This is a genomic window from Pontiella desulfatans, assembly GCF_900890425.1.
GTDB classification, from domain to species: domain Bacteria; phylum Verrucomicrobiota; class Kiritimatiellia; order Kiritimatiellales; family Pontiellaceae; genus Pontiella; species Pontiella desulfatans.
The window spans coordinates 1-57,671 of record NZ_CAAHFG010000001.1 but is presented as its reverse complement, the minus strand read 5'-3'; the positions used below and the strand labels follow the sequence as shown (position 1 = coordinate 57,671).

The window sequence follows — 57,671 nt, the reverse complement described above, 5'->3', positions numbered from 1 at the left end:
ACCGGAAAGCACAGCCACATGAACGGCAAGTTCGACAATGTCGACCCATTCAACCACGACCAGCAGCAGTTCCAGAAGATCCTGCAGAAGAACGGATATGCGACCGCAATGATCGGAAAAATCCACCTGCACGGGAACATGCAGGGATTCGACTATTGGGAAGTGCTGCCGGGACAGGGCAGCTACGATGATCCCGTCTTCATTACCGAGAACGGAAAGACGACCTATCCCGGCCGCCACTCGACCGAAGTCATTACGGAGCGCGCGCTCAACTGGCTCGACAACGAGCGCGACGAGGGCAAGCCGTTCATGCTGATGCTCCACTACAAGGCGCCGCACCGCAACTGGATCCCGGCCCCCGAGTACATGAGCAAATACGAGGATGTTGAGATCCCGGAGCCGGACAACCTGTTCGACGACTATGCCACGCGCGGCGCGGCCGCCCATGAACAGGCGATGGAAGTCGACCGCCATCTGATTGTCGGCCACGACCTGAAGGTGAACGACAAGGCATGGTATGGCGACCCGAAAAAATCCAGTTGGTCGAAGCACTTCTTCGAAGATCCGCGCTTTGCGAAGCGTTCCGCCGCATTCAACGCAAACCCGCCCACGGGCAAGGAGCTGGTGAAATGGAAATACCAGGCCTACCTGAAGGACTACATGCGCTGCACCTGGGCCGTCGATGTGAACATCGGCAAAGTGGTCGAGGCGCTCGAAGCGAAGGGACTGACCGGGAACACGATCGTGATGTATTCATCCGATCAGGGCTTCTACATGGGCGAACATGGCTGGTTCGACAAGCGCTTCATGTATGAGGAGTCGTTCCGGACGCCGCTCATCGCCAAGTGGCCGGGCAAGATCAAGCCGGGATCGGTGAACTCCGACCTGGTGCAGAACATCGACTTTGCCGAAACCTTCCTCGACCTAGCGGGCGCACCGATCCCGGACGACATGCAGGGCAAAAGCCTCGTGCCGTTGCTGAAGGGCGAGACGCCGGACGATTGGCGCGATGCGCTCTACTACCACTACTACGAATATCCCGGCCCGCACGCCGTGCGCCGCCACGAAGGGGTGTTCGACGGGCGCTGGAAGCTCATCAAATTCTATGGCAAGGGGGTGCCCAACGGCGAGGAGTGGGAGCTGTACGACCTGCAAAACGATCCGTCCGAGATGAAAAACATATACGGCAACCCGGAGAGTCAGGCGCAGATCAAGGTGATGGAGAAAAAACTCGAACGCCTGAAAAAGCAGTATCAGGTGCCGGAGAATCCCCCGCCCCAAAAATAGGGCGCCGCGCACAGCGAGCGCCCCGCCAAGGAATGGGCATCATTCACGGGCCTCAAAGACCCAGGTGCCGGGATCGACCGAAAATTTGATGTAGTGCTCATCGCTTTCAACAAATCTGAGGCCGGGCGTTGGATAGGTCGGAATGTCTTTGCGCCAGATGGTTGTTCCGTTGGCCGTGATGGTTGAAATGTCCAGGCCACCTTTGGGGATGCCGGCGATGGCAACGGTGTTGGCGGGCGACGTTAGGTTCATCACAAAAGCATCGGGGTCTTTCCGCAGCTCCAGTAGGATGTCGCCCTTCACGGAAGGCACGGTGGTCTTGATTGTTTTCAACGGCCCCATCTGCGGCAGCACGTGGTAGGTTTCGTAACCGGGTGTTGTCGGCGCGACGCCCGCACCATATTGCGAAAGCAGCGTGAGCGCGCCGCCGCACCAGGCATGGTTGATGGTTCCGCCGCTGGCTTTGTCGCCAATAACCCACCCTTCCCACAGCGTGGTGTGCGGGTGGTCGACCATCGGCCTGAAGCGCTTCTTCGTTCGTGCAATCGCATCGTCCGCAAAGCGCATGTGGTAGAGCGCCTCGCCCACATATTTTTCCATGTAGGGGCTGGCATGCATCGAGGTCTTGAATACCTCGCGGATCGCATCGTATTGATCCGGCTGAGCCAGTCCCGACACCACCGCGAGCGCGTGGGCGCGATCGTCGGTCAGTCCCTTATAGTTGGGCGAGCGGTATGCCTCGCCGTTCCAGAAGGTTGGATTGAACTGCTTTTCAACGCCGGCCATCCGGTTTTTGATCTCCGCAACGTCGCCCGTTTTCCCCAGCGCCAACGCCATGTTGAGCTGCCCCTTCAAGGCCAAATAAAACCAGCCGTTGTACAGGATGCCCATATCCTTGTTGCGGCCCCAGTCGCCCCAGGCCCAACCGCCGCGGCGCGGAACAACCAGACCGTCGTCGCCCTGCTTCCAAACCGAAAGGTAGCGCTTCACGGCGGGATAGACCGTGCGGATGGTTTCGAGGTCGCCCGTATAAAGATAATACGTCCAGAAACCGAAATAGCCGACGGAGTTGAGCATTTGCATCGGCAGCTCCTTGTCCCAGTCCCCGGTCGGGATCGGGGCAAAGAGCGTACCGTCGTCCCGCTGCCAGTTCGCGAGTTCAAGGATGCCCTTCTTCGCCAGCAGATTGGCACGCGGATCCAGCGCGTAGAACGCCTCCCCCATTTCGTTGACCATATCTCCCCACCATTGGGCGCGCTCGCGGTCGGGGCAGTCGAAGTAGGTGTCGCGCATGGTGATGTAGAGCGTGCGCAGCGCCTTTTGGCGGTAGCGGTTCAGAAACCCGTCGTCGCATTCGAAGGTTCCCGTGAACTCGGTATCGTATCCGGTTTCGCGATATTTAAGCTCCAGAATCTGGATTCCGGCGGGGATGGTGTAGTGCACGGCGTGCCCGTTCATCCACCCCAAGTTTTCATATTCCTGAACGCCCGCGCGGGTAATGTATTCCGCCCGGACATTCGGCGGGCCTCCGCCCATATAATTGTCCATGCGGATATCGATGGTTTGGCCCGCCGGGGCATCGATCTTGAGGTAGGGCGTGACCTGCGCATTGTACGGCAACCGGGCTTCGATCACCCCGCCATCGGAAACCTGCGGCAGCTCCGCCGCATTTTCATACGCCTTCAAACCAAAATCCTTCCAGAGCGGAACCGGGCGTTTAACGAGCTTGTTCCACGGCGCACAGGGCGGCTTGCCAAACCCGACCGCAGCTTCATAGCCAGGTTGATCCTTCCGGGCATCGAAGCGAATGTTCGATTCCGGCAACCGTCGGTTCGGGTGCGGCTGGGCCGTATCACCAAAGGCGGGATGAACCATCGCCTCCCAGCTGGTGTCGCTCAGCAACCGCACGCCATCCACGTCCGCCTCGAACAGCAACCCCGCCTTGCCGCTGCTGTTGTGGCTGAAGCCATGCTTGCCGAAATACCACAACAGGACGGCAATCGTGTTGTCCCCCTTCCGGAGATGGCTCGCCAGATCAACCTCGTCGTAGTAGGTGTCAACCGGCGTCGGCCCACGCTTGAGCTGGCCTTCGAACACCACCGGCTCGCCATTGATCCACAGCCAATATTTAGAGTCGGCCGCAATCCGCGCCACCGCCCGGCGCGGTGCGTGATCGAGATGAACCGTTTTGCGATACGCAATCCACTGGTTCGTCGCCGAAGCCTCCGCCACACCGATCCACGACGCCTCCCAATCCATCGCGGCTTCGCCGTGGAGTGAACTTCCAAAACATAAAAAACAAACGGTCGAAACCAATATCTGCTTAAACATAACGTTCAGCCTGCGTGCACATAAACTTTGACCGGATCAACGGGCGCTTTCACGGTAAGGTCAAGCCTGGTTCGATCAGTTTTATGCAGTTGCTTTTTGAATGTGTTCCGCAACTAAAACTTTGATCAGTGATTGTCTCGGAACGCCCAAACGCTTTGCTTCTTTATCAAGTGAATGGATCATCCAAACAGGAAAATCAACGTTGACTCTTTTTTGTTCCTGTTCTGGACGTTTTGCATTGGAGAAATCCAGGTATTTGGTGATGTCCTCTCCTGATTCAAATTTACTATCGAAATCATTAGCTTTCATAAAATTCAACCTCCTCCGTACGTGACCCTCGCACAGAAATTATCCTAACTTTTTCACCTCGATAGGTTATGACTCCCGACCAGTGTTTCTGATTAACTTTTCCAATGACTAAAAACCTTGGTTCATCTTCTGTTCGAGCTGGAACCTCCAGTAAATCTGGATCATCCCACAAGGCTTGAGCCTCAGCAAAATTGATACCGTGCTTCTCCTCGTTCTTCTCGCTCTTCTTTGGGTCAAATTCAAATACCATGGTATATTTTCTATACCACACAGGTTTTAGATTGCAACATCGTATTTTTTAGTTCAGGAGGGGCTTCAGAAGGAGCAGCGGCATATCTGCTACGAGGCGGGGCCGACGGGATTCGCGTTGACACGGCGGTTGATCAAGCTCGGCTTCGGCGTTCTGCGCTGGCTCGAGTTCGTGCCGTACCGCCGGGGTCCGGGATAGACGTTTATTTGACGGGATAACCAGAGGTACGGGATCGGCGGGCGGCTCAAACGGAGCGGGGACATTCCTGTCCCCGGCGGGGGCAGGAAAGCCCCCGCTCCCGCACCAACCATTCCCCGCCGGTAGGCCTAGTAGAGCCGCCGCTACGCCGGTGGCCTCCAAAACGAAAAAGCCATCACATAGTGAAGGCTCTACCAACCAACTGCTTCACCTCGATGACGCGGCCACGAACCCCTATGCCCGCATCCCTTCAAAACGACAAAAAAATCGTCGAGGAACCCAACCGATGAACCGAAAACCCGACCGCAAACCCGCTCCCCGCTCCCGCGCACCACCGTGAAAACACGTAGCGCCGCAACTCCGGCCCCAAGTAAAAAAGAGGCCGTTGAACCATTGCCCCCATACGGCCACCGCGAACGATGCTGAAAGCGCAGCGATAAATAATTTTGCAACGCAAAATAGTGGCGGAGCCACGGTTCACGGCCTCAAAAGAGCGCCTTTCATCGTGTCGGTCGAGCATCGGCTTCATGAACCAGGGGATAGCCGCGAGCAGATCGTGATACTCCTACTCGACTATCCCTTTATTGTTCGCATCATTTTTCAGGATCGAGCCGAATAGGTTTATTACCTGTTCTTTTCTCAATGGATGTCATTATCTCATTGTGATTGGTAAATGGTATTTCAATCCTTTCTTCATTAGAAACAGGAAGGTCATCATGATCATTATTTACTTGTGCTGGACTGATGATTATTAAGGTTGATTTATTATTTACTTCATCAATCTCAACAAAATCAACACCACACGTGGGAGGATAAGGCACATATTTCATCATTGCTCCTTTATTTTTTTTGACGATCATATCCAGCTTTTATTCTCAGCTGTCCTGCTGAAGCTCGCTTGAGTAATTCTAGGCTTGCCACTGAGCTACCTTGTAAAGTTTTCGTTTCTCCAAAGTAGATATATTGTTTAGATCTTAGATATGTAGAATCTAACAAAAACCCATCGGAATCATAGAGTTTGTATTCAACTAGCTCGATTGGTAAATCAGGTCGAAACCCTTCAGTCCTTTTATAATCGGGATGATTATTACACTTCAAATCAACTTGAAATGCCCACTCACAGGTTCCTTCTTTTTTATTTACCGCTATAACCTTCCAGCTATGGGAAATGACAACCAGTGATTCTACCGCATTATCGTATGAGCCCTCCATTGACACCGATTTGCTATCGACCTGTTCCTTATGTAAATCAGTAGATATAGGAGAACAGCCCCAAAGCATTGCTGAACCGACAAGAAGGACGAATGTATTAATCTTCATATTTTCTCCTGCGAACGATTAGGATTTTATCCCTCCTGCTTCCCCAAACGTCCTCTCTGCTGAAGCAGGTTAAAAAGCAGGAGAATATGAGGGCACCCAAAATGTGCCATCTTGATATTGGACAGCGCCACCCCGGCACGTCCGGCCTATCTATGGGGATTGTATGGAGCGCGAGCCCCCGTCGCCATGATATTATTCATGTTTCTTTCCAAGGATTGGGGGCCGGTTCCTCCAAATGTGGAGCGGGCTTTCTAGCCTGCTCATCGCCGGGCTGGGCAGGATTTTTGCAAAATGATTCTCGGTGCGGACGGAGAGATTTTACAGGACGATTGATAACAGGACTATTTCCGGTGCGGGCGCAGAGGGAATTCGGGTTCATTCGTATTCATTCGCGGTTAAGCAAATAATCCTGTCATTCCATTATCCTGTCTTGTGAATTTTGCGCCTCTTCGTGGCCATCCCAACGCCTGCGATGCCTTGCTGGAGGGGCGCACGCCGTGCGCCCGGGCGGACAGCGTCCGCCCCTCCACGAGCGGCTCGGATGGAACCTCGCCCTCCAAATGTGGATCGGGCTTTCTTGCCTGCTCATGGCCGGGCTGGGCTGGATTTTGGCAAAATGATTCTCGGTGCGGACGGAGAGATTTTACAGGACGATTTATAACAGGACCATTTTCGGTGCGGACGGAGAGGAAATTCGTGTTCATTCGCGGTTAAGCAAATCGTGCATTTTTTGACAGAATAATTAGGACAAAATAATTCATGGTTACGGCATAAAGGAAATCATTCTGTCCCAATTGTTCTGTCATTTTTTCTGCTGCGAAGCCGCTTTGGTGTGAATCATACCCAATTAAACAGGTTTGTTTTTTTACCACAGAGGTCACCGAGACACAGAGCAATTGAACATTCCCGCTCCTCTGTGCCTTGTGTCCTCTGTGGTGAGACCATTCAAGTTAAGTTCATATAGGGATGAAGAGCCTGGCGGTGGTCTTTGTGCTATGCGCGCAATTGCTTCTCAATTGTGTGGCCAACTAAAACCGCCCGCACCGGTTTATAAAGCGGCGTGGCCTTTCAGTTCCCGCCGCACTCCAAAAAAAAAAATTCGCACCGCCTTCGCGAGCTTTGCGACCTTCTGTTAGAAACCGTCCGCAGTGAACTATTAAAGAGAAGATGCCCTAATCGGCGGGGATGACGGCCTGGGACTCGCGGTCGCTTACGACGAAGTGCCCGAGGGGTTTTCCGTTACGCGCGCTGATCTGCCACACTTCACCGGGCTTGGTGCGTTGCGCATTGGTTTTTCCGGCGGCAATGGTTCCGCGTTCAACGGGCTTGCCTTCGGCGTCCATCCAGAACAGTTCAACCGGGTTTTCGCGGCGGTTGATGAAGTGCACGTTGAACGTGCCGCCGTCCGGCTTCGAGGGCGGGGTGGGTGTGCCGTTTGCAGCGACCCAACGAAGCTTGTTCAGGGAAGTGACCTTGGCTTTTACCAGCGGCGCAAATTCCTTTGGAACACGGGCGCGGAACGTTGCGAGCTTTTCGGCATATTCGGGGAGCGTGGCCAGGTTCTTCCATTCATAGGGATCGGCCTTAATGCTGTAGAGTTCCTCGTCGCCGTTTGCATAGTGGATGTAGCGCCAGTCTTTCCCGCTGACGCCAACGGAGCCGGGCCGGTTGAGATAGGTGATGGCGACATGCTTCCAATCCGCATCGGCATCTTTCAGCAACGGCAGGAGGCTCGGCCCGCTGTTGTCGGCCTTGGCGGGCAGGCCGGCCAGCTCGGTGAGGGTCGGGTATAGGCTGATGAGGCTGACGGGTTGGTCGCAGACGCTGCCGGCCTGTGTGCCGGATGGCAGGCCGGGCGACGCGCCCGCAGGTACGCGGATCATCAATGGAACATGGGTGGTTGCCCGCCAAGCGGTATACTTTTGCCAGTGTTCTTTTTCGCCGAGGTGCCAACCGTGGTCGCTCCACAGCACCACGATGGTGTTGTCCTTGTTGGGGCTGTTTTCAAGTGCATCGAGCACGCGGCCCAGCATGGCATCGGCAAAGTGGATGGAAGCGAGGTAGCCCTGAATGCCCTGCTTCCATTGCCCGTGTTTTTGGATATGGGCGAAATAGCGGTTGGGGCCCATTCGTTGGCCGGAGGGCGGCACGTCGTCGAGGTCGTTTTCGAGATAGCCCGGCGGAAGCTGGATGTCCTCGAGGGGGAAGGGTTCGAAATATTTCGCGGGCACGAACCAGGGTTCGTGCGGACGATAAATTCCGCAGGCGAGGAAGAAGGGTTTGTCGCGCTTTCGGCTCAACTGCTCTCCGATATATTTTGATACCAGCCAGTCGCCGCCATACTCCTCGTCGGTCGCGTCGAGCGGCCCCCAGTCGGTTTCGACATATTGCCATGGGCCGCCTCTCGGCAGGCTGAGCGGACGCGTATCGGGATAGAGGGTGCGCGGAAACGGATTTTCGGATTCCTTGGCCGGGTGGTATTCATCCCACGAATGCGCATCGATGAAGTAGTGCAGGATCTTGCCCGATCCCCCCGCCCAATAGCCATGGTTCCGGAAATACCGGGGAAGCAGGTCGGCGTCGGGCATGACTTCCCGCATCTTCTGAGCGTTTTCATAGAGCCCGGAGCGATGGGGCGACAACCCGGTCATGATGGCGGAGCGCGAGGGATTGCACGCGGGGGCGGGACAATGCGCGTTGGCGAACAGAACGCCGCTTTGGGCCAGACGATCCAGATTGGGCGTGATGGTTTGCGGGTGCCCTCCCATGCACCCGATCCAGTTGTTCAGATCGTCCATGGCAATGAACAATACGTTCGGACGGGCTACGGACGGGCGATCCCGGTTCTCGCTCGAGAGGACGGCAAGTGGAAGCAAACACCCCAAAGAAGCTGCGAGTCGGAGGTGCACGAATGGTTTCTTCATGAGGCTGCCCTTTCTGATTGGTTGCATTCCAACGAGTCCCTGATTCCCACCGTGGCGAGTTCCAGCGGAAAAGCACGCACACCGAAACGCTAGCCTTCGTTTTTCTCGCGGCCCATCCACAAGATGGCGCTCGCGAACCAGACGACGGTTGCGATCGTCATCAGCATTTTGTTCATGGGAAGGTCGATCTTTTGCGCATAGAAGAGCGACGGTGCGAGCACGATCAAAACGAGGGCCAGATAGGAAATAATCTCTAATACCTTTTTCATGCTTCCGCCCCTTTCTGGGTGAGCTTGCTAACAACGATGTAGAGCGCCGAGGCCAGGAACCACCCTGGCAGAGCGACGAAAAAGATCTGGAACTGCGGCTTGCCCGTTTTATTCAGCCCCACGCAGATGGCCAGCGTCGCGACCCACGCGATGGCCGCGGCCCAGTTGAAGGTGAGCTTCCTATGCTCCGCATAGAATTGCTTGAGCCCGAGCTTCGGGAAGATCCAGAAATCGGTGAAGACCACCGCCCCCATCGGCATGAGGATCAAGCCATAGATCGCGACGAATCCGAGCAGACGCATGGCGATGGCCGGGAACATCCCGGCAAGCGTCGCCAACAGTCCGGTGAAGATCGTCACCTTGAACCGCGACACCTTCGGCACGATGGCCTGGAACGCGAGTCCGGCGCGGTAGATGGTTGGGTTGGCGGTTGTCCATCCGGCAACGATCACGCAGATGAGTCCGGCAACGCCGGCCGCACGGTAGGCCAGCGGCCCCGGCAGCACGTCGGTGTTGGATGGATCGAGATGCAGCTGCAAGGCATAGAGGATCGATGCGGCCAGCCACGCCATGAAGTGGCCAACATACATGCCGGATGCGGCGGCAATGCCGTGCCACGACTTTTTGGCGAAGCGGAACACCGAGAGGTCGGACATGCCGACGTGCATCGCCATGTTGCAGAACCAGGCAAAGAAGGTGACGTGCCAGAAGGTAAACTTCACCTGTCCGGGTAGCGGCTCCCCCCCCTTCCAGATGGAGGTCTGGCAAAGCTCCCACAAACTGCCGAGCGAGTTTACTTCGGCGCCGGTCACCTCGATGAACTGCCGCAGGCCAATGATGCCGAAGCCGAGAAAGACCAGCACCATCCACGGCGCGGCAATGTTGGCCACCTTCGAGACCATGTCGTAGCCCCAGGCGGCGACAACGGAAATGACCGCGCCGACGGCCAGCACCGCGAGCACCCAACCGACGCTGTTGGGCATCAGATCGTTGAGCCCCGGCATGGGGAAATGGAACCAGACCCCGAGCGCCGTGGCCGACACCGTGATCATCGATCCCGCAAGGAAACAGAACATGATTCCATTCACGATGTTGTAAATCGTGACGAGACTGCGACCACAGATTTTTTCGAGCTGGTAGTAGAGCGTCAGCCGCGCGCGCACGGCGATCGGCGCGCAGAGGAACATCCAGCTGAGCACCGCCAGCAGGTTGCCGAGGAACAATCCCCCCAGCACGTCAAAGGCGCTCACGCCCGCCGCAACAAACAGCGGGCCAATCATCAATTCGGTTCCGGCGCAGTGTTCCCCGGCATACATGCCCACGAACGCTTTCAAGCCCTTCGTCTTCGAGACGGGAACCGGCTCGCGCTCGAACTCGCCATGTTTTTCCTGTTGCTCTTCAGCCATGCTCTTCTCCTTGTGTTGCGTAATGCGTAATGCGTAATGCGTAATGCGTAATGCGTAATGCGTAATGCGTAATGCGTAATGCGTAATGCGTATAAGTGCAAACCGCTATCGTCAGAAGAGTCAATTACGAATTACGTATTATACCAAATTAAACTGATTTTAATTTTTTACCACAGAGTTCACGGAGACGCAGAGGGTGGCAGATATTTTGGTTGCTCTGTGCCTCCGTGCGCTCTGTGGTGATACTCTTCAAGTTAATTGCCTATTACTCGTTGCCTTTTCTCTCCTTTTGCTTCGCCAACGGATAGGTCTCGAGATAGGTGTCGAGACGCAGGACCATTTGCTTCCGCACGGTGGCATATTCCGGATTGTCGGCCAGGTTGACGAATTCGGCCGGATCCTTTTCCAGATCGTAGAGGCATTCGTAGGGGCCGCCCGGCTCATCGTAGTAGACGGCGTATTTATATTTTTTTCCACGCACGGCATGCCAGTTGTTGTAGCGGTTGAACTTGTGTTCGCAGAAGACGTCGCCGCCCCAATCGGACGCGGGCCGCGCTTCGATCAACCCGGCCAGCGACTCGCCCTGATACACCGCAGGCTTGGGAAGCCCCGCCCATTCGACGAGGGTCGGCGCCACGTCGAGGTGCGTGCAGAGTTCCTTGACCACCCGGCCGCGCTTTTCCTTTGGCAACGAGGGATCGTAGACGATGAACGGCAGGTGCAACGACTGGTCGTAGTGGTTCCATTTGCCCGCCAACCCGCGGTCGGCCATCAAATAGCCGTTGTCGGCGGTGTAGACGATGATGGTGTTTTGATCCAGCCCGGCCGTCTTCAGTTCCGCGAGAATGCGCGCCACGGCGTTGTCGATGCCCGTAAACAACCGGTAGTAGGCGCGCAGGTTGGTCTGGTATTTTTCGGGCGTGTCCCAGCGCCAGTAGTAGCGCAGGCGCGAAAGCTCCTCCTTATCCTTCAAGAACTCCGGCAGCGCGTCGAAATATTTGGGATCGCCCAGCTTGGGCAGCGGCATCTCGATGTCTTCATACAATCCATCGGCGGAAGGCGGCCATTGGAAATGGAATCCCGGCCGATGGTCGGCATCGTCCGCGTGGGTTGCATTGAAACTGACCGACATGCAGAACGGCTGCCCCTTTGGATTGGTCTTGATAAACTCGATCGCGGCATCGGCGCACAGGTCGGTCTCGTGACGCAGCGAACCGTCGGGTTGTTTTTTCAGGAAGGGGTGCAGGCTGTAGGGCTTGAAGAAATCGAACTGCTGCTCCTTATCCTTCGCGGCATAGCGGAATCCAAACTTGCCGGCAAAGCCGGTGCGGTAGCCGTTCGCCTTCAGGTACGCCGGATAACTCGTCGGGATATATTCCGAGGGAACGGGCAGCTCGCCAAAGTTAAACCCGTGCGACCGCTGGGAGAGCCCCGTCATGATCGTGGCGCGGCTCGTGGCGCAGATCGGCGTTTGGCAGAAAAAGTTTTCGAAGCGCACGCCGTTTTCCGCCAGACCGTCGAGGGTCGGCGTTTGGATCAGGTTGTTGCCATAACAGCCCAGCACATCGTGGCGCTGGTCGTCGGCCAGGATAAACAGGATGTTTTTCTTCGGTGCAGCCGCCGCGGCGAGCGCAAGGCACACAAACAAAAGCAGGTTCGTTCTTTTCCAAAATTTCATATTCATCATTTCCTAACTTCAAAAACCGCGGTTCCTTCAAGCTCCACCCGCAACCGGTCGCCGACGCGCCTCGCCCTCTCGGGCTTGCCATTGCGATACACGCGGCCGAAGTCCGGCAGTTCCACCTGCGCCCCCATCCCCTCGGGAAGCGACACCTTGAGCGCAAACCCCTGAGCGGTTTGCTTCCATTCCACTTCAATGCCCCCGAGCGGCGTCGGCACCTTGCCCTTGGCAAAACCGAGCCCTCCGATGCAGGGCCGGATCCGCGCGGTTTTCCAACCGGGTGTCAAAGGCTCGACGCCGAGCACATAGCGCGGCAGCAGGTTGGCGGGGGCCGCGCCCCAGGCGTGGTTCCAATCCTGGTTCGGCTTGTATTTTTGATCCCAGGCTTCCCAAGTGATGGTCGTTCCGCTTTCGACCATATGCCGCCAACTGCGGTCGTGCTTCGCGGTGATGAGTTCGATGGCCTGCCGGTCCGCCCCGTTTTCGAACAGCGCTTCCATCAAATATTGCGCGGCATAGACCGAGCACTTCATCCCGCGCCCGGCGAGCCAGTCGGCCATCGGCTCGCGCACCGGTTCCGGAGCCAGGCCGAACGCCAACGGAAACAGGTTGGCATGCAATGCCATGTGGTCGGTTCCAACACCATCGCGATACAATCCCTTATCGGAATCGAACAGCGTCTTTTGCATCGCGGCAAGCGACGCCTGCGCCAACGCCTTGAACTCCGAGGCTTCCTTTTCCTTACCAATCGCACCGGCCATCTCGGCCATCATCTCAACCGCCCGGATATGGAACGCGTTGACCACGGTGTTGGTGCCGGTGCGGACGTAGCCATCGCGCTCCTTGGCCGGCCAATCAACGATGTCGTTCTTTTTGATGTCCATGGCATCGCTGGCCACCAGTCCATCCGGCCCCCGCCGTTCCATCAGGGTTTTGGTTTTGAGCGCGTCGTAGCGCGGCTTCAGCCAGTCGGCGTCTGCCGTATGCATCCAGTCGGCATAGGCCATGAAAACCATGTGCGGTGCCCACTCGGTCGGCCAGGTGGAATGGGCCATCAGGTGGTCGAAGGTATCGCGCGCCATCTGTTTATCGGAATCCGTATAGTAGTGGCTGAGCTGGTTCAGGTAGGCGTCGGCTTCGTAGGGAATGCGCTCGCGGTCGCCGTCCACATAGAGGCCGGCGAAGGTGGTGGCCTTGATGGAGTAGCGGCAGAGCTCCCAGATGCGGTTGAGCATTTCGTCGGAAGACTCGAAAGAAGCCGCGTCATCGTCCCACGTGGATGCATAGGCGGACTGCCGCACGATATGCTCCGGCTTCAGCTCGCCCTTCCAGCCCTCGATCTCGACCCAGCGGAACGGCATCACCACGCCCCATTCCTCGGGCGTGAGAATGGCGGGCGGATGCATGGGGCTTACCAGCTTGGTGTTGCGCTTATCCGCCGGAGGCGCAACGACAACCGGAGCGGTGCCTTCCAGCGTGACGGTCGTTTTGTTGTACCGGACCGTGCCGGGTGGCTTGCGGTCGATCCGCCCATCGGTGAACGCCTCGCCGAAATGCACCGTGAGTTCCCCGCCGGAGCCCGGCGGCGTCAACCGGAGGTTGCCAAAGGCCACCCGTCCGAAGTCAACCAGGTAAAGCCCGGCCCCGGTCTTGCGGATCTCCACCGCGGGTTCGTCCACCAAATGCGTGGGTGCCCCATGCGCACACGTGCAGGCCATCGCCAGCACGATCCATGCAGCCATTCTTAAATCCATATCGTCTCCCCCAAGGCTACCCTAACAAACGTAATATGATACGCAGGGAGGCGCAACTCAACCTTCACGATCCAGACATATTACAGCACGATCCAGCCAAAAAGATTGCACAACCCCATAGCCCGTTCGGGTCAGTCCGTGGCATCGTCGGCCGCCCACCGCACCCCGGCAACGAGCAATTTCCGGAAACCACGGTTTTCCATGGCAGCTGCGCTGTGTCCGAGCAGCAGGGTAAAACAACGGCCCTCGCCGAATTGGCCGGTCAGGGCGGTCGGCTCCCAGTTGCCGGTATGCTGCGAAAAGGACTCCGCAATGACGGTGGCATCCGGATGAACGAAGGGCTTGAACCAGAGCTCGTCGCTGGTTTCAAAGTTTTCCAATCCAAGGGAAACCGGGTGGCCGGATTCCAAAAACCGAACGTCGAACCCGTGAGGCTTCCGATGCCCCGTACCGCCTTTCCAGGTGGCCAGGCAGATGGCGTGGTAGTCGTCCCAATCGTAGAACGAAGAAGAGCCGGCATGGACGGCCACATGTCCCCCACCCTTGCGCACGAAATCGACATAGGCTTTCTTCAGTTCCCCGGACCAGGGGGCTGGTTGGTTTTTGCCGAAGGCATTCCAGTTGCTGAGCAAAACATCGTAGCCGGCCAGAACCTCCGGGCTCAGCTGTTCCGGATGGGTGACGACATCGACGTTAAAGTTGCCGGACTCTTCCAGAATGGCTTTGAGCGCGGGGGTGGTGGCTTGCCAGTCGTGGTTGTTGGCACCGGTCAGGATGACCACGTTTTTGCGGGTCCATTTTTTCCAAAGCCTGGAAGCGGCCTCCCGGGTTCCGATGCCTGGCAAAACGACGAGCCGGTAGTTCAGCGTCCGTGTTTCCCCGGCCTGGAGTGCCTGCGGCGCATCATGAATGACGGCGGGGCCGAAGAAAGGCATGCCGGGCGCGATGTACCACTTCGAGGGATGGCCGAAGTTGTCGGGATGATCCATGAACAGCAGGCTACCGCCCTCCGGCGCGTTGAAGAGCGTCCAGGCGGCGGCCGCGCGGTGGGCGCTTTCCCGCCCTTCGCTATCGAGGAAGGTGCCGCCCTTCATGGCGGCGTTCATGCGGACCGACCAGCCGGCATAACCGCCCCAGCTTTTCCCGCCCGGCTGGCCCGGGATCGGCGTGCGATCGAGCACCACCGTTTTTTCCAACGCCTGGAAGGTGGAAGACCAGTCGATGGAATAGGTGCCGGTTTCATCGGGCGCAGCAACCACGACCAACCGGTTTTCGCGCATGACCGGCGCTTCGGTTCCGGCCGGCGCGTATTCGATTTCGAGGTTGATCCGCGCGGTCTGGTCCTTGATTGTTCCCGCAACCTTCCGGATACGGGTTTCGCCGGCGGAAGCATGGGTTTCGCGCTCCTCCTCCCAATAGTTCACGCCGTTGATGAACTTCCAGGAAAACCAGACGCCGCGATGCCAGGGATGATCCTCCGGGCGCAGATCCGTGAACACGGTTCCTTCGGTCGAAGCGAGCGGGTGAAACCAGGGCTTCCCGTCCGCCGGGTCGCAGTTATATGTCCACAGCGCCTTGCCGTCGAGCCAGGCGGCGATGGAACCGGCTCCCTGCCGGAGCTCCAGCCCGGCGAAGGCCGGGGCGGAGACCAGCAGGATGAGGAGCATCCGTTTCTTCATCATCAGGCCATCAGTTGATCGAACGGTGCACGCATGGGGCGGTGCATCATCTTCACCGCAGCATCGCTTCCCACAACGGTTTCCTTTTCCGGATCCCATTGGAGCGTTTCGCCGGTGCGGATGCCGATGTCGCCGAGGTGGCAGATGGTGTCGGACAGGATGGCCGATTCGAGCGGGGCAACCGGCTGCTTGCGCGCCAGAACGCTGTTGACGAAGTCGGCCAGATGACCTCCGGAGCTCGGTGCCAAACGGCGCGGCCCCGGATCCTTCGCTTTGCGCCGGAGCTCCTCCGTTGAAGCCATCATGCCCGCGCGGGATACGGCGACCCAGCCCTTGTCCCCCACAAACTGCGTGCAGTTGCCGAACTTTTCGAGCTGCGCAATATCAGGTGCCTGCTGCTTGGTTTTCGCGGTTTGGGCATCCGTGAACCAAAGCCGGGTTCCGTTGGCGTAGGTGGCTTGCATATCCCAATGGGAAACGGTGTTGAAAAGCCCGTCCACCGGGATTTTCCCCGTGGTTTCATACTCCACCGGAATGCCCAAGCCTTCCTCGTCCGCCCACCACTGCAACTGGTCGACCGGATGCGCCCCCCAGCCCGCAATGAAGCCGATCGCGTAATCATAGACAAACCAGGCACCGGTACTCTTCAGGCAACGATCCGTGGAGAACGGCGCCTCGGGTGCAGGCCCGAGCCACAGGTTCATGTCGAAGCCCTCGGGCACGGGTTCGGCGGCGAGGGAACCGCCGCTCCCCCCCTGCGGGGCCCACACAAAGACCTCTTTCACATCTCCAATATGACCGTTCAGCACGAGGTCGATGCCCATGCGCAGATGCTGCTGGGAACGCTGTTGCGTGCCATACTGGAAGACGCGGTTGTATGTGTTGACGATCTGGCGCGAGGCAAGGTTCTGCCCGATGCTCAGACCCAGCGGCTTTTCGCAATAGACATCCTTCCCGGCCTTTGCCGCGGCGATGGAGATCGGCACGTGCCAGTAGTCGCCGGTCACAACGTGCACCGCGTCGATGTCGTCGCGGGCAATCATGTCGCGGAAGTCGTTGTAGTGCTCTTTTGCGCCCCACTCCCGGGCGCGCTTAACGCGGCGCTCGGTGTTGGGGTCGCACGTCGCGATGATCTCCGACTTGTCATAGTTCTTGTATTCCCAGCAGGCGTTCGCCCGCCCACCGCACCCCACGACGCCGATCGCCACACGATTGCTCGGCGAAACGCTGCCGTTCTGCCCCAGTACGGAGGAAGGGATGATGGACGGGAAGCCAACCGCCGCGCCAAGCAGCGCGGAGGTTTTCAGGAAATGTTGACGGGTTGTTTTCATGGTTTGTTCTCCTTATCCCATCCATCCGCGCAGGCGCTCGATGGAGGTCTTCACATTTTCCTCGCCGGCGATCTCCAGCGTGGTGGCGCCATCGAAGCCGACGGATTTCAATTCATCTACAATAGCGGGTATGTCAATCACGCCATCGCCCAACGGAATCGTCGCCATACCGCAGCCGAATTCCTTGCCGCGTTTTTCGATCCACTCTTCGGGCATATCCTTCCAGTGCACATGCTGGATGCGGGAGCCGAAGCGTTGGATGTAGTCGATCGGCTCGGAGCGCCCAACATTGGAATCGGGCGGCTGCACTGGATCATCATCGATGTCGGCGTTCGGCAACCGCATCAGGAGTGGGTCTGGCCCGACTGGCTGGTGATCCTGCCCGAAGACCTTGCGGAACTGACGGCGTGCCTCCGCGAGAACGAACAGCCGGTATGGAATGCCTCCGATGAGATCCAGGACTGCTTCAGGCAGATCGGGAAGACGATCCGGGAACATAAAAGTGCCTCGCGCCTTGCCGTGTATGCCAACGAGCTGCTGCTTCACCTGCTTGACCTTTTCCGGGAGCAAAAGGTTTCGCGCACCAAGTCGCTGACGGATGCGCAACGGAGCGTGAAGCTGTTCCTATCGTCCCTCGAAGCCAGCTATGCCGACGAATGGACTCTCGATTCCATGGCCGAGAGCTGCGGCCTGGGGGTGACCCGTTTTGTGCATTACTGCAAACAGATCACGAACCAGACGCCCCAGCTGTTCCTCAACCAGCTCCGGCTGGAAGCCGCGGCGGAACGGCTGAAGACCGATCAAAGCATAACCGCCATCGCCTTCGACTGCGGCTTTTCCTCCAGCCAATATTTTGCCACCGCCTTTAAAAAGCAGTTCGGTTGCACCCCGCGCCAATTCCGGCAACACCGGGCACAACCCTGAAACGGACTGGATCTCAAGCCATGCGCGGAGATTCCAGAAGGCCGGATGGAATAAGCATGCAGGCCTCGGAAAAATCGGCGCCCTCGGTCAGCCAATGGTCGGGGCCGTTGTGCATGCGCCCCTGAACGCAGTCGTGCAGCGGGCCAAAGGTGTTGCGGCGCGTCAGCACCAGTTCCACGTCGACCGTCCCGCCGCCCCCGGAAACATCGGCCTCGAACGGATCCCAGCCGAGCACCTGTCCATTAACCTTGGCGCACGCCGCCCCGATGGTAGGAAGTTTGAGCCGGGTTGCGTTTCCGGGGACTGGAACATGATAGGTGATGGCACCGGAATAGAACGGGAAGCCCTGCGCGCATAGATCGCCGACCGCCACCGTTTCAACCATTGGAACGATTTTCCGCGCAGCCCCTTCAAACTCCACGCCGAATTCCCCGAGCAGATAGATCGCCTCGATGTTGCTGTTTTCGGTGTAGCGGGTCTTAAGCACGATTTGGTTTTTTCCTGACCTTGGAAGATCGGTCGGAAGACGTACGCGGTGGAACGCCATATCGACCCACCGCCCGGACGCGGAAAGATCCAGCGGCTCTCCGTTGATTTCGACCCGGAAGTTTTCGGGTTCCTCCATCACCAGATCGATCCATTCGGGCATCGTTCCGATCTCGAAAGCAAAGCGCAGTTCGACATCGCACAACGCCTTGACCGGGTGCTGCGCCACAAACCACGGTTGCAGCATTTCGCCGCCGCGGCGCATGATTCCCTGCGCATCGCGAATTTGCTGGTCGATTTTCAGCACTTCCGTTGCAGACTGCCAGTTGCCGCCATCGAATTTGTATTCGGCAAAATCAAGCACGCAAATGTTGGGTTCGGATAAGGTGTAGCCGAACGGCCCATCCAACGCACGGGGGCAGGAATGTCCCCGCTCCTTTTCTATTAACGGAGCGGGGACATTCCTGTCCCCGGCCACCCAAAGCTTCTGCCCGCCCACGGGGAAATCCACCGTAAACGTTTTCCAACCATTGGAACTTTCCGTCTGCACCGGCATCCGCTCGCCGGTTTCGCAGTTCCATTCCTCGATGGCATGTTCCGTTTTAATTTTAACCGTTGCGCCCTCGCGCCGCTCATCGCGATTCACATTCAGCGCGGCAAAGATTAAACCCTCATCCGATTTCCGGAGTTGCCCGAAAATATCGGGAGCATCGACGGTAGCCAGCGGTTGCGGAACAACCTCAAGAATCCTCTCTTTTTCAAAAGGAACAAAAGTTGTGCCTTCTGCAAATTTGATCGCGGAGTCGTCATCAACCGCGTCAACATTTGCCGGCGGCGAACCCGCAAAAACCACTTGCCCCCCCGCCTCAATAAATTTTTCTAACAGTTTCAACGTCGAAGAACGGATCGTGTCCATGCCGGAAACCAGCACGGTTTTATAGCAGGAGCAGCCCAGCCGTAGTAATCCATCATCCACCGATCCCAGCCGTACAAGCATTTCCTCGTCGCCGTAATCAAAATCGACCTGGCTTTCGAGCAGCCAGGTAAAGAGCTGCTGGTAGTTGCGTTCCAAGGTCTGGAGATGTTCATCCTGCAGGCCGAGCCCCCTCGACCAGCCGAGATGCACCTGCGCCCAGAGGCTTTCGACGGGGTTGACCACGAGCACGTCGCAGACCGCCTCGCCCTGCGTCATCATCAGGCCGAAGCGGGCAAAGTAGTCTTCCACGTGTTTGTATTCCCTGTGCCAGGCCGACTGGTGGAGAATGCTGGCGGGATAGTCGCGCTTGGCCTCGCCCTGCATCGTGTACCACGAAAGATGGTGGCAGCGCAGATTAATGCCGAGCAGGGCCTGCCAGTCGCCCACTTCCTTGTGTCCGGAAAACGGCATCTGCCAGCCGGTGCAGCCATAGAGCTCGGAGAGCAGTTGTTTTTTTCCGGTCTGGCGCGCGGCGGATGTCAGCTGCTTTACAATCCAGTAATTACGGTTTCCCTCGCTCAATACATCGACTCCGGGTGCCGTCATATGCTCATAGTAACGCATCACCGAGCCGGACATCGCCGTCTGCGCGGTCAGATTATCTTCGTGCAGAACGTGGCCGGTCAGAATCAGGTTGTGCTCTTCGCACCATTCGTTACACGGAATCGCAAAGTTTTCCAGAAACAGTTGCTGGAGCAGTTCCACATAGTGCCACTTCACCGGAGAGATCCGATTTCCATCCATCTGCAGAAAGAGCTCAGGAAGTTTCGGGCGCAGATCATAGCCGAAACGCTTTTCAAATTCATCGAATAGTGCCGGCGTGTAGGGCGCACAAAATGCGCCGTCATCCCGGTACATGGAAAACCCATCCATCAGCGCACCGCGATGCGGTTCATCCGTAAAAACCCCTTTGATTGATTTGCCTAACCGGTCGCCGCATTTCCCTGCATATTTTTCATGGGTTGATTTCAGGAACGCTTCCGTGGCCTCCCGGTTCATGGTGTCGATGTAGGTGTATCCGTTATAGAAACCGCTCTTCCCCTGTTCTACAATGGAGAAGCGGAGCAACGACCGCTGCTGTACCACAGGCGTCCCGCCTGCTATCGTATCGCAGGCGTCCCGCCTGCCTCCGAAACCTGTACCGCAGGCGTCCCGCCTGCCCTGCTCCACCGCAACGCCGCCTGAAACGTCTACAACATTCCTGCAAACTACCCCATCCAGCTCACAAGTGAATTCGGCAATGACGTTTTCGCCCTCGCCTTGCGGATCAATCTCCAGCAGAATCGCCTTCTGCCGGAACTCGGGGTATTGCGAAACGATCCCGCCGGCGAGGCCGGACGGCCAGCGATCTTCATCGTAGAGCCACGCTTCGAGGCCGATCGATTCGGCATAGTCGGCACAAGTATTGATCAGTTCAAACCATTCTTCGCCGAGGTATTCAGTTTCGAGGCCGGTGCGGGAATGCATAAAAAAACCGCCCATGCCCATCTCTTTTATGACATCAATCTGACGCAGCAGCTCGTCTTTTTCGAGTTTGCCGTTCCAGCTCCAGAACGGCTTACCGCGCCACTCCGCACTGGGATTTAAAAAATTATCTATCTGCACAAAAAAACTCCTTAATGTCCCTTACTGTAAACATTATCATATATTCATCAATACAAATGACTATTCAATTTCAGGGCGCTAAATCGGCGCGTAATTTCTTTCAGGGTACCGATCGTAAGATAGACATCGTATTCCACCTCTAATCCCTTCGTGAGAGCGAATGTGCGCAATGGAGCCACATACGAGCAGGCCGATCCCTTTTCCCCGGTGGTGCCGTCGCCCAGCGCTCGGTAGACCGTGAAATCAGTGGTTCCGGGCGTGAATATTCCGATACCCCAGTTGGTATCATCCAGATAGGCCACCCATTCCGAAGTCGATTCGCCGAGGCCTAAACCGTCAACACCCTCTTTCCCGTTTTCAGCGAGGATTCGCGGCGCTTCATTGGTAAGCGTTCCGTTTTTAGTGTAATAAAAATTCGGTAACGCCCCGTCGATAAAAACTGCCGGCAGTTCCTGGTGCCTTGGTTCACCCTGATCCGGGCCGTCATACTTCATGCTGAAAGAAATTTTTGCCACATCGCCATCCAGCGTAATCGTTTGTTGCATTACCATCTCCGGACACAGCACTCCGCTGGCCCAGTGGCGAGGCTCAATTTTGGCATAAAGCTCATCTTCTGCTTTATTGAATTCATGGACCTTGGCGGGCACACGCAGCCAACTTCCGCCCTGGATTGGGTTATAGACCCAGGGTTTTCCGTTCCAGTCCGAACCATCCGCCTGGCCATAATAAGACTGCTGTATAAACCGTCCCTCATCAAAATGGTTGAGCAGGTTGCGACCCGTTTGGCTCTCACCGAAAAAACCGATGCACGCACCGCGAGAACGGTCCACTCCGATCTTCAATGTCCCGTTGTCGATATATTCCCAGCCATCCTCAGATGACAGCGTATGCGTATTCAGCACCAAAACAGACCCCTCATTGGTGGATGCATTACATCCGGCAGCCACAATAACACTGATCAGATAAATCCAGTTTTTCATTATGCTTTCCTCTCATTTAGGATTCGGCGAGTCTCTTCGGATTTCGCGCGGGAGATAGGATAAAAAATAAAGACCAGAATTCCGGCAACCAGGCCGATGGTCTGAATGGAAACAAACAGGGTTTTCAGTATCTGAGCCACCTCGGGAGACACTCCCTGTGCGGCATAGCCGGCACCGGCCAGCTTAATCACCAGTCCGCCGGTCAGGCCGGTCAGTGCCACGCCGGCTTTCAGCGCCAGACTTTTGACGGCTCCGAACATGCCTTCTCGGCGGAGGCCGGTTCGCAGTTCATCCTCGTCGCACACGTCGGCGGTCATGGAGTCGATCATCAGCCAGCAGGCCTGCTGCCCCATACCATAGAAGAAAAACGAGATAATCTGTGGATGAAACTTAAAGCCGAACACTTCGGTTACTTCGAAGCCCGGGCGCATGGTAAAAACCATACTGCCGACGGATAGCAGCGCCAGGCCGAAACCGCCGATCATGGTTTCGCGCTTACCGGTTTTCGCTGATATCCAGCCTGCAAGACGAACTCCGATATAAGCCGCCAGCACCCCGGCCATTCCACCGAGTGCCGACACCTCAGCCGCCAGCTTCTTGTCGCCGCCGAAGACATGGTAGATGTTCACATACAACGCGACTGCAGCTGATGTAAGCAGTCCGGTGATAATGATAATGTATCCGCTCAGCAGCAGCCGAAAGGGCTTGTCCTTGACCGTTTCAAGAATCGCCTTGCCGAGTTTTATTTTCGGCTGCGGTTTCTCGGCCACCTTTTCACGGCACAGCAGTGCAGGCAGGCAGCCGGTGATCAGCACCGAAAGACCAACCAGCGCAGTGACCCAGCGCGCGCCGGTCAGAATATCGCCACCGAACAGATCGTTCTGGCACCAGACATAGAGATTCGGAATGCACAGCCCGGCAATCAGGCCGATATACATGCGCCAGCTCATCACCTTCGTGCGCTCGTCATAGTCCTCGGTCAGCTCAAAACCGAGTGCAGTATACGGCACCACAAACATCGTATAGGTCAGCGCGTAGATCGTGCTGATGATACCGAAATAAATAATGACCGCGACCTTGTCGGAAAACGGCGGCATCCAGAGCAGCGGCAGCAGAATCGCCGACACCAATGCACCGATAAATATCCATGGACGGCGACGCCCCCATTTACTGCGTGTGTTGTCGGAAATATTACCCATCAGCGGATCGGTGATCGCGTCGAATAGACGAGGAACCATCAGCGCCGCGCCGACCCAGACCGGATCAATTCCCAGCTCAATATTGTAGATGGGCAGCGCGAGGATAATCAGCACCTGGAAGATAAAATTATCCGCCCATCCGCCAAGCCCCCACGCCGCACGCACCTTTATTGGAACCGTTTTCTCCACCTATTTAACTCCAAAGTAATGGTTGTACCACGGGCGTTCGCGGCCGTAGGCATCCGGGAAGCCCGGCCGCTGCATCTCATCGCGCCAGACGCTCAGTTTTTTCTCGAGGCGTTCGGCCAATTCCGGGTATTCAGCGATTACGTTTTTATGCTCATGCTGATCGCTTTCCATGTCGAAGAGCATCTGGACCCCGTTCCCCAGCGAGAGCAGCTTCCACTTTCCTTCGCGGATGGCAGATTGCCCCCAGAAGCGCCAGTACAGAGCATCATGCGGCGCGCCTTTTTTTGCGTTTAAAAGGAAAGGAAGCAGGTCAACCCCGTCGATCGCGCCGGGGTTGGTTTTAACGCCTGCCGCCGCGAGTGCGGTTGCCCCCATATCGAGCGACAGGACCGGCTGTTCGTAAACCACCGGCGAAATGGTTCCCGGCCAGGAAACAATATACGGAACATGGATGCCTGCATCGGAAAGCATGCCCTTTTCACCGATCCAGGGATCGTTCAGGGAACCGGTCCACTCGGGGCCCGACTTACCCGTGATCGGCGTATCGGGTTTCGTAATTTTGTAGGGAGCCCCGTTGTCCGCGAGGTAGAATACCATCGTATCTTCTTCCAGGTTTTCCTTCTTGAGATAGTCCATAATCCGCCCCACGCCATCGTCTACCGCGGAAATCATCGCCAGCCCGTGCCGGCGACGCTCGGTCATTTCGCCGGGAAACCGGTCCAGATAGTTGCCCGGCGCCTCCAGCGGAACATGCGGCGCGTAATAGGCGAGATAGAGGAAAAACGGGTTATCATCCTTCTCCCTGCGCTTCAGAAACGCCATCGCGGCATCGGTCTGCACATCGACCCGGAAATCTTTGTTTATAATTCGCTTCGGCGCGTTGGGAATATCGTTCCCCTCCAAATCAAAGTTGCACTGATAGGCCGTCATCGGTGCCCAGAAATATTCATCGAACCCCTTTTCGATCGGCGAATGCGGCAGGCATTTTTCGAAAGGAATGGCGAACGCGCCCTCTTTTTCCAGGCCTTCCGGATAATGGTCCTTCATCCAGGTCTTTGCCAGATGATGCGGCGTCAGATGCCACTTGCCGACGATACCCGTGGTATATCCCGCATCACGCAGGCGCTCGGCGATGGTGGGTTCATCGGCGGGGATCGGAACATATTCATTTGAATCCACCCCGAAGCGCTGCTGATAGCGGGCCGTCATGATACCCGCCCGCGACGGGGTGCACTGCGGTGCCGTCACATAACCGCTCGTCATACGCGCGCCGCCGGCCGCCAGCTGGTCCAGATGCGGCGTTTTGACATCGTCAACAATTCCGTTTGCACCCAGATCCGCGTAGCCGTGATCATCCGTCAAAATTATAATAATATTCGGCTGTTTGGCGCCATGCGCTGCAAGTGATGCAGCAATCAATAATCCTGTAATCCACTTCTTCATCATTTCTCCACTCTCGAAATACGGCCAATCGGCCGGCTCATATTCTGTTGTTCAAAGATATTTTTAAAGGGTCGCGCCTCGGCGTGCTGCGGATCAAATCGGCTGTTGGTTCTTGGGATATAGCGCGTCTCAACCGTTTCGTTTAGCCAGCCGGCCAGCTCCTTGAACATCGCCTGAGTACGCTCGGGTTCTTTGGCAGACAGCTCGGAGGCTTCCGAAAGATCGGTGCGGATATTGTAAAGCTCCAACCCGCCTTCCCAATTGAGGATCAGTTTCCAGTCGCCCTTACGGATGGCGGAGCGCGGTCCGGTCAGGACGCCCTTCTTCAGGCCGACCGACACATAAAAGGGATAGTGCCAGAAAAAGGTGTCGCGAGAATATTTCTGCGAAATATTCTTTGGATTGATTAACAAAGGAACGAGTGACTCGCCGTCGCCGGATGCCGGCGGCTCACCGCCCATTTCGAGTAAGGTTGGGTAGAGATCGTTGCAGTCGACCGGCACGTCGCACAGGGCGGGTTTCACCGACTTCGGATACCAGATCATTAACGGAACGCGGATGCCGCCTTCATAGAGCAGCGCCTTTTCACCTTTGAGCGGTGCGTTGTTGCTGACGGCGGGTTTTCCGTTTTCGTCGGGATGCACAATACCGCCGTTGTCGGACATGAAGACGATCACCGTGTTATCCGCCTGCCCGGTTTTTTCAAGGGTCTGGATCAGCGCTCCGATGGAGTCGTCCATACTTTTCAGCATCGCGGCATAGGTCGGGTTGGCGTGCCCGTTCCATCCGCGCGTCTTCTTTTGGGCGAAGTGTTTGATGTCCTCCGGCTTGGCGCCGAACGGGGTATGCACCGCGAACTGGCAGAAATAGAGAAAGAACGGCTTATCCGATTTCGCCTGCCGTTCGATATAGCGGCAGGCCTGTACGGTGAGGTCATCGGTGAGATAGTCCTCACCGGTTTCCCCACCAGCATTGCCCTGCTGCAGTTCCGCCTGCGCCATATTGGGATGCTCTTTCTTTTTCCCGTTCCAGCGGTCGCGCCAGTTAAAATACTCCGAGCCGCCGGAATCAAACCAGGCCAGCGCTTCAAAGCCCTGGTCGGACGGCGAAAACCCTTCGGAGCCATGCCCGCCCAGATGCCATTTGCCGATAAAGGCCGAGTTGTAGCCGGCCAGCGCTTCAGCAATCGTGGTTTCTCCGGACGGCAAAGCAATATTCGAGATGCCCTGCGTCAGTGGCCATTGAGAACGATCGGTTTTGTTTTCCAGTCCGTCCTGATCGTAGAAACCGTCCGGCGTCTCCATCCCCTGGTTATAATACGTTTTATAGCCGCCGGGCGTAGCGGTCATAAAGCCCTGGCTCGCGGCATATTTCCCAGTAATCAGGCTGGAGCGTGTCGGCGAACAGAGCGGGCAGGCATACGCCTGCGTAAACACCACCGCCTGATCCGCCAACCGGTCGAGGTTCGGCGTTTCATAATAACACCCTTCCCGATCCACCCCCTTGACCCGCGCCGCATAGGACACCAGGTCCATATAGCCCAGATCATCCGCCAAAACGAAAATAATATTTGGCCTTGGCGGCTTCGTTGCCGAGACCTTTCCAACCAGTGCCACCGAAATAAGTATCCCGAGGGTGAACCATTTTTTACTCACAGAGGCACCTGCTCATTACTGTCCAGTTTATAAAACCTGTTCTTATTCGTTGATATCGATGAGTCAGAAAAACTGCCCTGAGGATAGCTCATCCCGCCCTTCATCAACAGGAATCCTTCCAGAAGATTGGTCGTACTGTATAGATTATATTCGCGCCCGGTCAGTGAGTCCCACTGAATTAATACTTCAGATGAATTGATATAAAAATCGACCTGCGGGTTGTCCGATTTAACGGTAATCAATGAAGAATCCGGCAAAGCAGTAAAACCGGTTTCACGCACCTTCTCTTCCATCAGGATCAACGTGCCCAGCATGGTGGATCCGTTGGGATTCAGGAGGGGATCCGTCTCATCGGGAGCCGTATAGACCGGATGAGGATACCACGCGGCCAGGGTAATGCGCTCGGGAGCCGCGCCGTTGAAAATATGTTGATCCAGCCCGGAAATCACATCGGAACGCCACAGCTCATCGCTGTCATTCCCGCCCCTGGAACTCGTCAGAAACAGACCTGATTTGCACCCGAGCGCATGGCGGGCGAAACGCTCCGCATCAATCATCTCTTCATGGGTACGCTCCCCCGTAAGCACCTTATCGATGGGGAAATCCTGCTCAAAAAAGTCGAGCGTGTATCCCTCCGCCTCTACCGCATTTTTCAAATCCGCATAATGGCTCTTATACTCCAGGCCTTTGACAGGCAGTGCATCGATGACTCCGTATTCGAGATCGGGGAAATGGGGCTTCACCTGTTTGATATATTCCACGACATCCAGAATGCGCCAGCTCATAGCATAGTCACCACCTGACCACGGCTTGGACAGGACACTCTGCATCCCCACCGCACAGAGGTTCCATCCATGATTCTCCAGATCCTGAAGCGCATTGATCGAATTTTGATAGTTCGGTGTATTGTAATTATACTTGGCATGCCCCCACGTCGGCTCCGTGTCGTCCAGCGCCACCTTGATACCGTATGCATTGAACACCTCAGCCATTCGGGTCTTCAGCTCCACATTGTCCGCCAGATGATCGCGATAGGTGGCATAGCGGAGGTAATAGACCTCCATGGTTTCCAACGCATTCGTCCACGTCGAAAGCTGAGGTTCATAAAAACGCGATTCAAAGTCCGGTGGGATTCCTCCGTTCGTGCCCAGGTTACTGTCTTCAAACCAGCATCCGATGGCCTGAGAAACCGCAGCAAGTTTCAGGTTTTTGATACGATATTCGTTGGAGACGGGACTCAACTCCGGCACCAGTTCAATGCTCAGCGGCTCGCCGCTGATGCCGACCGCATCCGCATCAACCAGGAGCGTACAATCGACATATCCCCGACCTACTACGATATTCGTGGTGAACGAACCTGCTGAAACAGTCAACAGTGATGGATTCTCACGGACCAGGCTGCGGGCCTGGAATGAAACTTCATACGTTGTTCCCTGTCGGAATGTATCATCGGCCGAGACAACCGAGCAGGATGCTGCACTACCGGCAGTCGCAGGCAGGACATAGCAGTTTACACCATCTTCCAGCCCGAATGTCCCGTCCCCGGAAAAGATCATATCCAGCACATAATCCGTCTCAACCAAACCCGCACCGTTCGTTTCGAAAGCGGTGTAATAGAGCAACCCGGAATCAACGGTTGTTGAATCTGCGGATATGGAAAGATCCATGACCCGATATTGGTTAATCCCGGAAACAGTTCCCGTACCCGCAGGGACAAACTCAACACGAAGATCGCTGCCAGCAAGCCCCGTCTCGTCGGAATCGACCACCGTCGAGTAGGAGCTCTCGGATGTGCCGATGTTGATGGTATTCGTATAGCTGCCACCAAGAACAACATGTACTTCATTCTGAGAGGGGTCGGCATCAATCGACTTAAAAGCCCGAAAATCCAGGCGATAGATCGTCAACTCCTGAAATGTGTCGGAATCACTATTCAGTTTGAAGGCGTTTCGCCCTCCCGTATCGTTTAGGTTCATGCGAAAATAGCTGTCCGTAGCATTGGTGACGATCAAACTCCCATCATCCGTCGTCAGCCCGATGACATTCTCACTGGCGACCAGTCCGCCCGCATCCATCTCAAATTCTGTTTCAAACAGCAGGCCGGCGATTGCATGTGTAGAAGATTGCGGCAAAACAGTGTAGTCGTCAAAACCGGCATGACTGGTCAGCAAAACGCGAAGAGAGGAATCCCCGTCTGCCCGAAAGCGCGACTGAATGCCCTCACTGGTCAACCGCATGCCGACGGTCTGACCGATTAGTGGATCTCCGGCCTCAGCCGAATAATACCCATAGACCGAATTACGGTTGTCAGACCCGAACGTACCCAGATAGTTTTTTCCGGCAACCCGGCTTGCCGAAACCGGAGCTCCATCAGCCAGCAGATACACCACCTGATTCGTCATCATGTTGGCCAGCGCGGCTGCGGCCGAGGCCTTATAGCTGTAGGTATATCCAGGCGTGTAGATGTGTTGAATATTTGAAACCGTAGTTTCCATATCCAAGTAATGCGACTCGGCATTTGCATTGAACGAAGCCCCTCCCCAGGAGCCGAAGGTTCCCCCTGAATTCGAGTTGGATTGTAAGCCCCCTTTGGAGATTGTAATGAGTTCATTGGTACTCCAAGCTCCGTCAGAGCTTACAAGCACCGCCGCCTGCACCCCACCTGCAAACGACAGCAGGAAACTGTAAACCGCGGATATAAAATGTACCAATTTCATAATCTTGTTGCGCCACTCGATAAAAAGCCCGATGAAACACATGTCATTTTCATCGGGCCTGCGGTTCTCGACAAAAAGTCCTTACATGATCAGCCTTCTGCGAATTGCGACGATCGCCACGCTGAAAGATAAGACCATGCCCAGCGTGGCCGGCTCGGGAATTGCGATGGCAGCAATCTCCTCCGCAGTAAGCGCGGTGTCATAAACCGAGAGATCATCCACCAACCCGCCAAACTGCTCATTACCGGCCGTATCCTGAGCCCCCAGGACTAGAAAACTGCCTGTGTCCGGAGTGAAATCACTCGCAAGAGACCTCCTGAGAACGCCATCGATATAATATTTCGCCGTGGTTCCGTCATACGTAAACGCCAGATGGTGCCAGCCATTATCCGCAACGTTCACCTGATCCGTAACATCCCGGATATTGGTTGTTTCTCCAATAAGGTCCACGCCCGTATAGTCCAGATTCGAAGTGTGTCTCAGGGCAAAACCTGCTGAGCCTCCACTCTGCTTGGATAAGATTGTATCCCAGGTACCATCCTGCCAGCCGTCCACCTTGACAAACACCGAGTAGGTGAATGTGGTCGTGGGCAGATACGTTGTTGAGTCATGGATATACATATGCGCTTTAGCTGCACTCAGATCGAGCGAATATCCCTCACCCAAACGTGTATCCGTGCTGAAAACCCCGGTTTCAGAATTTACCATTGCTGTCCCGTTATGATAGCGGTATATCCCACGATGAGTCGTGGCGGGGGTTTCTGCTGCATTGTACATATTCTGGCCATCGAAGCTCCACTCTCCGATCAACGCCGCATGAGCGCCGCAAACCAATGCAAACGCTACTGCCAGTATAGCCTTATTCTTTTTCATTTTTTTATCTCCTTTTCTCGTCGTTTCACCATAAGTTTTAGTCTAACTCCACTTGGAAGAAATTCACTGCACTGCCCACGGTGGTGGTGTACGAGGTTTCAGCGCCGGCGGAAGGTACAGCCGTGGCTGCCGTGCCCCAGTTGCCAACAGTGAGGTTTACATTGGTCAGGATGTTGTAGCTCTTGCCGGCGGCCGACTGCCAGGTCACGACGAACTCACCGCCCACCGCCGGAGCAGCCTCGGTGATGGTCAGCAGCGATAGCGCATTGGTGGGATCGGTTCCGAGCTGGTATTCCTGCCAGGCCCGGAAGCCGTCGCCATCGGTATCGGAAATGTCCTGCGCTTCATATTCCTCGTCCGTCTCCAGCCCCGGATAATAGTCGTCCAGCCATGGATGCGGTGTTCCGTTGGTCGTCAGGTCGGCGGGAATATCGACTGCCGTGATTTCCAGATTATACACCCTGTATTGATTGACCGCCGAAGTCGTTCCCAGCGGCTCGATTTCAATGCTGAAGGGTTGACCCTCGAAGCCGAGGTCTTCCGCGTTCACATCGAAAGAAAACGGCAGCTTCGAGGAACTGCTGACCACCACAGTCTGGGTGTAGACTCCGCCCAGGATTAAGCCCAGCTCGTTCTGGGTTGCATCGTTGCTAATCGTCTTGTTCGCGGCAAAGCTGAAGGTATAGGTCGTCAGTTCGCGGAAGGTATCCGCAGCGGCGGCCAGCTGAAAATCATTGCGAGCAGAACCATTCAGATTCATCGAAACATAATTATCGGCCGCCTCCTTGATTAAATCGAATCCGTCCACGACTTCCAAATCGATATTGTTGACAGCAATGACTCCGACGGCATTGGTTTCGAAGGAAGTCTGGTAGAGCAGCCCGGTGTGAACCGGCGGCGGAGCTTCCGCCGAAAAGTCAACATTGAAGACCCGGTACTGGTTAACCGCCGTTGCCGCACCGGCCGGAACAAATTCGATGCTCAGATCATCCCCAACCAGGCCGATTTCATCCGGATTGATGACCATTGAATACGGTGTGGTTGTGGTGCTGATAGCGAGCGTATTGGTGTAGGTTCCCCCCAGAATGATGTCCACTTCGTTTTGTGCGGCGTCACCGTTAATGGCTTTCTGCCCTCGGAAGCTTAAGGTATAAAGGGTCGATGCCCGGAACGAATCCGCCTGAGCATCCAGTTTGAAATTATTTTTGGCTCCCTCCGCGGTGATATTCATGCGGAAATAGCTGTCTACGGCGTTGGTAATAATCAATTCATTACCTACAACAACTTCCATTTCAATCGGGTTTGCCGTGGTAATCAGTTCGCCTGCTCCATCCAGTTCAAATTCCGTGCTGAACAATGTGCCTGTCGAAATATGGTCGGCCAGTACGCTGGAAATGAACGAACTTCCGTCGCTGTACCAGCGGGTCTGGATACCGCTGCTGAACAACTTCATCCCGATCGGCTGACCGATAATTGGATCGCCCACCTCGACGGTGTAGGACCCCGAAATCGCCACCTGGTCGTTAATGCCATACACACCGGTATTATTCAGCCCGCTCACCAGTGTTCCGGCGATGCCGTTTGTATCACTGCCGGCGATCAGCATGACATTCTGCGTGTTGGAGTGACTCTCAATCGCGGCATAGCCCTGAATCTGGTAGATGTAGGTCTTTCCCGCCTGGTAGGTAAGATCGGGATTTCCGGACACGGCAGACATGTACATGGTGTTGGTAGTCTCAGCATCTGCATTGGATCGATACCAATCCTTGCCAAGCGTTGTGCCGAATGCTCCGCCATTAATATAGTTCGTCTGCATTCCGCCGTTTGATGTGGCGTTAATACTGGTACTGCTCCATGCCCCATCCGAAGTAATCAGCGTTCCGGCCTGAATTCCACAAGCCAATCCAATAGCAACAATTGTTGTGATCCACTTTTTCATGATTCTTTCCTCTCCGTTTCACCTTTTGTCATACCTCAAAGAATACCGATCGATAAGCTCACGGTACTATGAAAAATCATCCTGTCAACCTATTTGTCCCACTTTGTCTCTCATAAGCCCAAGACACAAATGGGACATTCCGCCCAACAAGTGGGACACATGCGCAATAAATCAATACATTCATATGGAATTGCAAACCTGAGACATCCCGTGTCACGGGTAAAAAAATTGACTCGGAGGAATTTCCCTTGCGGAACATTCGCTTGCGCGTAAATTCCGCAGTGTGCACCTCAAAACGCTCTGGGAGCAGGAACCCGACATACTACCGAAGCAGTAAGAAGCCGCGAGCGCTTCGCCCGCGGCTTCTCCTGCCCGTTATGAGGAACGACGCGCCATGCTAGTTTCCCTCGACCGTGATCGCATCATAGTAGATGAAGTCGGCAATCCCTGTCCCCGCCTGCCGGAACCTGAAGCAGGCATCCTGCGGCATCGGGTAGCTTGCAGCATCAACTGCAATATTCGTCGCATACCACTGTTTATTAACATGCCGTAAGGACGGGCCAAAGGCTCCGACAATCTCCCATTCCAACCCGTTATAATACTCAAGATAGGCTTCATCCGCCCCCTCCATCGACAAAGGCATGAAATCAAAACCGATCGAAAGGGTAGCATACGCCGATGCATCAATGGGTTGCGCAAGCGTCAGCATGGACCCGGCTTTGTCATCACTGATGAGCACTGAATGGCTGCCTTCAGAGGCCGTCCTGTTCACAATGAACACCTGGTTGGTATCTGCACTGACCCAGTTGCCAAAGCCGGTTTCAAAACCGTCGGAAAGCGGAAGCCCCTGTACACTTTCATAGTCATCGATTATCCCATCGGCCAGCAGGAAGGTCCCCAACATGGTTGCTCCATTGGTATTGACCGACGAATCCACTTCATCCGGAGTACTGTATACAGGGTACGGAAACCAGGCCGACAGGCAAGCATGCCGAGCCCCCCCTCCAGCAGCCAGATAAGCATCCAGACCCTCAACAACATCAGACCGGAACGCCTCATCACTCGCCTTCCCCCCGTCAGAGCTGGTCAGGAAGAGGCCCGGACGGCATCCGATTTCGTTTCGCACAAACCGCTCCACCTCAACCATCGTTTGGAAGGTAACGCCATTTTTATTCTCAAGGGCATAATCCACAGGAAAATCCTGGTGAATAAAGTCGAGCGTGTATCCCTCCGCCTCTACCGCATTTTTCAGATCCGTATAATGGCTTTTGTACTCCAGTCCTTTTACAGGCAGTGCATCGATTACGCCGTATTCCAGATCGGGGAAATGGGGCTTAACCTGCATGATGTATTCCACAATATCCAGAATACGCCAGCTCATAGCATAATCACCGCCCGACCAGGGTTTGGACAACACACTTTGCAACCCCACTGCACACAGGCTCCACCCATAATCTGTCAGATCCTGAAGCACATTGATTGACGCCTGATAGCTTGGTGTCTCATAGTTATTCAGAGCATGTGCCCAAGTGGCCCTGGTATCATCCAGCGCCACTTTAATCCCATACTCGTTGAAAACCTCAGCCATTCTGGCTTTTAAAACGGCATTGGTTTTTAGCCAGTCACGATAGGTCGCATAGCGGAGGTAATAGACATCCATGGTCGCCAGCGAGTTGGTCCACGCAGAAAGCGCTGGCTCATAAAAGCGCGATTCAAAGTCCGGAGGAACACCGCCGTTTGCTGCTAGATTATTGTCCTCAAACCATCGCTCAACATCGGGGTACTTGGCAGATATATCAAGATCATAAAAACGATACTGATTAACTCCGCCCTCCGTCACCGACTCTGCGACGAAGCCGACGGTAATCGCTTTAGTTGCGATTCCCGCCTCATCCGAATCAACCTCCAACCGGTAGACATCATGAGCAGGACCAATGACCAGATTGGTTGCATAACTGCCCACAGAAGCTGTAACCATATTTTGAGTCGGATCGCCGTTGATTGCCTTCTTGGCCCGGAAACTGATCACATACTTTGTTCCCGCACGAAAACAGTCGTCTTCCGAAGCAATGGAAAAGGAATCCTTCCATGCCGTGTCATTCTCAATACAAAAATAAGGTACATTGTCCTCAAACCCAAATTCGCCTCCGGTTTGGGAAAAGACCATATCCAACACATGATCGACGCCGACGAGAGAACTCAAGCTATTTGTCTGAAAGGACATACTGAAAATTACCCTGCCAGCACCAAAATCATTTGCATGATTCGTCAGGCGAGTTTTTACCCAGCTCTCACCATCTTCACGAAACCGGCTTTGTATTCCCTCGCTGCTCAGGCGCATGCCTATGGACTGGCCGATGATGGGATCGCCATTGGTGACGGCGTATGAGCCGAAAATCGCGCTGGTGTCGGCCGAACCATAGGCGCCCGTATTGTTAGGCCCTGCAATCCGGGAGCCGCTCACCAAACTGCCATTAGCCGTTAGATAAACCACCTGATTGGTTGCATGAGAGGAAAGTGCAGCCGCCGCTGTTGATTGATAGGCATAGGTGTACCCCGCCGCATAGGTATGCTGAACATTGCCGACTGTAGCCTGCATATCCATATATTGAGTCTCTGCGTTGACATTAAAGGAAGCTCCCCCCCCACTGACCAAACACGCCGCCCGTATTCCAGTTGGTTTGAGCTCCGCCATTAGACGCAGGATTGACAGCCGAGCTACTCCAAGCTCCCTCCGATGAAATCAACTGCGCAGCCTGAACCCCGCCTAGCCACCCCATGGCCACCAGTGCAACAATGTATGTTTTCATTACCTGCTCTCCTTTGGTTTACTAGTTAGAAATCCTTTCCCGATTCGATAACCCATATCTAGTGTAAAACACTAATACGTCAAGGTATTTGTCTCATTTTGTCTCCTTTTTATGATTGACAAGTTAAGGACACCATGTGCACTATCTGGGACAAATGAGCGAAATACCAATAATTACAACACAAACGCAGACCGAGGCGGTCTGCGACATTCTGCGAAAAAAAATCCAATCGGGGGAACTTTCCAATGACGGGAAAATTCCTGCCGTGCGAAAACTGGAGGAAATGGTGGGCTATCCGCGCAATACGGTTTGGCGTGCTCTGCTCCAGTTAAAAGAAGAGCGTTTCGTAACCACGACTCCCACCGGGCGCTATCTGGTGCATCCGCGGTTTCGTCACAACCACGAGGGCTATAAGGCACTGAAGCTTGCCTTTGTCGGAAACGGCAACATGGCGCTGGCCAATCCGTTTCTTCAACGGGTCTACAGCTGCCTTGAGACAAACAAGGACGGATTCAACATTGAGATTGACCTGCTGCTGGGCACGGAAAACAAGAAACTTTGCGCCGCCGACCTTACCCCCTATAAAGCCGTCATCCTTGCCGCCTCCTGGAGCTTCCCCTTTTTCAAACCGCTGCAGAAAAAAAACAAGCTGGTCACCAGTCTGGCCGCGCCGCTCAGCTACCATCTGCCCTCCGGCGTTCGGATCGATAACTTCCATGGCGGCGAAGTGGCCGGCATGGCGTTCTGCGAAAGCGAGCCGAAAAAAATTGTTCTGCTCGGCGAGAGCCAGTATTACCCCGACAACTGGCATGAAATCTTTGAACTGCGAGCGCTGGGCTTTCGGCGCGCCTGGCTCCAGCACGGCAACCCTTCAAGCGTTATTACGGAATATCCTCTCCCCGAAGACCTGCTGCCACGCATGCGGGAAATTGAAAAGATTGTTGCCGCTCAGGAAGAGCCTACCGGGTACTTCGCGCTCTCCGATCCCACGGCCATCATGCTGCTCAGCGCCCTGCACGACCGCGGCCTGCGCATCCCGCAGGATGCCCGGGTGATTGGATTCGACGACAGTCCCGAAGCCGCCGAAGCCGATCCGCCGCTCGCCAGCCTCTGCCCCGACCCCCAAACCATGGCTGAACGGTTGATCCTTCAACTGCGTACCATGGAAGCCGAACCCGGCTACAACAAAGTCACCTACGTCAAGCCCCGCCTCATCGAACGCGCTTCCCTTGGCTAACGGAGCGAGCGCCTTCCCGCCCCTTGCATGCTCGCAAACCGGTTTTTAATTTCATCGAGGGTTCCGATGGTGAGGTAGACATCGTATTCAACCTTGAGACCTTTTGTCAGAGCAAACGTCCGCACAGGAGCGATATAGGAACAGGCGGATCCACCGGAGCCCGTGGAGCCATTGCCCGCAAAACGGTAACAGGTGAATTCCGGGGTGCCCGGCGTGAAAATGCCAATGCCCCAGTCGTTCCGGTCCAGCCAGGCCGTCCAGTGCCGGGACGTCTTTCCCGACTCATTCGGCCAACCGGGCACCCGGCGGGTTAATTCCCCCTCCGACACATAAACGAGATTGGAGAGAACTGCATCCACAAAAACGGCCGGCATTTCCTGATGGCGCGGTTTGCCTTGGTCTTTACCGGTATAAGTCAGTTTGAACCGGATATGGGCCACGCGCCCGTTGAGCGAGATGGTCTGTTCCATGATGGCTTCGGGGCACGTTTGACCCCCCGACCAACTGAGCGGCTCGATCTTTGCGTAAAGCGAGGTTTTGTTTTTATCCTTCTTGAACGTCAGCACCTTCGAGCGTTTGCCGTCCCAGCTTCCGCCCTGCACCGGGTTGTAAACCCAATCCTTCTTGTTCCATTTCGATCCATCCGGCGCGCCGTAATACGACTGCTGGATAAAGCGCCCTTCATCCCAATGATTGAGCAGGTTGCGCTTCGTTTCGCTTTCACCGAACCAGCCGATGCATGCCCCGCGCGAACGGTCGATCCCGATCCGCACTTCGCCGTTATCCAGATATTCCCATCCGGCAAAGGCGCTCCCGGACACGGCCAGGCAACACGCAATCATCTGCATTCTACTCATCATGGATACTCCACTAACACTCGATAAAAACCATTCGTTGAGGGCGTTCCGCTGGAAAAGAAAACCGTCTGGTCGGATGCCAACGGCCCCGCGGTTTCGACGGTTCCCCAACCGGTCGGCACCAAGCTCTCCGTCCATTGGAGATAGTAAACGCGCCCGGCCTTGCCATCGACCTGAACGGGAATTTCCGCAGCCGAGATTACAAACTTATTTTCGGAAGGATCGAGGCGGTCGGTGCCGGCAATGATTTCCGCCCAATCCTCGAATCCATCGTCGTCGGCATCGCCATTGGCGGAACGGATCCAGTCGATCTCGAAGGTCGCCCCGGAGGTGCCGATCGGATCCACCCGCAGCTTGTCGATCACATTACCGTCCCAGCCTGCATTACCTTCCAGAATAAATTCCAGCACCTGCCAATCGCCGCCGCCCGTGTAGGTTTCGGATAAAAAGTTACCGACAAATCCGCCGCCCTGGGGCGCCCAGTATAGTTGGACGGCCGCATTGGCCGAAGCCTTCATCCGCAACGTGACTGCGGGAACGGGTGCGGAATCGAATCCGACGCCATGGTTTTCAAAGTGAGGATCCGAACTCGTCGTTGTTCCCTGCACCGCACCGTTGCTAACCACAAAGCCGACCATGTTTTGCGGATTGGTATCCCACCCCTCAAAATCATTCTGGCCGTTGAAATGGAAGCCCAAATCCGCCGGGTCGTTCGGATTCCGCGCAACCGCATTTTCATCGCCGTCCGTGGTGCCATCCCCATCGGTATCCAGCAGCGACATCGACTCAATCAAACCTCCCGCTGAATCAAACACGAGAATCTCGAGCACGTCGGTTTCAAAATAACCAGAGCTGGGCTGGAAGCGGAGCCGCACCACGGGTGCGCCGGGATTGATCGGCACCTCAATGGTGCGTTCAACGTTGTTGTGCGAAACCGGAAAAGAAACCGACTGCGCTCCCAACCACTCCGTATCGCCGGGTAACTTCCACCCAATGCGTCCGGGGCCATAGCTGCGGGAGGTCATCGTGACCCGCACCTTGGCCGGCACAGCGCGCGCCGACAGATCCGGACTGTCGAGCGCCGGGAGAAAGCTGTTGGAAACCAGCTTCAGGCGTCCGCCGGTTCCGTCCTGTACCCACACACCGTCGTTGGGAATCCAGCCGTCGAACGCGGGCGGAACATAGCTGGGGTTGGCCACGGGAACCAGCGCCTCCGTATCGACAAGGTGTTGTTCGATCAGCGCATCGAGCTGCGCAACCAGCGCCGGGTTGCCGGGCGCCAGGTTGTGCTCTTCACCGGGATCGGCAGTAATATTGTATAGCTCGTAACGGTGGTTCCCCGTACCGCCGTTCCCATGGAAGAAGCGGATCAGCTTCATGTCGCCCTGCCGCACCCAGACGCCCGGAAAGGTTCCGGTGGCGGGCGGTGCCTGCGGGAACTGGACAAAGACCGTGTTGCTATTGGCCGGAGCCTGTCCCAGCAACGAAGGCACCAACGATTCCGAATCCAGCGGATAGCCTTCGTAGGGTTCCAGATCGAGCATGCCGAGCACGGTGGCATAGATATCCAGGTTGTTGACGTTGTTGCTATTGACGGTGCCACCGGCCACCCGCCCCGGCCAGTTGACGATGAACGGCACATGCGTTCCGCCATCCCAGATGCAGGCCTTGCCGGCGCGCGATGGAAAGTTGTCGGTCGGCACGGCCAGGTCTTCGGCGATCCAGGAATACATCCACCCGCCGTTGTCGCCCGTAAAGAAAATGATGGTGTCGTCGGTCAGCCCCAGCTCCTCCAGCTTGTCGAGCACGGTGCCGACGCCGTCGTCCATCACCTCGATCATCGCCGCCATGGTCGGGCTGTCCTGCCGCCCGTCGGTGCCGGCCAGGCCGACATAGTTCGCGCGCACTTCCGGCTTGGCCTGGAACGGGCCGTGCACATCGTACCACCATAGGTTCATCAGGAAGGGCTGGTTGCGGTTGTCCCCGACAAAGTCGGCGGCCCAGGCCGCGAGGAGGTCGTTCACGTGGTCGTCAGTGGTAACGGGCGACCCGTCCGGCCAATCGGCGGGAATGTTCGAGTCGCCACTGAACGGCGCAAAGTAGCCGCCGGGTGGGCCGGAGTGCTGGCGACCGCCGATCACGAAATCAAACCCCTGGTTTTCCGGCACATATTCGTCCATGCCCAGATGCCACTTACCCAGGAACGCGGTGGAATAGCCGGTCTGCTTCATCAGCTCGGCATAGGTGACGTAGCCGTTCGGCAACCGGGAACGCGAGCCGACCGTTGTTGAAGGAAGATATGCATTCGCTGTGGCATTCACCTTCGGATCCAGCGTAACGGTGGTCGAGTGCCCGTTGGGCGTATTGAACCGCACCCGTGCCGGATAGAGGCCGGTAAGGATGCCTGCGCGCGTCGGCGAACAGAGCGGGTTGGCCGAATGCGCGTTCGGAAAGTTCATGCCCGCCGCCGCCAACCGCTCGACGTTCGGCGTCTGGTAATAGTCGCTCCCGTTCACCGTCACATCCATCCAACCGAGGTCGTCGGCCAGCATGACGATGACGTTGGGGCGGTTCCCGCTTTCGCCAACGGCAATGCGGTCGAACCGGATTTCGTCGCCCGGCGTCGCGCCATCGGGCAGGTCGATGCGCAGGCGAGTGAGCGTGCCGTTCCAGTTGGAATGCACCGACATATCAACCGCATAGGTGGTGGTGTCCGGATCGTTTGACACAACAGTGAAGCCAACCGAGTTCCCAACGAATGACGGGTTTTCCAGGGTTTGGAAAAAGACACTTCCGTTGGTCGAAGCCGAACCGTTCTTCGCCTTGATAAAGACCCGGCTGATGCCGGTCAAATCCAGATCGAGGTGATCGGGCGACAATAGCTGCGGATCGGCGGAGGAGGCCACCAACACATAGTCGCCATCGGCCACCGTGTTGCTCGAAGCATTCAGGGCTGACCATCCTTCGCTGTCGCCATCCACATTGAAGATCCAGCGCAGACAGGATGCCACAGGCACGGTTACGTTGTGGAGGTCGGCCAATTCCTGATCGGTCAGGAACGTGTCGTGAATGCGGATGTCGTCCATCAAGCCATCGAAGGAAAGCCCGGCCGAAGCCGCAATCCCTGTCGGCGCACCGGCGAGCAGGTTGGTGGCAGAAACCACGGCACCCAGGTTGTGGCCTACGCTGTCTGTCTTGGCGGCAACGCCGCTCGCCGACATCACCGCGTTGGTGAAGGGGACAGCCGTCACCGACACCAGCCCATCGCTAACGGAACCCGGCGCGGACGAAACGGAGAACCGCAACGCAACGAGCTGCCACTGCTCCTGCACGACGGCGGACTTTGCAGTTGAGGAGGCCACCTTGTTCACACCGTCCCCCACAAACGCCCGCAAGGTGCCATTCTGCTTTTTAAAGTTGAACCCCGAGGACATCGCCCCGAATGCATCGCCGTTGCTGCAATCAAGGATGCGTTCGTTTTCATCCATGCCATCAGAAGAAAAGCGGATCCAGGCCGTGATGGAAAAATCGCCGGAGGGAATAAGTAGGTTGGCGGCTCCGAAATCGATCTGGTCGCCATCCTCTTCCGCGAATTGCATGGACCCGGCGATCTGTCCGCCACGCCCGCGAAGCAGTTCAGTCGAAGAACCGTCTATCGTTCCCTCGCTATCGGCAATGGTTTCGTGCTGGAAGGTTTCATCCAGGCGGTAGTGATGCACCAGCCCTGCATCGGCAATACCTGAGAACAAAAGCACAAACAGCAGGCCCAAACGGAGCGGGGACATTCTTGTCCCCGCCGTCGCCATCGGGGGCTGGAAAGCCCCCGCTCCTGTATTCAATCGTTTCATTTTCCTGTCCTAAATCGATACCAATAGGCCCCGTCGTTGATCGGCCCGGCGCGTTTGCCGCCCAAGGTGATCCAGCCCGCGTCCGCGAGCAGATAGTAGGTGGTGTCCGGTTTCAGTTGCGGCAGATCGAACGTGATCGATGTCTTTCCTTCCGCTGCGTGGCCGGGTTCCGGATCGGCCTGCCAAACCACCTCGTCGTCGGCGCCCACCGCATAAAGCCGGATGGCTTTGCCCTTCGTCTTTTCGAAGCTGAGCGGTGCGGAAAAATTAAAGGTCAGATCGGTATCCGTCGGCACATTTTCCTCGGCCATATGCGGAATGGCCGATTCGTACGCGGGCAACACCATGCGGATACGGTGGAAGCCCCACCCTTCCTGATAATCCTTGAGCGGCTGCTTCCAATCCTTGGACATTTTGGTGTGGTTGTTGGCGAACGCAAACCAGGCATCGTTCATGTATTTGAGCTTTTCCGGCATCGCGGCGGCGAGGTCTTGCGTGGTGCATGGATCTTTGTTCACGTTGTAGAGCCGCCACGGCCCGTCGCTGATGCTCGAGATTTTCCAATCGCCTTTCAGCATGCCCTTGCCGGTGAAGTTGAACGCCCAGAAAATTTCATCGTGCACCGCGTGTTCCGGCAGCGAGGGATTGCGGAAAGCCGGAAGCATCGAGCCGCCATAGAGCGGCTCCAATTTGCGGTCGCCGTCTTTTTCCGGATAGTCCGCGCCCGCGAGTGCGAGGAAGGTTGGATAGAGATCCGTCACGTGCAGCCGCTGTTTCTGAATACTGCCGGGTTTCCCCTTGAGCCCTTTCGGCCAGCGCACGATGAGCGGCGACGAAACCCCGCCCTCCTCCGCCGACGATTTATACCAACGCCACGGCGTGTTTTTCAGATAGCTCCAGCCGTTGGAACAATACGGCCGGCTGTTTTTATGCCAGGGAATCTGCGCATCGTAGGTTTGGATATCGCCGTTGCTGTAGGCCCCGCCGTTATCCGAAAAGAAGATCACCAACGTATCCTTCTCCAACCCTTTTTTCCGAAGGTGTTCCAGCACGCGGCCAATGTTTTGATCGACGCGGTCGAGCATGCCTGCATAGGCCGCCATGCGACGCGCCTCCTGCTTTTGGGTCGCGACCGACATCTCGTTCCAGCGCCGCACCTCGCCGTTGGGCGGGGTGTCAACATAGCGATCGTCGATCAACCCCATCGCCTTCATCCGGGCAAAGCGTTTCTTGCGCAGCGTTTCCCACCCCGCCTCATAGCGGTCGTAATATTTTTCGACATCCTTCTCATAGGCGTGCAGTGGTGTGTGGGGCGCGTTGAACGCCAGATAGGTAAAGAAGGGCTTGCCGTCGGCAACGGCGGAATCAATCTGCCCGATCGCATCGTCGGTGAACGCATCGGTGGAATACCATCCGTCCGGCACAGGCGCAGGCTTATCGCGGCCGCGCTGGATCTGGGGATTGTTCTGGCCTTCGGCACAGCCCGTCAAGCAATTGATTGCGCCGTGCAGGAAGCCGTAGAACGAATCGAAGCCGGCATCCAGCGGATTACCGGGTTGGTGCCACTTGCCCGAGATCGAGGTTGCATAGCCCGCCTGCTGCATCAACTTCGCAATGGGAAGCGAGCGGCGGTAGTTGTCGGACTGGCTGTGCGTGTGCCCGGTCATCAGGCTCGTGCGCGTCACCACGCACATCGGGTTTACGCGATAGTCGGAAAACCGCACACCGCCCGCAGCGAGCCGATCGAGGTTTGGCGTATCGATCTCGCCGCCGAAGCACCCCACATCCGACCACCCCATGTCGTCCACGACAATCAGCAGGATGTTAGGTTTCTCGGCGGCCCTTGCCAAAAAGGCGCTTATTACAATCAACGCTACAAAAATATTTTTCATCGTCATTTCCATTCTAACGGAGCGGGGGCTTTCCAGCCCCCGACGGGGACAAGAATGTCCCCGCTCCTATTTCACAAACTAACGGAGCGGGGACATTCCTGTCCCCAACCGTTAACCATGCTCCTTTTCAAACAACAAAAATTGACCTTCGCACAATTTTGCCTTTATCGGATTCTTGCGGATATATTCCCGGCACTTGAACAAATGGCGTTCATTACGAATCAGGCGATCCCAATAATCGGATTGCCATAGCGTACCTCTCGTGCCCAACACCTTATTGATTTCCCGCGCCGTGAACCCCTTCCATGACTTGATGATATCCTCCAGCTTATGCTTTTCCAACGGTCGGAAAAGGACATGAACGTGATTCGGCATCACCACATAGGATTCGAGTTCGTAACGCTCCCTATCGAAATGCAACAACGCATTCGCGACTATGGCCGCAGTTGAAGGAACTTTCAAAACGCATGCTCCACACCCTTCATCCAGCCATTCATCCAGCTTACGCGAAAAGCGCTTGTGGTATTGCTGCTCAGTCTCTTCATCCCATGGTTGTTGATGGTGCCTCAGCCATGCAGTGCGGAGTTCCATCCATTCCGACAACCGTGATTGCGGAATCGAATCGGCCAAACGCCATGTCGCAAAAACGAAAGCTTCGCCCTGCTGCCAGTGCGGCAGATGGTTCTTGTGCATCTCGATTTCGGCATATGGATTTAGGAACTTCATTATCCTTTTTCAATGTCGGGGACAAGAATGTCCCCGCTCCTGTTTCCTGTTCTAACGGAGCGGGGGCTTTCCAGCCCCCGACGGGGACAGGAATGTCCCCGCTCCTTTGATGTGCAACTCTTCGTTTCTAAACTTAATTTTAAAGGAAGTTGCAGGCTCGGATTTCACGACCAGCTTAATGCTGGATTCCGAAACCGTCACATCCATCGGCACGCCTTGATAAAGGAGATTGCGCACGGTCATTTGCGGGCAATCCTTGGGCAGGTTGGGTTCGATGTTGAGCATCTGGCCATCGGGCCGCAGCCCCATGAAACCGAAGGGGACGACCGCCGAGAGCATGCTGCTTTCGGTGAACTCGAAATCGATGCCGACACCGCCGGCCGTACCGCCGCCCTGCAGCGTGGTGCCACCCTTGCCATCGCCATAATATTTGCGGTAACCGCCGTAGGCCTGCACTTCTTCATCCCATGCCCGGATTTCCATCAGGCGCTCCCAGGCGTTGTCCGCACCGAGCGTCTTGATGCGGCTCATGACATCGTAGAACGAAAAACCGAGCACCGCGCCGCCATCCTGCACCTGCCCGCCGAACGGCAACGTCTCCGGCCCCGTCCATGCGAAGGAATACCATTCAACATTGCGCTTCGTGGTCGCCCGCGGCGCAAGACGGTAGGTGTAGATGTCCGCCCCCGTTGAGGTGTCGCCCTCGACACTGCGTTTTCCACCGATCCATTCCATGATCCGTTTCGCATTCGCATCATTCGCAATGCCATAGTGGATCGCCTCCAGGTTGACGAAGGTGAACCCATAGTCGTGAGGAATTCCATCGGCATCGATGGTGCCCACAAAGCGTCCGGCTTTATTGTCAAAAAACTTTTCATTTGCGGTTTTCTTCACAGCGCCGGCATGCATGCGCAATGCCTGCGCATCGCCGCCTGTGACATCCTCGAGTTCCGCCATGGCAAGGAGCGCTGCGTAATAATGCGTGGTGGTATACATGTCGTCCCAGCCAAACGGCAGCAGATCCCAATAATTTCCCCCCTTGCCGTGGCCAACGTGGAAGGTCTTGGTTCCATCGGCGTTGACGGTATAACCCGGCCGGCCGTCGTGCCCGTGCCATGTGCAACGGATATGGTTCAGCGCGCGGCCATTGCCCTCTTCCATCATGTACTTCATCGCCGTGCGCAGGCGGGGCATTTGCTGCTTGAGAAATTCAGCGTCGCCCGTCCATCGGAAATATTCATAGGCCGCCTTGATGTAGATGGAGTTGTTGACGAGATGGCGCGTGTCCCAATGCGTGAAGATCGAGCGAACAAAAAGCGTACGCCCTTTTTCAAGCCCCCCGAACCGGAAACGAATGCGGGTAATTTTTCCATTCCACTCGGGACGCTCATGTAGAGACAGGATCGAATGAAACATGCCCGTATCCGAACTATAGGGTTCGATGGTGTCTGCCGAGAATTCCATCCGTCGCTTGTCGCTCCAGTCCGTATCGCCCTCGCACTTCCACTCCAACACCGGGCGCACCGAGTACGCATTTCCTTCAGCATGCCAACGGATCTGAATGAAGGGACAATTAAAGGAATCCAGCTCCACCCCTTCCGGACTGGTGAGGGTCGGCAGCTTGCCCGACACCTTAAGTTTCCAGGCATGCCTCTCTTCGAAAATTCCTTCGGACGCAAGATCATCCAGCGTCCACGTTTTGGACGCAGCCTCTCCGAAATGCTCGGGGGCAGCACCTCGGGCAGGTGCATAGCAGATTTCCCACCCTTTCGGTTCATCATAGAAATGCCAACCGGCGGTGGTGCCACGGAACCCGTTTTTGTACGGCACCTGCACCCAATGCGGGAACGGCCACCCGTGGTCGTGCGAGGATGCGCCGTGCTGCTGCGTGAGCACATAGCCATCGTTCGCCAGTCCCTGTTCCGACAGCACGATTCGATGCTGTTCCTGAATCGAACGAGCGCCCCATTTTGCTCCGTTAAGCCATGCATCCGATAGGGCCAGATATTCGCGGGGGAAGATCGTGTTTTCGATGTTCACCCGGTTGGTGAAAAAAGAATCGATGTAGCCGTTCACCCACGTTGAAGCCGCTGCGTCGGAAAATTCGAACCGCGTTACGTCATCGTCAACGCTTCCCTGCCCGAACGCGGATAAAGAGACAAGCAAACTGAAGATATATGCCATGTAAACGGCGCGGGGGCGTTCCAGCCCCCGAGGGGAACAGGAATGTCCCCCCTCCTTTACTGCGCTAGATTTAAGTAATGTTTGTACCATTTGACTTCCTGATCGTTGAACAATGCGGGGGGAATGCCCCTGGGCTTAAGTTCGTTGTTCCATTTGACCAGCGCCTCCTTGAGCTGCGCTGCTTTTTCCGGGTGCTTCGCAATGAGGTTTTCGTGTTCATGCTTTTCGCTCGAAAGGTCGAAGAGCATTTCGCGGCCATCGCCGAGCCAGATATATTTCCAGTCGCCGCGCCGCACGGTGGTCTGCCCCCAGAAACGCCAGAAGAGATCGCGCCCGGGCAACGGCCTTTGTGCATTGGAAAAGCGCGGAATCAGGTTGACGCCGTCGAGTTCCGCCGGGATCGGTGCGCCGGCCGCGGCCAGGCAGGTCGGCGCGACATCGAGCGTGATGACCGGATCCTCGCAGACCTGCCCCGCCGGAAAGGTTCCGGGCCAAGCCGCGATATACGGAACGCGGACGCCGCCTTCCATGACCATCCCCTTCTCACCCACCCACGGCGTGTTGAGCGAGCCATCCCACGCGCCACCGGGGAAGGAGATTGGAATGTCCTCCATATCGATCTTCAGCGGCGCGCCGTTGTCGGCGATGACGAAGATCAACGTATCCTTCTCGAGCTTGAGCTCTTTCAACCGCTCGCGGATTCGGCCAACGCCGTCGTCCATCGCGGAAATCATGGCGAGCGCGTAGCGGCGGCGTTCCGGCATTTCGCCGGGGAAGCGCGACAGATAGTTTTCCGTCGCCTCCATCGGCACGTGCGGTGCGAAATAGGCGCAGTAGAGAAAGAACGGTTCGTCCTTGTTGCGATCAATGAAGGCGAGCGATGCATCGGTCTGGATGTCGAGACGGTAGCCCTTCATGTTTTTCCACTCGCCGTCTTTTTCCAGATCGTTTCCGTCGAGATCGTAGTTGGCCCAGTAGCGATACATCTCGCCCTTGAAAAACTCGTCGAAACCGCGGTTGCCCGGATAGTACGGCAGAATCTGCCTGAACGGGATTTTTGTTTTCGCCGTCGCGTTCCCGACGCCCAGCGAATCCTTGATCCAATCCGAGCACGTCCAGTTGGGTTCGAGATGCCATTTGCCGACCATGCCCGTGCGGTAGCCGGCGGCGCGCATGCGATCGGCCAGCGTGGTTTCGGCCAGCGGCAGCGGCCCCTCGCCATTATGGCCGAAGCCGAAGCGCTGCTGGTACTTCCCGGTCATCACGCCGGCGCGCGACGGGCAGCATTGCGGCGCGGTGGAATAGCCATGTTTGCAGAGGACGCCATCGCGGGCGAGCTGGTCAAGGTGCGGGGTCTTCACGTCGTCCGCCATGCCGTGGATGCCCAGATCCGCCCAGCCATGGTCGTCGGTGTAGAACACGATCACGTTGGGTTTCTTTGCGAATGCAACGCTCGCAATCAGCATGATAGCAAAAATAATTCTACGCACCGGAAATGCCTCAATAGAATTCGTATTCGGTGATGACGGAACCATCGGGCGTGAGGAGTTTGACATTCCGCAGTTCCACGACATCGCCCTCGTTCGACAAGACGAAACGAACATCCTTGATCCGGCTGGGGAAATCCATCTTGACCCGGAACGGCTTCCACTCGTTCGAAAGCGCCTTCGCCACATTGCGTTCGGGCACGCCGAAATCCGGTGCGCCGTGCGACGTCCACTGCACGCTGACGATGTTTCCTTTTGCCGAGCGGGCCTCGAACTCCAGCCACGCTTCGCTCACCAGACTCGGTGTGACGCGGGTACGGGCATCGAATTGCGGCTGCCCGGCCTCCAGCACCAATGCGCCGTCCTGCGCGGCAATGGTGCCGTTGCCCTTGGCCGACCAAACGCCGACGGTCTTTCCGTTATAGGCCTCGTTACGATTGGCCTTCAGCGAACCTGAATTCTTGAAATAGCGATCCAGCGCGGCGGCCATGGTTTGAACCTTTTCCGGATAGGCGGAAGCCAGGTTCTTCGTTTCGCCGATGTCGTCCTTCATATTGTAGAGCTCATAGCGATGCTCCTGCCCGGCGCCATCGAACCAGAAGCGCAGCAGCTTCCAGTCGCCCTCGCGGATCCACGTGTTGGGCACGTTCATCGTTGCGGGAACAAAGTGGGTGAAGTCGCAGAGGGTCGGGCCACGGTCGTGGGCCCTGCCCTGCAGCGCGGGGACATAGCTGACGCCATCCTTGTGATCCAGCGGGCGCTGCTGCTGCCCGGTCATTTCGAGCAGCGACGGATAGTGGTCGACGGTCGAGATGACGGAAGGGTTGACCGTGCCGGGCTTGGTTTTTCCTGGCCAGCGGACGATGAGCGGAATGCGCACGCCGCCTTCATAGTTGTTCCCCTTGCCGGAGCGCAACGGTTCGTTGTTGGTCGGCGTGGTGCCGTCGGCGACATCGTACATGTTGCCCCCGTTGTCGGAGGTGAAGATCACGATCGTGTCGTCGGCCATGCCGTTCTTTTCCAGCGCGTCAAGCACGCGGCCGACGTTGTCGTCCATCACCTCCACCATGGCCGCCATGGTGGGACTGTGCTGCGGATTGGCGGGGTCGGCTTTCTTTTTCCACTTTTCAACCAGCTCGGGCTTCGACTGGAACGGCGCGTGGACATCGTATAGCCAGAAGCACATGAAGAAGGGTTTGTTTTTGTTTTCACGGATGTATTCCACGGCGCGATCGCCGAGATAGTCGTCGATGTGCTTATCGGCAGGCGGATTGGCCGGCAGTGTTATTTTCTTATCCCATGGCGGGAAAAACTTGCGGTTGCCGTCCAGGCCGGGCGGCCCCGGATGTTCGCGGCCGCCGACAACAAAATCGAAGCCGTGGTTTTCCGGGATATAGGGATCGTGGCCCATGTGCCACTTGCCGAGGAAGGCGGTGGCATAGCCGGCATCCTTGAACGCTTCGCCGAGCGTATAGTATTCGAGCGGCAGATAGTTGATCGACGATGGCCCGGCGGCCCGCTGATCCGGGGAGGCCGAGTGCGCTTCGGCATGTTTGTGCTCGCCGGCGATGTGTCCGGAAGCGGAAGTAAAACCGGTGCGAACCGGATATTGCCCTGTCATGATGCTCGAGCGCGTCGGGCAGCAAAGCGGGTTGGCGGAATAGGCATCGGTGAACCGCATGCCGGTGGCGGCGAGGCGATCGACGTTCGGCGTTTCATAGAAGGAGCTTCCGTAGCATCCAGTGTCTTTCCATCCGAGGTCGTCCACCACGATGAACAACACGTTGGGTTGGCGCGCATGGGATGTCGCCAACAAACCAACAAACAGAAATAGCATCAGTTTTTTCATTCTCATTTCCTTTCAACGGAGCAGGGGCTTTCCTGCCCCCGACGGGGACAAGAATGTCCCCGCTCCTCTACTTCCTTCGTTTAATGCTGCGCGGATCGCCGATATCGCCTTCGGTTTCCATCCACTTTTTCAAGCTTTTACCCAAGCGAGCGGCCACCGATTTGTATTCGGGATTGGCTGCAAGGTTCTTTGTTTCATACGGGTCGTTCTTCAGATCATAGAGCTCGAACTGCGGGCGGAACATGCTCTCTTTGAGAAGGCGGTAGGCCTCGGGGAACTGTTCTTTGTTAAAAATGATTTCCTCGCAGGCATTGTTTTCCCAGATGTCGCTCGGCGTGGCATCCCACGGCATCCAGGCGGGTTGGTGCGCCACCTTGCGCCAGTTGGGATCGGTGGCCATGGTGTCGATGTCGAAGTCGGGCACGCGTTCATGGGCCTTGTTCCAGATATAGCGGTAGCGGCCGTCGGTGATGCTTCGGGTTGGGTAGTATTCCTGCGGGCTTCCGCCATGCGCGTTGTGCTCGGAGACGATGAAGGTGCGGCCGGCATCCTTGCGGCGGCCTTCGAGCACCGGACGCAATGATTTTCCCTGCACCGTTTCAGGGATTGGAAGTCCGGCGAAATCGAGGATGGTCGGCATGAGATCGACGTGTCCGACGAGCGCATCCGAAACGACTCCGCCTTTGATACCGGGCCCGGTGAAAGAGAGCGGGACATGCACGCCCCAGTCGTAGGCGGTGGCCTTGGCGCGGTGGTAGCAGAAGCCTTGGTCAGAGGAATAGATGAAGATCGTATTTTCCAGCAGGCCGGCCTCCGCAACGACTTCGAGGATAGCGCCGATCACGGCATCGGCGTGCTGGACGGTGGTGAGGTATTCGGCATAGTCCTGCCGCGTCCTGGGGGTGTCGGGCCAATGCGGCGGAAGCTCAACAAGGGCCGGATCCACCTTCGGAAGATCGCCATTGATCTTGATGTGCTTCTGGAACGGGCGGTGGGTGTTGTCGACATTGCACTGGATGAAGAACGGCTTGCCCTTGGCGGCCTTGATGAAGTTTTTCATCGCGTTGGCGCTGCCGGAGGGTTTGAGGTTGGCGGTGTCGCGGAAGTCGAACGGGAATTTCCAGGCCGGGCTGAGGTGCCACTTTTCGGTGATGCCGGTGAAGTAGCCGTTGTCGCGCAGCACCTCGATCAAGGTCGGGATGTCTTCGTGCACCCCGACGCCATCGACCTTGGAGGACTGGCGCGTGAAATCCCGGTCGGGGTCGGACAGGATGGGGCCGACGGTGTTGCGCCAGTGGCCATTGGCGGAGGAGTGCATTCCGGTGAGGATTGCGCCGCGGCACGGTGCGCACGAGGCCGACGCGGAATAAGCCTTGGTGAAAAACACGCCCTGCTTCGCCAGTTCGTCGATGTTGGGTGTTTCCAACCCCTGTACGCCGAGCATGCCGAGGTGGTACGACTGGTCGTCGGTCAACAACAGGACAACGTTGGGTTTTTGTTTCGCCTGCGCACCTAGGCCGAGCAGGCAGACCAGCGCGATTATTCTATTCAGCTTCATGGTCTTTCCTTTCATCCAGCAGGCGGCGGGTTTCTTCGGCGCGGGCGCGGGTGATGGGATAGAACACAAAAATCACCATGGCCATGACCAACCCCACCGCCTGGCATCCGATGATCAGTTTCTTCATGAGCAGGGCCACCCGCTTCTGCTCCTTGTAGTCGGTCAGAAAGCCGTCGTTGGCCATCTGGACAAATGTCGCCAGTTCCGCCTGCATCGATTCGGAAGCCTCCGGTTCATAAGCCTTCACCGCGGTGAGATAGAGGTTGAGCGCATCCTCGAAATCATACCAGCGGAAGAAGACGTTCTCGCCCTTCAGCAAACGGGAGAAGATGGTGAGCTTGCTGCCTTCGAGCCCTGACTGGTCCTCGGAAATCTCGATGAAGCGCGAAGCCGAAAGATCGAAGGTTTCGGATGCGGTCTTGAAGTCGCCTTCCTCAAGTTCCCATGCGCGGGCCGGTTCGATCAGCTGGGTGATGGTGCGGCTTTGGAACCGGTCCACTTCATCGGAACTGAAGCCGGTGAACTGCAAAAGCAATCCCCCGATCAGGGCGGTGACCGACAGGGCCGCCTTCAAGGCAAAGCCGTTAATGGCCCCGAACATGCCTTCGCGCCGCAATCCGGTCTTGAGTTCATCCTCATCGCAGATATCGGCCACCATCGAGCTGACCATCAGCCAGCAGCCCTGGAGACCCATGCAGGAGATCACCGTGGTCCACAGCTGGGCAAGCGGCCAGCGCGGATCCATGGCGATCCAGGCGCCGAGCACACCGGCCAGCGCGAAGCCGAGCCCCAGGAACATGGCGGTCTTTTTTCCGGTTCGGACCGATACGGCCGTGATGAGGAACATGCTCAGGTAGGAGACGATGGCCCCAAGCGTCCCGGACACCGCCACCAGCAACGCGCCGAAATCCTTGTTGCCGCCGCAGATGTAATAGATGTTGACGAATGCACCGAGGTTGCCGGCGGAAAAGAGCCCGACAATAATGATGATATAGGCGATCAGCAGAATCACAAACGGCTGGTTGGTCATGGTGGCCTTCAGCGATTCGCCGAACGGGGAAGTCTTCTGCAACTGGACATCTTTGCGCTCGCGGCATACGAAAACGGGCACAAGCCCCGTGACCACCACGAAAAGCCCCACCCCGACACTGACCCAAAAGGCACCCTGCCCTTCGTTGCTGAAGGCATCGTTCTGCGCAAGCTGGTAGACCCACGGCACGGTCAGGCTTCCAAACAGGCCGATGTACATGCGCCAGGAGAGCACGCGCGTTTTTTCATCGTAGTCGTTGGTCAGCTCGTAGCCCAGCGCGGTGTAGGGCACCACATAGAGGGTGTAGGTTATGGCAAAGATGACGCCGATCAGGATGGCGTAGATGAAGGCCGGGTTCTTCGCCCACACCTCGCTCGTTGCACTGCCCAACGGGGTCCAGAAAAAGGGAAGCAAAATGGCGGACAGGATGGCCCCCGCAACCATGTAGGGACGCCGGCGCCCCCACCTGCTGCGCGTATTGTCGGAAATATTCCCGATCAACGGATCGGTCAGGGCATCGACGAAACGCGGAATGGCGAAAGCAAGGCCGGCGAGTACAGGAGGCATCTTGAAATACTGGACGTAGATGACCATGAAGAGCATGTTCAGCACGTTGACCATGTAATTATCAGCAATGCCACCGAATCCCCAACCGATCCGGGTAAACATGGATACGTGTTCGGATGAAGGGGTTTTGTGCTGGGTGCTTTTCTTGATCATGAAAATCCTTAACTGCCTTTAAGCTAAAATGGCCTGCGGGGCGACACTGTTGAGCAGGCAGGTTTCTTCGTCGTCGGGAAGGACCTTGAACAAATGACGTCCTGCGGGCACCCTTTCGGTCAGGAACGGCAATCGAGCCGTCGCGGGAACCGGAGTCTCCAGCTCGATCTCGAACCCGGCATCCGCCTTTTTCCAATGGATGGAAACCCGCCCCTGGAGCGAATCGAACGAGGCCTTCACGAAATCGAAGCGGTCGGTCAGGCACGGGGCAACCTCCAACGTTTGGAAGCCGGGCGCGCCGGGCTTGATTCCGGCAAGCGACTCGAACATCCATTCGCAAACGGAGCCGAAGGCATAGTGGTTGAACGAATTCATGCCCACGTCGCCGAATCCGTTTTCCTCGGTCCAGCTGTTCCAGCGCTCCCAGATGGTGGTCGCCCCCTGGTTCACGGCATAGAGCCAAGAAGGGTGTTCCTCGTTGAGCAGCAGCTGCACCGCCAGGTCCGGGCGGCCTGCCTTGGTGAGCGCCGGGCAGAGGTAGCCGGTTCCGACAAAACCCGTGGAGAGATAGCCGTTGTGTTCTTCCAGGCTTTGGACGAGGCCCTGTTTTGCTTTTTCCAAGTCATCCCCGTCCAACAAATCCATGGCAATGGATAGCGCACAGGCCGTTTGCGTTTTCACGGCGATTTCGGCGCCCTCGAACAGCGCATCGCGAAACAGGGCCTTCCCCCTTCTCGCTTCGTTCATGAAATGGGCAACATCGTCGGCGGCATCCAGCGCAGCGGCCATCTCGGCCATCAGCTGCGCGTCGTAGGCACGATAGGCCAGGCCAATCAGGCGGGTTGGCGTTTCGGAATTAAAGTGCAGCCAGTCGCCATAGGATTCCGCATCAGGCCCGTTGTGCCGGTTGTCGTCGGAACCGATCAGCTCCATGAATTTTTTCATCTGCGTCCACCAGGGACGGATGAACCCCGTAGCCCCATAGGCCTGCCACAGCACATAGGGGCAAATGATGCCGGCGTCCGCCCAGGCGGCACTGGCAAAACCCAACCGCCCCATGAATGGCGCCATGTCGGGATAGCCGCCATTCGCGTGCTGTGCGTCGTGCAGATCGACGAGCCACTTTTCATAAAACGGGCGGATATCGGCGAGATAGGTGGCAGAACGGATAAACATCTGGGTATCCCCCGTCCAGCCCAGGCGTTCGTCGCGCTGCGGGCAGTCGGTTGGAACATCGATATAATTGCCCCGGAAGCCCCACCGGATGTTGCTGAACAGCTGATTCACCTTTTCGTTCGAGCACTCGAAGGTGGAGGTCTCCTGCAATGCCGACATCCAGGCCACGCCGGTTACGGCATCGGGCTCCGGCTTGCTCGGCAGGCCGGAAACCTCCACATACTGGAACCCATGGAACGTGAAGCGCGGCTGCCACACCTCTTCACCGCCGCCCTTGGCGATATAGCGGTCAATCGCCTTGGCGCTACGCAGGTTTTCGGTATAGACGGTGCCATCGGGATTGAGCATTTCGCCGTGCTTCATCACCACTTCGGTGCCGGCAGGAACATCGATTTTCAGCCGCGCAACCCCCACCATGTTTTGGCCCAGGTTGAAAACATAGGTTCCGGGCTTGGGTTCGGATCGTCCAATGGCCGGCAGTTCCGCAACCGTATGAACCGGTTTTCCCGGATAGGATTCGATCGTTTCGGGCAACCGCTCATGGGCATCCAGCAGCGAGACCGGGAACCAACCGGCATCATCGAACCCGGGCCTATCCCAGCCGTCAATTTCCTTGCGGGCGTCGTAGGTCTCGCCCATGAGCAGGTCGGCTTCCAGAATCGGCCCCTCGACACTCTTCCAGCTCGAATCCGAACAGATGGATGCGCTCGATCCATCAAGATATTCAATCACGAGCTCAACGCTAAACCAGGCATCGTGGCCATAATAGCCTTTGTCGCCAAACGGACCGAAGTAACCGGCGAACCATCCGGGAGCAACGATGCCCCCCAGCACATTGCCGCCCTCGTGCAACCGTTCGGTAACATCGTAGGAATGGAAATAGACCCGTTTCCGATAATCCGTCCAACCCGGAAGCAGATGATCCTCCCCCACTTTCCGCCCGTTGAGCCGCAACTCGCAAACCCCCAATGCCGTGACATGCGCCGTTGCCCTCGACACCCCCTTATCAAGATCGAACGACTTCCGGAGCAAAGGCGCACCCTCGCCCCAGCCCCGCCGAATCCACCCGGCCTTCCAAACCCCGACCTGCTCCTGTCCACCCACCATATCAAACCTCGCTGTAAACAGTATCACTTATAGCCGAAACGGGGTGCTTGTCACGCGTTTTTTATAAACAATCTGGTTATCAACCGAGTTTAAACAACATTCGCCTTGCTTATTCCACCGCCAAAATTCAGCATCGATTTTCTTAAAGAAATTTTTACTGTAAACCTTACAATCCGGATCGCATATGGCAGTCAAAGGCAAAAAACGCAAACGAACGAGCAATCGGGTCACCCTGGAAGACATCGCCCGCTACTGCGATGTCAGCAAAGCCACGGTCTCGCGCGTCCTGAACGGACACTTGAACGAATTCCCCGTTTCGGAGGAGATGATCCAACGCGTCAAAGCCGCCGCCGAGCAACTCGGCTACCGCCCCAACCGCCTGGCCCGCGCAATCCGCAACCAGCGCACCAACCTGATCGGGCTTTCCTTCATCCACATCGACTACCAGAGCATGGCCGAAGACAAGGTCGCCTACGAAAACCAGGTGATGGGTCAATTCACCAACTGCATCCTCTCCCACCCCGGCTTCAAGGACTACGACCTGGTGATCCATGACCGGGAGGAATTGAAAGACCGCGCCCTGCAGGAAGCCGACTTCAAGTCCGACCTGCTCGAAGGGCTGATCTACCTGACCCCCAGCGAAGACCACCGCGAATTTCTCGATGTAGCCTCCAAGGAGTTCCCCATCGTCCTGCTCGGCCAGATTGAAGGCGCCGAAGAAAAAGTACCCTGCATCGACATCAACAACCGGAAAATGGCAGCCAAGGCCGTCGACCATCTCCTTGAAAGCGGACGGAAAAACATCCTGCTGCTCATTCCCGATAAACTCCAGCACATCAGCTGCATCCAAGACCGGATCCGGGGCTACCGCGACGCGCTGGAAGCGAAGGACATCAAGGTTTCCGATGAATTCATCCGCAGCGTCCGCAGCCTGAAGGATAATGTGGAAAACTTTTTTTCCGACCTGCGCTGCATCGACGAAATCGACGCCATCTTCTGCCCCACCGACAACCTGGCGGCGCTCTGCATCCCCGCGCTAAAGGCCTGCGGAAAAAGCATTCCGGGCGACATTGCCATCATCGGCTTCGACGACCTCCCCTTCGCACAACACACCACGCCCCCCCTCTCAACCGTCCGCCGCCCCGTGGACAAGCAGGCCCATGCCGCCATCGACCTGCTTCTGAAAATCCTTAAGAAGGAAATTCCCTACGAACCCGGCTTCCACGAAATTGAAACCGAGCTGGTTATCCGATCCTCAACACAAATCGACTAACCACCTCCAAGAGTCCGGCTTACAAATCCATCCAAACACCAGCAACCCCATCATGGCAAAGGGGGATCGGATGGATTGAATGCAAAGATGAGGAATAGTTGCAAAAACCCCTTGCGCGGCCCATTAAATCCGATACATTCCTCGGCCTTGTCAAACAAGAAGACTGCGGGGTAGAGCAGCCCGGTAGCTCGTCAGGCTCATAACCTGAAGGTCATTGGTTCAAATCCAATCCCCGCTACCAACTTCAAGGCCGGAACACACGTTCCGGCCTTTATTTTTAGGGGTTTTGTGGGATTATGGTGTTTCAAAGAAATTGATGCGACCGTTTGAAAAAGTCCTGAAAACCACCAACAAAAACAAACACAAGTACAAACACACCAACGCGGATTTAGAGGTACAACACCCCGAATTTGCGGGTTCAAGAAGCATTCTTGCAGAAAAAAAAGTTTTAGGGGTATTCACTTCGCTGGACTAAGTCTGTATCTTGTGGTTTCTTCCCCTGACCGACAGGGATATTTCCTTGAACCGAACGGGTTCCATAGCGACTGCATTTTGTAGCAGACGGTAAAGCAGCATTCCCCGCGAGCGGGAAGTGCGCCGGTTGAAGCGGAACGTGTATTCGTCGAGATAGTATGCCAAATGCTCGTGACTTACTGCGCCCTGATGTGTTCCGCCAAGCCACCGCTTAAGCAAACTGGCGACTCGATGGCAAAGGGGGAGCAGGTTCGCGCCAACATCCTCGGATTTCCGAACGACTTTATGGTCGTAGCCCAAAGCTCCCAAACCATTGTACCCCTTCCACCCGTCCGTCTTCACCTGCGTACCCGGATCAACCGTTTCTCGGATGGCCCCTTCAAGGCTTTTGGATGAGGCATCGGGTATTTTTACAAGGCGAATGCGACCGACGGCCTTACCATTCTCCTGCGCCACGATCAGCACAAGGGTCTTGCCTTCGGCTCCGCGCCCCCGTTTCCCGGGCCTTGTGCCGCCTATGAAGGTTTCATCCACCTGCACGGTTCCGGCCAGTCTTTCCCGTCCCGGACGTACCATCGCCCGGCGGAGCTTGTGCAGCCACGTCCATGCGGTCTTGTAGCTTCCGAGGCCGAGAACGCGCATCAGTCCCAAGGCGCTGGCTCCGTTCTTCTGGCTTGTCACCCACCAGATCGCCCTGAACCAGGACGCCAGCGGTTTGCGGGTGCCCTCAAAGATCGTACCCGAGGTTACAGATGTTTAACGACTGCACGTCTTGCACTTGAAAAGGCCGTCTGACAGTCGCCACGACTCCCCATGGCCACAGGCCGGGCAAAGGAAGCCGTTCGGCCATCGCAATGATGCAAGATAGTCGCGACATGCTTCTTCACTTGAAAAGTTCAGTTCCAATTCTTCCAGATCCTTTGGATACGCTTCCATGAAACGTGTGTACCACAACATGTGGGTCTAGTCCATCGAAGTGAATACCCCTAAAAAGTTTTTCAGGTACCCGTGTGTTGGCCCTGGAAATCGATTGGTTGGTACCACCACCCACAAACACGGCACAAACACACGCAAAAAAAGGGAGCGCGTGAACGCTCCCCTCCCCGCCGATTATGAATCCCTCTATGGAAGTTGTGCTTCGAGTTCCTTGGCGGAATCGCCTTTGCTCCAGGTTTGGAGAATTTCAAGGCGCGTCTGGTTGACGTGGTCGTACATGGTGCGGGCCTCGTCGCCGGTGACGGCCTGGTCGTCGAGCATGGGCTCGATGAGGGCGGTCAGCTCGTTGAGGTGGGTTACGGTCTTGCGGACACGGGCGACCAACTTGGTGGCCCGGCGGGATTCCAGCAGTTTCTGAATCACCGAAGTGAGCAGCTTGGCCACGATCTGTTCCAGCGGCAGATAGCGAAACAGGCTGATTCCGATTTTTGCGAGTATGACTTTAAGCATGGTTATTACCTCCTACTTAAAGTCGGGAAATCAAATGGTGATACTACCAAGCGATGGCTTCGAGGTTGGTGGGTGATCGGATTTCACCGTGGAAAATGACGAGAAAAGCGTTCTGACCCCTGCGTGACCCCTGCGCTGACCCCTGCGCCTGACCCCTGCGCCTGTTTTCACGCAAAAACTCACCGTATCCGGAGTCTGCACTAAGGTATCAGGAGGGGTTTCTTTTTATTACAGCCAAATATGGAGCGGAATGGACTATTATAGTGAGGGAA

General features: G+C 56.5%; 38 protein-coding genes, 1 tRNA gene and 1 pseudogene (1 of these 40 running past the window's edge). 5 read left to right on the top strand and 35 right to left on the bottom strand.

Annotated features, from left to right (window positions below; translation table 11 throughout):
* Positions 1 to 1,287, top strand: partial view of a sulfatase family protein gene (locus tag E9954_RS00200; RefSeq protein ID WP_136077248.1) — the 3' portion only. It extends 237 nt beyond the left edge of the window; only the last 1,287 of its 1,524 coding nucleotides appear in the window; its start codon lies beyond the left edge, outside the window; its stop codon occupies positions 1,285 to 1,287.
* Positions 1,288 to 1,326: 39 nt separating this feature from the next.
* Here the strand turns inward: E9954_RS00200 and E9954_RS00195 are convergent, their stop codons facing one another.
* From E9954_RS00195 to E9954_RS33580, 13 genes are all read right to left on the bottom strand, one after another.
* A complete protein-coding gene (locus tag E9954_RS00195) occupies positions 1,327 to 3,618 on the bottom strand; it encodes an alpha-L-rhamnosidase-related protein (protein WP_222846984.1) in 2,292 nt (763 codons plus the stop codon).
* 81 nt (positions 3,619 to 3,699) lie between these two features.
* A complete protein-coding gene (gene brnA, locus E9954_RS00190) occupies positions 3,700 to 3,927 on the bottom strand; it encodes a type II toxin-antitoxin system BrnA family antitoxin (RefSeq protein ID WP_136077247.1) in 228 nt (75 codons plus the stop codon).
* Complete coding sequence (locus E9954_RS00185; protein ID WP_136077246.1) at positions 3,917 to 4,177, bottom strand: BrnT family toxin; 261 nt, start codon at positions 4,175 to 4,177, stop codon at positions 3,917 to 3,919. Before E9954_RS00185 ends, brnA begins: the two co-directional genes overlap by 11 nt.
* A gap of 791 nt (positions 4,178 to 4,968) precedes the next feature.
* The gene (locus tag E9954_RS00180; RefSeq protein ID WP_136077245.1) at positions 4,969 to 5,208 is read right to left on the bottom strand and encodes a hypothetical protein; all 240 of its coding nucleotides are present in this window, start codon (positions 5,206 to 5,208) and stop codon (positions 4,969 to 4,971) included.
* Between the two features lie 7 nt (positions 5,209 to 5,215).
* On the bottom strand, positions 5,216 to 5,695 hold the full coding sequence (locus E9954_RS00175; protein ID WP_136077244.1) for a hypothetical protein: 480 nt from the start codon (positions 5,693 to 5,695) through the stop codon (positions 5,216 to 5,218).
* 1,172 nt (positions 5,696 to 6,867) lie between these two features.
* Positions 6,868 to 8,619, bottom strand: coding sequence for a sulfatase-like hydrolase/transferase (locus E9954_RS00170; RefSeq protein ID WP_136077243.1), 1,752 nt, complete (start codon positions 8,617 to 8,619; stop codon positions 6,868 to 6,870).
* Positions 8,620 to 8,708: 89 nt separating this feature from the next.
* Entirely contained in the window at positions 8,709 to 8,888 is a 180-nt protein-coding gene (locus tag E9954_RS00165) for a hypothetical protein (RefSeq protein WP_136077242.1), read from the bottom strand.
* Positions 8,885 to 10,294: a purine-cytosine permease family protein gene (locus E9954_RS00160; protein ID WP_136077241.1), complete on the bottom strand. Its 1,410-nt coding sequence runs from the start codon at positions 10,292 to 10,294 to the stop codon at positions 8,885 to 8,887. Before E9954_RS00160 ends, E9954_RS00165 begins: the two co-directional genes overlap by 4 nt.
* 265 nt (positions 10,295 to 10,559) lie before the next feature.
* The gene (locus E9954_RS00155; protein ID WP_168441859.1) at positions 10,560 to 11,972 is read right to left on the bottom strand and encodes a sulfatase family protein; all 1,413 of its coding nucleotides are present in this window, start codon (positions 11,970 to 11,972) and stop codon (positions 10,560 to 10,562) included.
* A 5-nt stretch (positions 11,973 to 11,977) separates the two neighbouring features.
* Positions 11,978 to 13,717, bottom strand: a complete 1,740-nt coding sequence (locus E9954_RS00150) for a family 78 glycoside hydrolase catalytic domain (RefSeq protein ID WP_222846983.1) — start codon at positions 13,715 to 13,717, stop codon at positions 11,978 to 11,980.
* 143 nt (positions 13,718 to 13,860) lie between these two features.
* On the bottom strand, positions 13,861 to 15,411 hold the full coding sequence (locus tag E9954_RS00145) for a DUF6807 family protein (RefSeq protein ID WP_168441858.1): 1,551 nt from the start codon (positions 15,409 to 15,411) through the stop codon (positions 13,861 to 13,863).
* Positions 15,411 to 16,739: a Gfo/Idh/MocA family protein gene (locus E9954_RS00140; RefSeq protein ID WP_136077237.1), complete on the bottom strand. Its 1,329-nt coding sequence runs from the start codon at positions 16,737 to 16,739 to the stop codon at positions 15,411 to 15,413. The genes E9954_RS00145 and E9954_RS00140 overlap by 1 nt, the downstream gene beginning before the upstream one ends.
* Positions 16,740 to 16,751: 12 nt before the next feature.
* Positions 16,752 to 16,955: a hypothetical protein gene (locus tag E9954_RS33580; RefSeq protein WP_136077236.1), complete on the bottom strand. Its 204-nt coding sequence runs from the start codon at positions 16,953 to 16,955 to the stop codon at positions 16,752 to 16,754.
* A 15-nt stretch (positions 16,956 to 16,970) separates the two neighbouring features.
* Between E9954_RS33580 and E9954_RS00130 the strand changes: the two genes are divergently transcribed.
* Complete coding sequence (locus tag E9954_RS00130) at positions 16,971 to 17,663, top strand: helix-turn-helix transcriptional regulator (protein WP_136077235.1); 693 nt, start codon at positions 16,971 to 16,973, stop codon at positions 17,661 to 17,663.
* 13 nt (positions 17,664 to 17,676) lie between these two features.
* Here the strand turns inward: E9954_RS00130 and E9954_RS33410 are convergent, their stop codons facing one another.
* From E9954_RS33410 to E9954_RS00080, 10 genes are all read right to left on the bottom strand, one after another.
* Positions 17,677 to 20,730 carry a glycosyl hydrolase gene (locus E9954_RS33410; RefSeq protein ID WP_136077234.1) on the bottom strand — a complete coding sequence of 1,018 codons (3,054 nt, stop codon included), beginning with the start codon at positions 20,728 to 20,730 and terminating at the stop codon, positions 17,677 to 17,679.
* A gap of 47 nt (positions 20,731 to 20,777) precedes the next feature.
* Positions 20,778 to 21,710, bottom strand: coding sequence for a hypothetical protein (locus E9954_RS00120; protein WP_136077233.1), 933 nt, complete (start codon positions 21,708 to 21,710; stop codon positions 20,778 to 20,780).
* On the bottom strand, positions 21,710 to 23,098 hold the full coding sequence (locus E9954_RS00115) for an MFS transporter (protein ID WP_136077232.1): 1,389 nt from the start codon (positions 23,096 to 23,098) through the stop codon (positions 21,710 to 21,712). The genes E9954_RS00120 and E9954_RS00115 overlap by 1 nt, the downstream gene beginning before the upstream one ends.
* Entirely contained in the window at positions 23,099 to 24,544 is a 1,446-nt protein-coding gene (locus tag E9954_RS00110) for a sulfatase family protein (protein WP_136077231.1), read from the bottom strand. It lies immediately after the preceding gene.
* On the bottom strand, positions 24,541 to 26,196 hold the full coding sequence (locus tag E9954_RS00105) for a sulfatase (RefSeq protein WP_136077230.1): 1,656 nt from the start codon (positions 26,194 to 26,196) through the stop codon (positions 24,541 to 24,543). The genes E9954_RS00110 and E9954_RS00105 overlap by 4 nt, the downstream gene beginning before the upstream one ends.
* Positions 26,193 to 28,913, bottom strand: a complete 2,721-nt coding sequence (locus E9954_RS00100) for a hypothetical protein (RefSeq protein WP_136077229.1) — start codon at positions 28,911 to 28,913, stop codon at positions 26,193 to 26,195. Before E9954_RS00100 ends, E9954_RS00105 begins: the two co-directional genes overlap by 4 nt.
* 81 nt (positions 28,914 to 28,994) lie before the next feature.
* The gene (locus E9954_RS00095) at positions 28,995 to 29,786 is read right to left on the bottom strand and encodes a LamG domain-containing protein (RefSeq protein ID WP_136077228.1); all 792 of its coding nucleotides are present in this window, start codon (positions 29,784 to 29,786) and stop codon (positions 28,995 to 28,997) included.
* Between the two features lie 37 nt (positions 29,787 to 29,823).
* Positions 29,824 to 31,725: a thrombospondin type 3 repeat-containing protein gene (locus E9954_RS00090; RefSeq protein ID WP_136077227.1), complete on the bottom strand. Its 1,902-nt coding sequence runs from the start codon at positions 31,723 to 31,725 to the stop codon at positions 29,824 to 29,826.
* A 397-nt stretch (positions 31,726 to 32,122) separates the two neighbouring features.
* Positions 32,123 to 34,330: a hypothetical protein gene (locus E9954_RS00085; RefSeq protein ID WP_136077226.1), complete on the bottom strand. Its 2,208-nt coding sequence runs from the start codon at positions 34,328 to 34,330 to the stop codon at positions 32,123 to 32,125.
* Positions 34,331 to 34,352: 22 nt separating this feature from the next.
* Positions 34,353 to 34,535, bottom strand: a complete 183-nt coding sequence (locus tag E9954_RS00080; RefSeq protein ID WP_136077225.1) for a hypothetical protein — start codon at positions 34,533 to 34,535, stop codon at positions 34,353 to 34,355.
* Positions 34,536 to 34,689: 154 nt separating this feature from the next.
* On the opposite strand from E9954_RS00080, the gene E9954_RS00075 reads away from it, so the two are divergent.
* The gene (locus tag E9954_RS00075; protein ID WP_136077224.1) at positions 34,690 to 35,772 is read left to right on the top strand and encodes a substrate-binding domain-containing protein; all 1,083 of its coding nucleotides are present in this window, start codon (positions 34,690 to 34,692) and stop codon (positions 35,770 to 35,772) included.
* On the opposite strand, the gene E9954_RS00070 is transcribed toward E9954_RS00075, so the two are convergent.
* From E9954_RS00070 to E9954_RS00025, 10 genes are all read right to left on the bottom strand, one after another.
* Positions 35,769 to 36,632 (bottom strand): hypothetical protein, encoded by an 864-nt coding sequence (locus tag E9954_RS00070; RefSeq protein ID WP_136077223.1) that lies wholly within the window; start codon positions 36,630 to 36,632, stop codon positions 35,769 to 35,771. The genes E9954_RS00075 and E9954_RS00070 overlap by 4 nt on opposite strands.
* The gene (locus E9954_RS00065) at positions 36,629 to 40,477 is read right to left on the bottom strand and encodes a sulfatase-like hydrolase/transferase (RefSeq protein WP_136077222.1); all 3,849 of its coding nucleotides are present in this window, start codon (positions 40,475 to 40,477) and stop codon (positions 36,629 to 36,631) included. Before E9954_RS00065 ends, E9954_RS00070 begins: the two co-directional genes overlap by 4 nt.
* Positions 40,474 to 42,369 (bottom strand): sulfatase-like hydrolase/transferase, encoded by a 1,896-nt coding sequence (locus E9954_RS00060; protein WP_222846980.1) that lies wholly within the window; start codon positions 42,367 to 42,369, stop codon positions 40,474 to 40,476. The genes E9954_RS00065 and E9954_RS00060 overlap by 4 nt, the downstream gene beginning before the upstream one ends.
* 111 nt (positions 42,370 to 42,480) lie before the next feature.
* Entirely contained in the window at positions 42,481 to 43,062 is a 582-nt protein-coding gene (locus E9954_RS00055) for a transposase (RefSeq protein ID WP_222846979.1), read from the bottom strand.
* An 84-nt stretch (positions 43,063 to 43,146) separates the two neighbouring features.
* Entirely contained in the window at positions 43,147 to 45,279 is a 2,133-nt protein-coding gene (locus E9954_RS00050; RefSeq protein ID WP_136077219.1) for a glycosyl hydrolase family 65 protein, read from the bottom strand.
* A gap of 56 nt (positions 45,280 to 45,335) precedes the next feature.
* On the bottom strand, positions 45,336 to 46,769 hold the full coding sequence (locus tag E9954_RS00045) for a sulfatase family protein (protein WP_222846978.1): 1,434 nt from the start codon (positions 46,767 to 46,769) through the stop codon (positions 45,336 to 45,338).
* 10 nt (positions 46,770 to 46,779) lie between these two features.
* Positions 46,780 to 48,615 (bottom strand): sulfatase, encoded by a 1,836-nt coding sequence (locus E9954_RS00040; RefSeq protein ID WP_222846977.1) that lies wholly within the window; start codon positions 48,613 to 48,615, stop codon positions 46,780 to 46,782.
* A 67-nt stretch (positions 48,616 to 48,682) separates the two neighbouring features.
* Positions 48,683 to 50,173, bottom strand: coding sequence for a sulfatase family protein (locus E9954_RS00035; RefSeq protein WP_168441857.1), 1,491 nt, complete (start codon positions 50,171 to 50,173; stop codon positions 48,683 to 48,685).
* Positions 50,160 to 51,923: an MFS transporter gene (locus E9954_RS00030; protein WP_136077217.1), complete on the bottom strand. Its 1,764-nt coding sequence runs from the start codon at positions 51,921 to 51,923 to the stop codon at positions 50,160 to 50,162. Before E9954_RS00030 ends, E9954_RS00035 begins: the two co-directional genes overlap by 14 nt.
* A gap of 18 nt (positions 51,924 to 51,941) precedes the next feature.
* A complete protein-coding gene (locus tag E9954_RS00025; RefSeq protein ID WP_136077216.1) occupies positions 51,942 to 54,206 on the bottom strand; it encodes an alpha-L-rhamnosidase in 2,265 nt (754 codons plus the stop codon).
* A gap of 184 nt (positions 54,207 to 54,390) precedes the next feature.
* Between E9954_RS00025 and E9954_RS00020 the strand changes: the two genes are divergently transcribed.
* The gene (locus tag E9954_RS00020) at positions 54,391 to 55,479 is read left to right on the top strand and encodes a LacI family DNA-binding transcriptional regulator (RefSeq protein ID WP_136077215.1); all 1,089 of its coding nucleotides are present in this window, start codon (positions 54,391 to 54,393) and stop codon (positions 55,477 to 55,479) included.
* Positions 55,480 to 55,643: 164 nt separating this feature from the next.
* Positions 55,644 to 55,720: transfer RNA gene (locus tag E9954_RS00015), tRNA-Met, on the top strand.
* A gap of 230 nt (positions 55,721 to 55,950) precedes the next feature.
* Here the strand turns inward: E9954_RS00015 and E9954_RS00010 are convergent.
* Both E9954_RS00010 and E9954_RS00005 read right to left on the bottom strand, forming a co-directional pair.
* A pseudogene (locus E9954_RS00010) lies at positions 55,951 to 56,889 on the bottom strand (IS1595 family transposase).
* 186 nt (positions 56,890 to 57,075) lie between these two features.
* Positions 57,076 to 57,399 (bottom strand): hypothetical protein, encoded by a 324-nt coding sequence (locus tag E9954_RS00005; RefSeq protein WP_136077214.1) that lies wholly within the window; start codon positions 57,397 to 57,399, stop codon positions 57,076 to 57,078.
* Between the last annotated feature and the right edge of the window lie 272 nt (positions 57,400 to 57,671).

Bases quoted from the DNA above. Each gene is read 5' to 3' on its own strand.
- E9954_RS00145 (WP_168441858.1), bottom strand. From the start codon at position 15,411: ATGATGAAGAAACGGATGCTCCTCATCCTGCTGGTCTCCGCCCCGGCC.
- E9954_RS00100 (WP_136077229.1), bottom strand. From the start codon at position 28,913: ATGAAATTGGTACATTTTATATCCGCGGTTTACAGTTTCCTGCTGTCG.
- E9954_RS00050 (WP_136077219.1), bottom strand. From the start codon at position 45,279: ATGGCATATATCTTCAGTTTGCTTGTCTCTTTATCCGCGTTCGGGCAG.
- E9954_RS00095 (WP_136077228.1), bottom strand. From the start codon at position 29,786: ATGAAAAAGAATAAGGCTATACTGGCAGTAGCGTTTGCATTGGTTTGC.
- E9954_RS00020 (WP_136077215.1), top strand. From the start codon at position 54,391: ATGGCAGTCAAAGGCAAAAAACGCAAACGAACGAGCAATCGGGTCACC.
- E9954_RS00090 (WP_136077227.1), bottom strand. From the start codon at position 31,725: ATGAAAAAGTGGATCACAACAATTGTTGCTATTGGATTGGCTTGTGGA.
- E9954_RS00040 (WP_222846977.1), bottom strand. From the start codon at position 48,615: ATGAAAAAACTGATGCTATTTCTGTTTGTTGGTTTGTTGGCGACATCC.
- E9954_RS00065 (WP_136077222.1), bottom strand. From the start codon at position 40,477: ATGAAACGATTGAATACAGGAGCGGGGGCTTTCCAGCCCCCGATGGCG.
- E9954_RS00085 (WP_136077226.1), bottom strand. From the start codon at position 34,330: ATGGATATGCAGGCTACAGTCGGCAATGTTCAGCATACCTATGCGGCG.
- E9954_RS00005 (WP_136077214.1), bottom strand. From the start codon at position 57,399: ATGCTTAAAGTCATACTCGCAAAAATCGGAATCAGCCTGTTTCGCTAT.
- E9954_RS00180 (WP_136077245.1), bottom strand. From the start codon at position 5,208: ATGATGAAATATGTGCCTTATCCTCCCACGTGTGGTGTTGATTTTGTT.
- E9954_RS00140 (WP_136077237.1), bottom strand. From the start codon at position 16,739: ATGAAAACAACCCGTCAACATTTCCTGAAAACCTCCGCGCTGCTTGGC.
- E9954_RS00170 (WP_136077243.1), bottom strand. From the start codon at position 8,619: ATGAAGAAACCATTCGTGCACCTCCGACTCGCAGCTTCTTTGGGGTGT.
- E9954_RS00070 (WP_136077223.1), bottom strand. From the start codon at position 36,632: ATGATGAGTAGAATGCAGATGATTGCGTGTTGCCTGGCCGTGTCCGGG.
- E9954_RS33580 (WP_136077236.1), bottom strand. From the start codon at position 16,955: ATGCCCGAAGAGTGGATCGAAAAACGCGGCAAGGAATTCGGCTGCGGT.
- E9954_RS00035 (WP_168441857.1), bottom strand. From the start codon at position 50,173: ATGAAGCTGAATAGAATAATCGCGCTGGTCTGCCTGCTCGGCCTAGGT.
- E9954_RS00155 (WP_168441859.1), bottom strand. From the start codon at position 11,972: ATGAAATTTTGGAAAAGAACGAACCTGCTTTTGTTTGTGTGCCTTGCG.
- E9954_RS00165 (WP_136077242.1), bottom strand. From the start codon at position 8,888: ATGAAAAAGGTATTAGAGATTATTTCCTATCTGGCCCTCGTTTTGATC.
- E9954_RS00120 (WP_136077233.1), bottom strand. From the start codon at position 21,710: ATGAAAAACTGGATTTATCTGATCAGTGTTATTGTGGCTGCCGGATGT.
- E9954_RS00160 (WP_136077241.1), bottom strand. From the start codon at position 10,294: ATGGCTGAAGAGCAACAGGAAAAACATGGCGAGTTCGAGCGCGAGCCG.
- E9954_RS00195 (WP_222846984.1), bottom strand. From the start codon at position 3,618: ATGTTTAAGCAGATATTGGTTTCGACCGTTTGTTTTTTATGTTTTGGA.
- E9954_RS00055 (WP_222846979.1), bottom strand. From the start codon at position 43,062: ATGCACAAGAACCATCTGCCGCACTGGCAGCAGGGCGAAGCTTTCGTT.
- E9954_RS00150 (WP_222846983.1), bottom strand. From the start codon at position 13,717: ATGGCTGCATGGATCGTGCTGGCGATGGCCTGCACGTGTGCGCATGGG.
- E9954_RS00185 (WP_136077246.1), bottom strand. From the start codon at position 4,177: ATGGTATTTGAATTTGACCCAAAGAAGAGCGAGAAGAACGAGGAGAAG.
- E9954_RS00060 (WP_222846980.1), bottom strand. From the start codon at position 42,369: ATGAAAAATATTTTTGTAGCGTTGATTGTAATAAGCGCCTTTTTGGCA.
- E9954_RS00080 (WP_136077225.1), bottom strand. From the start codon at position 34,535: ATGAAAACATACATTGTTGCACTGGTGGCCATGGGGTGGCTAGGCGGG.
- E9954_RS00030 (WP_136077217.1), bottom strand. From the start codon at position 51,923: ATGATCAAGAAAAGCACCCAGCACAAAACCCCTTCATCCGAACACGTA.
- E9954_RS00130 (WP_136077235.1), top strand. From the start codon at position 16,971: ATGCTGGATGCGGGAGCCGAAGCGTTGGATGTAGTCGATCGGCTCGGA.
- E9954_RS00110 (WP_136077231.1), bottom strand. From the start codon at position 24,544: ATGATGAAGAAGTGGATTACAGGATTATTGATTGCTGCATCACTTGCA.
- E9954_RS00175 (WP_136077244.1), bottom strand. From the start codon at position 5,695: ATGAAGATTAATACATTCGTCCTTCTTGTCGGTTCAGCAATGCTTTGG.
- E9954_RS00075 (WP_136077224.1), top strand. From the start codon at position 34,690: ATGAGCGAAATACCAATAATTACAACACAAACGCAGACCGAGGCGGTC.
- E9954_RS00025 (WP_136077216.1), bottom strand. From the start codon at position 54,206: ATGGTGGGTGGACAGGAGCAGGTCGGGGTTTGGAAGGCCGGGTGGATT.
- brnA (WP_136077247.1), bottom strand. From the start codon at position 3,927: ATGAAAGCTAATGATTTCGATAGTAAATTTGAATCAGGAGAGGACATC.